56 protein-coding genes (2 of these 56 only partly in view) are annotated in these 55,980 nt (G+C 62.8%); 25 read left to right on the top strand and 31 right to left on the bottom strand.

Translation table 11 applies throughout. The features are described 5' to 3' along the window. Positions 1-430, bottom strand: the 5' portion of a protein-coding gene (locus PZN02_RS13285; protein ID WP_280658446.1) for a LacI family DNA-binding transcriptional regulator. Its footprint begins 632 nt before the window's first position; only the first 430 of its 1,062 coding nucleotides appear in the window; the start codon lies at positions 428-430; its stop codon lies beyond the left edge, outside the window. 155 nt (positions 431-585) lie between these two features. Here PZN02_RS13285 and PZN02_RS13280 point away from each other — a divergent pair, with 155 nt between their 5' ends. From PZN02_RS13280 to PZN02_RS13265, 4 genes are all read left to right on the top strand, one after another. Beyond that, positions 586-1,617, top strand: coding sequence for a hydroxyacid dehydrogenase (locus PZN02_RS13280; protein ID WP_280658445.1), 1,032 nt, complete (start codon positions 586-588; stop codon positions 1,615-1,617). A gap of 133 nt (positions 1,618-1,750) precedes the next feature. Then, positions 1,751-2,722 (top strand): aldo/keto reductase, encoded by a 972-nt coding sequence (locus PZN02_RS13275; protein WP_280658444.1) that lies wholly within the window; start codon positions 1,751-1,753, stop codon positions 2,720-2,722. A 156-nt stretch (positions 2,723-2,878) separates the two neighbouring features. Next, positions 2,879-3,133 (top strand): hypothetical protein, encoded by a 255-nt coding sequence (locus PZN02_RS13270; RefSeq protein ID WP_280658443.1) that lies wholly within the window; start codon positions 2,879-2,881, stop codon positions 3,131-3,133. Between the two features lie 629 nt (positions 3,134-3,762). After that, positions 3,763-3,981: a hypothetical protein gene (locus PZN02_RS13265; RefSeq protein WP_280658442.1), complete on the top strand. Its 219-nt coding sequence runs from the start codon at positions 3,763-3,765 to the stop codon at positions 3,979-3,981. Positions 3,982-4,013: 32 nt separating this feature from the next. On the opposite strand, the gene ilvC is transcribed toward PZN02_RS13265, so the two are convergent. From ilvC to PZN02_RS13245, 4 genes are all read right to left on the bottom strand, one after another. Next, positions 4,014-5,033 (bottom strand): ketol-acid reductoisomerase, encoded by a 1,020-nt coding sequence (gene ilvC / locus PZN02_RS13260; protein WP_173509929.1) that lies wholly within the window; start codon positions 5,031-5,033, stop codon positions 4,014-4,016. Between the two features lie 112 nt (positions 5,034-5,145). Continuing rightward, complete coding sequence (locus tag PZN02_RS13255) at positions 5,146-5,793, bottom strand: TetR/AcrR family transcriptional regulator (RefSeq protein WP_280658441.1); 648 nt, start codon at positions 5,791-5,793, stop codon at positions 5,146-5,148. Between the two features lie 159 nt (positions 5,794-5,952). After that, positions 5,953-7,161: a ZIP family metal transporter gene (locus tag PZN02_RS13250; RefSeq protein WP_280658440.1), complete on the bottom strand. Its 1,209-nt coding sequence runs from the start codon at positions 7,159-7,161 to the stop codon at positions 5,953-5,955. Then, complete coding sequence (locus tag PZN02_RS13245; RefSeq protein WP_280658439.1) at positions 7,158-8,279, bottom strand: multicopper oxidase domain-containing protein; 1,122 nt, start codon at positions 8,277-8,279, stop codon at positions 7,158-7,160. Before PZN02_RS13245 ends, PZN02_RS13250 begins: the two co-directional genes overlap by 4 nt. 175 nt (positions 8,280-8,454) lie before the next feature. Here PZN02_RS13245 and mntR point away from each other — a divergent pair, with 175 nt between their 5' ends. Continuing rightward, a complete protein-coding gene (mntR, locus tag PZN02_RS13240; protein WP_280658438.1) occupies positions 8,455-8,925 on the top strand; it encodes a manganese-binding transcriptional regulator MntR in 471 nt (156 codons plus the stop codon). Positions 8,926-9,052: 127 nt separating this feature from the next. Here mntR and PZN02_RS13235 read toward each other — a convergent pair whose 3' ends face one another. Next, entirely contained in the window at positions 9,053-9,904 is an 852-nt protein-coding gene (locus tag PZN02_RS13235) for a LysR family transcriptional regulator (RefSeq protein WP_280658437.1), read from the bottom strand. An 85-nt stretch (positions 9,905-9,989) separates the two neighbouring features. On the opposite strand from PZN02_RS13235, the gene PZN02_RS13230 reads away from it, so the two are divergent. The 3 genes from PZN02_RS13230 (at position 9,990) to PZN02_RS13220 (ending at position 14,032) form a co-directional block, all read left to right on the top strand. Beyond that, positions 9,990-10,598: a cysteine hydrolase family protein gene (locus PZN02_RS13230; RefSeq protein WP_280658436.1), complete on the top strand. Its 609-nt coding sequence runs from the start codon at positions 9,990-9,992 to the stop codon at positions 10,596-10,598. A 204-nt stretch (positions 10,599-10,802) separates the two neighbouring features. Further along, on the top strand, positions 10,803-12,080 hold the full coding sequence (locus PZN02_RS13225; RefSeq protein WP_280658435.1) for an efflux RND transporter periplasmic adaptor subunit: 1,278 nt from the start codon (positions 10,803-10,805) through the stop codon (positions 12,078-12,080). Between the two features lie 8 nt (positions 12,081-12,088). Beyond that, positions 12,089-14,032 (top strand): MacB family efflux pump subunit, encoded by a 1,944-nt coding sequence (locus tag PZN02_RS13220; protein WP_280658434.1) that lies wholly within the window; start codon positions 12,089-12,091, stop codon positions 14,030-14,032. Positions 14,033-14,062: 30 nt separating this feature from the next. Here PZN02_RS13220 and PZN02_RS13215 read toward each other — a convergent pair whose 3' ends face one another. Further along, positions 14,063-15,028, bottom strand: coding sequence for a hypothetical protein (locus PZN02_RS13215; RefSeq protein ID WP_280658433.1), 966 nt, complete (start codon positions 15,026-15,028; stop codon positions 14,063-14,065). A gap of 515 nt (positions 15,029-15,543) precedes the next feature. On the opposite strand from PZN02_RS13215, the gene PZN02_RS13210 reads away from it, so the two are divergent. Next, positions 15,544-15,987 carry a TIGR02594 family protein gene (locus tag PZN02_RS13210; protein WP_280658432.1) on the top strand — a complete coding sequence of 148 codons (444 nt, stop codon included), beginning with the start codon at positions 15,544-15,546 and terminating at the stop codon, positions 15,985-15,987. A 177-nt stretch (positions 15,988-16,164) separates the two neighbouring features. Here PZN02_RS13210 and PZN02_RS13205 read toward each other — a convergent pair whose 3' ends face one another. Next, complete coding sequence (locus PZN02_RS13205; RefSeq protein WP_280658431.1) at positions 16,165-16,731, bottom strand: transglutaminase-like cysteine peptidase; 567 nt, start codon at positions 16,729-16,731, stop codon at positions 16,165-16,167. A 416-nt stretch (positions 16,732-17,147) separates the two neighbouring features. Here PZN02_RS13205 and PZN02_RS32130 point away from each other — a divergent pair, with 416 nt between their 5' ends. Beyond that, positions 17,148-18,884: a hypothetical protein gene (locus tag PZN02_RS32130; protein ID WP_342394696.1), complete on the top strand. Its 1,737-nt coding sequence runs from the start codon at positions 17,148-17,150 to the stop codon at positions 18,882-18,884. Between the two features lie 542 nt (positions 18,885-19,426). On the opposite strand, the gene PZN02_RS13195 is transcribed toward PZN02_RS32130, so the two are convergent. After that, positions 19,427-20,218 (bottom strand): hypothetical protein, encoded by a 792-nt coding sequence (locus PZN02_RS13195; protein WP_280658430.1) that lies wholly within the window; start codon positions 20,216-20,218, stop codon positions 19,427-19,429. Positions 20,219-20,565: 347 nt separating this feature from the next. On the opposite strand from PZN02_RS13195, the gene PZN02_RS13190 reads away from it, so the two are divergent. Then, complete coding sequence (locus tag PZN02_RS13190; RefSeq protein ID WP_280658429.1) at positions 20,566-21,297, top strand: thermonuclease family protein; 732 nt, start codon at positions 20,566-20,568, stop codon at positions 21,295-21,297. 75 nt (positions 21,298-21,372) lie between these two features. Here PZN02_RS13190 and PZN02_RS13185 read toward each other — a convergent pair whose 3' ends face one another. From PZN02_RS13185 to PZN02_RS13170, 4 genes are all read right to left on the bottom strand, one after another. Beyond that, on the bottom strand, positions 21,373-22,257 hold the full coding sequence (locus PZN02_RS13185) for an aminoglycoside phosphotransferase family protein (protein WP_280658428.1): 885 nt from the start codon (positions 22,255-22,257) through the stop codon (positions 21,373-21,375). A 131-nt stretch (positions 22,258-22,388) separates the two neighbouring features. After that, a complete protein-coding gene (locus tag PZN02_RS13180) occupies positions 22,389-23,657 on the bottom strand; it encodes an NAD(P)/FAD-dependent oxidoreductase (RefSeq protein WP_280658427.1) in 1,269 nt (422 codons plus the stop codon). Between the two features lie 102 nt (positions 23,658-23,759). Further along, positions 23,760-24,425 carry an SOS response-associated peptidase gene (locus PZN02_RS13175; RefSeq protein ID WP_280658426.1) on the bottom strand — a complete coding sequence of 222 codons (666 nt, stop codon included), beginning with the start codon at positions 24,423-24,425 and terminating at the stop codon, positions 23,760-23,762. 83 nt (positions 24,426-24,508) lie between these two features. Continuing rightward, positions 24,509-24,973: an Lrp/AsnC family transcriptional regulator gene (locus tag PZN02_RS13170; protein ID WP_180938312.1), complete on the bottom strand. Its 465-nt coding sequence runs from the start codon at positions 24,971-24,973 to the stop codon at positions 24,509-24,511. A gap of 220 nt (positions 24,974-25,193) precedes the next feature. On the opposite strand from PZN02_RS13170, the gene PZN02_RS13165 reads away from it, so the two are divergent. Then, positions 25,194-25,913, top strand: coding sequence for an aspartate/glutamate racemase family protein (locus PZN02_RS13165; protein ID WP_280658425.1), 720 nt, complete (start codon positions 25,194-25,196; stop codon positions 25,911-25,913). A gap of 124 nt (positions 25,914-26,037) precedes the next feature. Here the strand turns inward: PZN02_RS13165 and PZN02_RS13160 are convergent, their stop codons facing one another. Continuing rightward, a complete protein-coding gene (locus tag PZN02_RS13160; protein WP_280658424.1) occupies positions 26,038-26,385 on the bottom strand; it encodes a hypothetical protein in 348 nt (115 codons plus the stop codon). Positions 26,386-26,484: 99 nt separating this feature from the next. Beyond that, positions 26,485-26,889 (bottom strand): winged helix-turn-helix transcriptional regulator, encoded by a 405-nt coding sequence (locus tag PZN02_RS13155; protein ID WP_280658423.1) that lies wholly within the window; start codon positions 26,887-26,889, stop codon positions 26,485-26,487. Positions 26,890-27,045: 156 nt separating this feature from the next. Here PZN02_RS13155 and PZN02_RS13150 point away from each other — a divergent pair, with 156 nt between their 5' ends. Then, positions 27,046-27,933, top strand: coding sequence for an SDR family oxidoreductase (locus PZN02_RS13150; protein ID WP_280658422.1), 888 nt, complete (start codon positions 27,046-27,048; stop codon positions 27,931-27,933). Between the two features lie 174 nt (positions 27,934-28,107). Next, a complete protein-coding gene (locus PZN02_RS13145; RefSeq protein WP_280658421.1) occupies positions 28,108-28,719 on the top strand; it encodes a 2-hydroxychromene-2-carboxylate isomerase in 612 nt (203 codons plus the stop codon). Between the two features lie 210 nt (positions 28,720-28,929). Here PZN02_RS13145 and PZN02_RS13140 read toward each other — a convergent pair whose 3' ends face one another. The 4 genes from PZN02_RS13140 to PZN02_RS13125 form a co-directional block, all read right to left on the bottom strand. After that, positions 28,930-29,436 (bottom strand): DoxX family protein, encoded by a 507-nt coding sequence (locus tag PZN02_RS13140; protein ID WP_425336241.1) that lies wholly within the window; start codon positions 29,434-29,436, stop codon positions 28,930-28,932. Beyond that, complete coding sequence (locus PZN02_RS13135; RefSeq protein WP_280658420.1) at positions 29,433-30,236, bottom strand: HvfC/BufC N-terminal domain-containing protein; 804 nt, start codon at positions 30,234-30,236, stop codon at positions 29,433-29,435. Before PZN02_RS13135 ends, PZN02_RS13140 begins: the two co-directional genes overlap by 4 nt. Next, entirely contained in the window at positions 30,223-31,152 is a 930-nt protein-coding gene (bufB, locus tag PZN02_RS13130; RefSeq protein ID WP_280658419.1) for an MNIO family bufferin maturase, read from the bottom strand. The genes PZN02_RS13135 and bufB overlap by 14 nt, the downstream gene beginning before the upstream one ends. 153 nt (positions 31,153-31,305) lie before the next feature. Then, a complete protein-coding gene (locus tag PZN02_RS13125) occupies positions 31,306-31,629 on the bottom strand; it encodes a BufA1 family periplasmic bufferin-type metallophore (protein ID WP_280658418.1) in 324 nt (107 codons plus the stop codon). Between the two features lie 255 nt (positions 31,630-31,884). Between PZN02_RS13125 and PZN02_RS13120 the strand changes: the two genes are divergently transcribed. Next, the gene (locus PZN02_RS13120; protein ID WP_280658417.1) at positions 31,885-32,418 is read left to right on the top strand and encodes a sigma-70 family RNA polymerase sigma factor; all 534 of its coding nucleotides are present in this window, start codon (positions 31,885-31,887) and stop codon (positions 32,416-32,418) included. Between the two features lies 1 nt (position 32,419). Next, positions 32,420-33,058, top strand: a complete 639-nt coding sequence (locus PZN02_RS13115; protein WP_280658416.1) for an NrsF family protein — start codon at positions 32,420-32,422, stop codon at positions 33,056-33,058. 19 nt (positions 33,059-33,077) lie between these two features. Here PZN02_RS13115 and PZN02_RS13110 read toward each other — a convergent pair whose 3' ends face one another. From PZN02_RS13110 to PZN02_RS13095, 4 genes are all read right to left on the bottom strand, one after another. Continuing rightward, on the bottom strand, positions 33,078-33,503 hold the full coding sequence (locus PZN02_RS13110; protein WP_280658415.1) for a DUF983 domain-containing protein: 426 nt from the start codon (positions 33,501-33,503) through the stop codon (positions 33,078-33,080). A gap of 202 nt (positions 33,504-33,705) precedes the next feature. Then, positions 33,706-35,106: an aminotransferase-like domain-containing protein gene (locus PZN02_RS13105; RefSeq protein WP_280658414.1), complete on the bottom strand. Its 1,401-nt coding sequence runs from the start codon at positions 35,104-35,106 to the stop codon at positions 33,706-33,708. Positions 35,107-35,253: 147 nt separating this feature from the next. Continuing rightward, on the bottom strand, positions 35,254-37,257 hold the full coding sequence (locus tag PZN02_RS13100; protein ID WP_280658413.1) for an acyltransferase family protein: 2,004 nt from the start codon (positions 37,255-37,257) through the stop codon (positions 35,254-35,256). Between the two features lie 398 nt (positions 37,258-37,655). Continuing rightward, positions 37,656-38,408, bottom strand: coding sequence for a pyridoxine 5'-phosphate synthase (locus PZN02_RS13095; RefSeq protein WP_280658412.1), 753 nt, complete (start codon positions 38,406-38,408; stop codon positions 37,656-37,658). Positions 38,409-38,590: 182 nt separating this feature from the next. Here PZN02_RS13095 and PZN02_RS13090 point away from each other — a divergent pair, with 182 nt between their 5' ends. From PZN02_RS13090 to PZN02_RS13070, 5 genes are all read left to right on the top strand, one after another. Then, positions 38,591-39,295 carry a DUF899 family protein gene (locus PZN02_RS13090; protein ID WP_280658411.1) on the top strand — a complete coding sequence of 235 codons (705 nt, stop codon included), beginning with the start codon at positions 38,591-38,593 and terminating at the stop codon, positions 39,293-39,295. Positions 39,296-39,534: 239 nt separating this feature from the next. After that, the gene (locus PZN02_RS13085; protein WP_280658410.1) at positions 39,535-40,638 is read left to right on the top strand and encodes a hypothetical protein; all 1,104 of its coding nucleotides are present in this window, start codon (positions 39,535-39,537) and stop codon (positions 40,636-40,638) included. Between the two features lie 348 nt (positions 40,639-40,986). Next, positions 40,987-41,652: a MerR family transcriptional regulator gene (locus PZN02_RS13080; RefSeq protein ID WP_280658409.1), complete on the top strand. Its 666-nt coding sequence runs from the start codon at positions 40,987-40,989 to the stop codon at positions 41,650-41,652. Between the two features lie 296 nt (positions 41,653-41,948). Continuing rightward, positions 41,949-42,194 (top strand): glycine zipper 2TM domain-containing protein, encoded by a 246-nt coding sequence (locus PZN02_RS13075; RefSeq protein WP_280658408.1) that lies wholly within the window; start codon positions 41,949-41,951, stop codon positions 42,192-42,194. Positions 42,195-42,210: 16 nt separating this feature from the next. Continuing rightward, positions 42,211-42,564 carry a CREC-EF hand family protein gene (locus PZN02_RS13070; protein ID WP_280658407.1) on the top strand — a complete coding sequence of 118 codons (354 nt, stop codon included), beginning with the start codon at positions 42,211-42,213 and terminating at the stop codon, positions 42,562-42,564. Positions 42,565-42,751: 187 nt separating this feature from the next. On the opposite strand, the gene PZN02_RS13065 is transcribed toward PZN02_RS13070, so the two are convergent. The 7 genes from PZN02_RS13065 to PZN02_RS13035 form a co-directional block, all read right to left on the bottom strand. Next, positions 42,752-43,612, bottom strand: coding sequence for an NmrA family NAD(P)-binding protein (locus PZN02_RS13065; RefSeq protein ID WP_280658406.1), 861 nt, complete (start codon positions 43,610-43,612; stop codon positions 42,752-42,754). Between the two features lie 153 nt (positions 43,613-43,765). Beyond that, positions 43,766-44,422, bottom strand: coding sequence for a hypothetical protein (locus tag PZN02_RS13060; RefSeq protein WP_280661484.1), 657 nt, complete (start codon positions 44,420-44,422; stop codon positions 43,766-43,768). Continuing rightward, positions 44,419-45,624 carry a gluzincin family metallopeptidase gene (locus PZN02_RS13055; RefSeq protein WP_280658405.1) on the bottom strand — a complete coding sequence of 402 codons (1,206 nt, stop codon included), beginning with the start codon at positions 45,622-45,624 and terminating at the stop codon, positions 44,419-44,421. The genes PZN02_RS13060 and PZN02_RS13055 overlap by 4 nt, the downstream gene beginning before the upstream one ends. 34 nt (positions 45,625-45,658) lie before the next feature. After that, complete coding sequence (locus PZN02_RS13050) at positions 45,659-46,426, bottom strand: TfuA-like protein (protein WP_280658404.1); 768 nt, start codon at positions 46,424-46,426, stop codon at positions 45,659-45,661. 8 nt (positions 46,427-46,434) lie between these two features. After that, complete coding sequence (locus tag PZN02_RS13045) at positions 46,435-47,667, bottom strand: YcaO-like family protein (protein ID WP_425336291.1); 1,233 nt, start codon at positions 47,665-47,667, stop codon at positions 46,435-46,437. Further along, complete coding sequence (locus tag PZN02_RS13040; RefSeq protein ID WP_280658402.1) at positions 47,657-50,752, bottom strand: ATP-binding protein; 3,096 nt, start codon at positions 50,750-50,752, stop codon at positions 47,657-47,659. The genes PZN02_RS13045 and PZN02_RS13040 overlap by 11 nt, the downstream gene beginning before the upstream one ends. A 247-nt stretch (positions 50,753-50,999) precedes the next feature. Then, positions 51,000-52,127, bottom strand: a complete 1,128-nt coding sequence (locus PZN02_RS13035) for an ATP-dependent DNA helicase (protein WP_153436479.1) — start codon at positions 52,125-52,127, stop codon at positions 51,000-51,002. A gap of 315 nt (positions 52,128-52,442) precedes the next feature. Here PZN02_RS13035 and PZN02_RS13030 point away from each other — a divergent pair, with 315 nt between their 5' ends. The 4 genes from PZN02_RS13030 to PZN02_RS13015 all read left to right on the top strand — a co-directional run bounded on the left by PZN02_RS13030 (position 52,443) and on the right by PZN02_RS13015 (position 55,428). Beyond that, entirely contained in the window at positions 52,443-53,531 is a 1,089-nt protein-coding gene (locus tag PZN02_RS13030) for an AbrB family transcriptional regulator (RefSeq protein WP_280658401.1), read from the top strand. A gap of 175 nt (positions 53,532-53,706) precedes the next feature. Continuing rightward, positions 53,707-54,081: a COG4315 family predicted lipoprotein gene (locus PZN02_RS13025; protein WP_280658400.1), complete on the top strand. Its 375-nt coding sequence runs from the start codon at positions 53,707-53,709 to the stop codon at positions 54,079-54,081. Beyond that, on the top strand, positions 54,065-54,619 hold the full coding sequence (locus tag PZN02_RS13020; protein WP_280658399.1) for an RNA polymerase sigma factor: 555 nt from the start codon (positions 54,065-54,067) through the stop codon (positions 54,617-54,619). Before PZN02_RS13025 ends, PZN02_RS13020 begins: the two co-directional genes overlap by 17 nt. Further along, on the top strand, positions 54,616-55,428 hold the full coding sequence (locus PZN02_RS13015) for an anti-sigma factor family protein (RefSeq protein WP_280658398.1): 813 nt from the start codon (positions 54,616-54,618) through the stop codon (positions 55,426-55,428). The genes PZN02_RS13020 and PZN02_RS13015 overlap by 4 nt, the downstream gene beginning before the upstream one ends. On the opposite strand, the gene PZN02_RS13010 is transcribed toward PZN02_RS13015, so the two are convergent. Next, a protein-coding gene (locus PZN02_RS13010; RefSeq protein ID WP_342394718.1) for a GNAT family N-acetyltransferase crosses the window boundary here: on the bottom strand, positions 55,417-55,980 show its 3' portion. It continues 30 nt past the right edge of the window; the window shows 564 of its 594 coding nt (coding positions 31-594); the start codon falls outside the window, past its right edge; it ends in the stop codon at positions 55,417-55,419. The two genes, PZN02_RS13015 and PZN02_RS13010, sit on opposite strands and share 12 nt — an antisense overlap.

The following is a 55,980-nucleotide window of genomic DNA, read 5'->3' as shown; positions in this document are numbered from 1 at the left end:
TGAAGCCCGCCGCCGGCCCGTGCTCGTTGCGCACCGGCGCCAGCACGACGCCGGAGACGCGCCAGTCATGCATGCGGGCGAGGATTTCCTTTTCGCGCGCTTCCGACTCCCGGCTCGACGCCGCGACGAGCGCATAGCCGCGCTGTTCGGCCAGCCGTTCCAGCTGCGTGATCATGGAGCCGAAGAATTCGCTTTCGAATTCCGGAACGATCGCGCCGATGATGCGGCGCTTGGCCCGCCTTAAGTCCGAGGCGAGCGGATCGATGCGATAACCGAGCAATGCCACCGCGTCGAACACGCGCTGGACGTTCTCGGGCTTCACCGTCGCGACACCTTGCAGGACTTTCGACACCGTCGCGGCAGAGACGCCGGCACTATTGGCCACGTCGTGGATCGACGGCCGCCGCGCATGCGCTTCCCGATGAACCATCCTCTCCTCCCGAGAGCAAGCAGTCTGCCGAGTGTCGCGTATCAAGCGATAAATCGATTTTTCGCGGTTGTAAATCGTTTAATTTGGCGTACACCTTTCCGTCAGCGGTACATGTACCGAATGCATCGGAAGGAGCCGACCGGGAGGAAGAAGCCATGTCCGACAATTCGCTGCCGCTGGTGATCAGCGCACCGGAACCGCGTACGCTCGAGCTCATTTTCACCCCGCCTTCGCTCGCCCGACTCCGCGCCGGCTACCGGATCGTCGAGACGACCGACAGCGGCATTGCCGCACTGCCCGACGAGACTTTGGCGGGGGCCTGCTACATCATCGGCCAACCGCCGATCTCGGGCGAGCTACTCGCCCGAATGCAGTCGCTGCGTTGCATCTTCAATGTCGAGACCAACCTGATCAACAACATGCCCTACGAGACGCTGTTCGAGCGCGGCATCCATGTGGTGACGACCGGCGCGGTCTTTGCCGAGCCGGTGGCCGAGCTTGGTCTTGCCCTGGCGATCAACCTTGCGCGCGGCATCGTCGATGCGGATCTGGCCTTCCGCGAAGGCAAGGAATTGTGGGGTGGCGATGGCAACCGCACGGCGCGGCTCATCTCCGGCGCCGACGTCGGCATCATCGGCTTCGGCGACCTCGGCAAGGCGCTGAACCGCCTGCTTTCCGGCTTCCGCACGCGCACGCGGGTCTTCGACCCCTGGTTGCCGCCGTCGATGCTGATCGAGCACGGCGTGGAGCCGGCCTCGTTGGACGAGGTCCTGTCCGGGAGCGACTTCGTCTTCGTCGTCGCCTCGGTCACCAGCGAAAACCAGGGTTTCCTCGGCGCCGACGCCTTCGCGAAGATGCGCAAGGGCGCCGCCTTCATCCTGCTCAGCCGGGCCGGCGTCGTGGATTTCGAGGCGCTGATGGAGGCCGTGCGCAGCAAGCACATCGTCGCCGCCAGCGATGTCTTTCCCGAGGAACCGCTCGGGCTCGATCATCCCGTCCGCGCGCTGCCGGGCTTCCTGCGTTCGGCGCATCGGGCCGGCGCCCTCGATGTCGCCTTCAAGCGCATGGGGGACATGGTGCTCGAGGACATGGACTTGATGGACCGCGGCCTGCCGCCGATACGCTGCAAGCGCGCCGAGCGCGAAACCGTGTCGCGCATGCGCTCGAAGCCGGTCGACAGGAACTAGCATTCCCGTCAACAGCCCTCAATGCCGAGGCGAAGTGTTCGTTGACTTCCCTTGCCCGGAACCTAGGTGGAAGGCGACCTGCAGAACCGATCGTTCCGGATCGACCCGTTCAATCCCACCTGCGAGAAAAGCCATGCACTACAGAACACTCGGCCGCACCGGCCTCAGCGTTTCCGAAATCGGTTATGGTGCCTGGGGCATCGGCAACAGCGGCTGGCGGGGCGCCAACGACGAGGAGTCGGCCCGCGCGCTCAACCGGGCGATCGACCTCGGTCTCACCTTCATCGATACGGCGCTCGGCTATGGCGAGGGCCACAGCGAAAGGCTGGTCGGCAAGCTGCTCAAGAAACGCTCGGAGACGATCTACGTCGCGACCAAGATCCCGCCAAAAAACAGGATATGGCCTGCCCGCCCGGGCACGCCGGTCGAGGATGGCTTCCCCGCCGACCACGTCATCGCCTGCACCGAGACCAGTCTCCGAAACCTCGGCGTCGAGACCCTCGACGTGCAGCAGTTTCACGTCTGGTCGGACGAGTGGGTCGGCCGTGGCGACTGGCTCTCGGCAGTCGAGCGGTTGAAGCGCGACGGCAAGATCCGCTTCTTCGGCGTGTCGATCAATGACTACGAGCCGGAAAACGCCCTCGCCCTCATCGAAAGCGGCGTCGTCGACAGCGTGCAGGTGATCTACAACGTCTTCGAACAGACGCCCGAGGAGAAGCTGTTCCCGGCGTGCGAGCGCTACAATGTCGGCGTGATCGTCCGGGTGGCGCTCGACGAGGGCGGCTTGACGGGACAGATCCGCGCCGACTCCTTCTTCCCGGAAGGAGACTTCAGGGCCAATTATTTCCGCGGCGAGCGCAAGCGCGAGGTCGAGGAACGCGCGCGCAAGATCGTCGAGGACCTGGCAATCGCCCCCGACGCGCTCGCCGAAACGGCGCTCCGCTTCGTGCTCAGCCACCCGGCCGTTTCGACCGTCATCCCCGGCATGCGCTCGGTCCGCAATGTCGAGCGCAATTGCGCGATCGGCGACGGACGCGGCCTTCCTAGCGAGCAGCGCGAGAAACTGCGCGCGCATAAATGGCCGCGCAATTTCTATCTCGATTGAGCCTCAACGGTTCGCAAGTACGAACCGCTTCTTCGTTGCATCTCGAACGCGCATCGCCGCGCTTAGGCGCGTCTGGATGGAACCGAAATTGAGGACAGTGGTTGGAACTCCACGAATTGCACGCGAAGTGCAGTCAAGAACATCGGAGGTTCCATCATGTTGAACAAAGCGTTGGTTGCGGCTGCCATGCTCACGGTTATTGCATCGCCCGTCTTTGCACAGGCCGATATCACTTGCGACCAGGCGGGCTTGACGAAGCTCGAAACCGATGTCGGCCAGATCACCGACTCGGGACGCAAGGAGATGGCGCAGAAAGAGCTTGCCATGGCCAAGGAAGCAATGGCGGCGAACGACCAGGCAAAGTGCAAGTCCCATATGGAAAATGCCATGAAGGGCAAGGATCCCATGTGATGCCCTTCGGCTCTGGCGCCGGCTCGTCGCCCGCGTCAGCGAAGCTTCCCTTCAGCACAAACGAGAAAGCCGGAGCGCGAGCCCGGCTTCCTTAGTTTTCTGCCGAGAAGTCTTAGTTCTCCCCTTGTGGGCCAGCTTGTTGTTGCACGTCAGGGCACCATGGCGTGCAACTTCGCGAATTTTCGATCTGATCGAGCGTTTAATATCACCCTGGGAATCGATAGAAGTTAGAAAGAATTACCCTAACAAACCAAATGGGCAGAATGTCGAACGGCGAACTGAAACTGCGGTTGAACGCCGCTTTGTGCAGACATGCTTATCACGACGCAATTGAGGCGCTTGCGCGTCTGGCAACGTACAGCACTTCACGAAGCCTGGAGAAAATAGGGGACGGAGAATATTTCATTGTCGCGGGGGAATATGCAAAAAAGACCTCCTGCTTCTGTCTATTTCAGTGCGAAGGTTGGCAGAAGTAACGACTTCCCAGCCGCTCATAAGGTCCAAGAACTTGGAGATAAGATGTCCTGTGCCAGACAGAGAGAGACGGCAAGAAGAAAAGCGATTCCCTCTGGAACATACTCGGGAACATAATTCACGGCGTCGACATCGAGGTCATGAAAGATGTAGGAGTGAAGAAATTCCTCATCGGCCTAGAGGCAGATCTAATAAGGGCAATAAACAGCCGCGAAGAAGTAGATGCAGTGATCGGTATCAAATCTGAAAAATTCAACAGAAAACTATTCAAGCTCACTGAGTTTTGCGCTCAGATTAACGATGCCCTGGACGAGATCAACGATGTGATGTCTAACAACGGCGTCTTCTTAGGTTCCGCTTACGAGAATCTCTAGGGGAGCCACTACAGCTCCCCTAGAGATAGTTTTTAGTTCTTTGCCTTGTCGACCAGCTTGTTCTTGCCGATCCAGGGCATCATGCCGCGCAGCTTCGCGCCGACTTCCTCGATCTGGTGGGCGTCGTTGACGCGGCGGATGCCCTTGAAGCGGGCGGCACCCGAACGGTACTCCTGCATCCATTCCGAGGTGAACTTGCCGGTCTGGATGTCCTTGAGAACGCGCTTCATCTCGGCCTTGGTTTCTTCGGTGATGATGCGCGGGCCGGTGACGTATTCGCCCCACTCGGCGGTGTTGGAGATCGAGTAGTTCATGTTGGCGATGCCGCCTTCATAGATCAGGTCGACGATCAGCTTCACTTCGTGCAGGCACTCGAAATAGGCCATTTCCGGGGCATAGCCGGCTTCGACCAGCGTTTCGAAACCGGCGCGGATGAGCTCGACCAGACCGCCGCAGAGAACGACCTGCTCGCCGAAGAGGTCGGTTTCGCACTCTTCCTTGAAGTTGGTTTCGATGATGCCCGAGCGGCCGCCGCCGACGCCACAGGCGTAGGAGAGCGCGAGATCAAGCGCGTTGCCGGAGGCGTTCTGGTGAACGGCAACGAGGCAGGGAACGCCGCCGCCCTTCTGATATTCGCCGCGAACCGTATGGCCCGGGCCCTTCGGCGCGATCATGACGACGTCGACCGAAGCCTTCGGCTCGATCAGGCCGAAATGGACGTTGAGGCCGTGTGCGAACGCGATCGCTGCGCCGTCGCGGATGTTGTCGGCGATCTCGCCCTTGTAGATATCGGCCTGCAGTTCGTCCGGCGTCGCCATCATGATGAGGTCGGCCCACTTGGCGGCTTCCGCGACCGAGAGAACCGAAAGACCGTCGGCCTCGACCTTGGCGGCGGTTGCCGAGCCCGGCTTCAGCGCAATGCGGATTTCCTTGGCGCCGGAGTCCTTGAGGTTCAGCGCATGGGCGCGGCCCTGGCTGCCATAGCCGACGATGGCGACCTTCTTGGACTTGATCAGGTTGAGATCGGCATCACGATCGTAATAGACGCGCATCGAATTTTCCTTCCCTTTGCTTGTCTGTTGTTCCTCTGGCTGGCCCAAACGGATGACCCGGAAGATCCCCTTGATCTTCGCAAAGGCTTATGCGTCCGTTTGAGACCCGCCGCTACCCTTTCTTGCCGTAGAGCGTGAGAAAGGCGTCGACCGCCCGCTCCGCCCTGCGGCTGAAACCCTTCTTCATTTCGCCTGGCTCCTCGCCGAGCAGCATCCGCAAATGCCAGTCGGAAACGACGAGACCGTAAAGCGCACCATAAGCCTCCTCGGCATCGTCGAAGGCGAGAAGCCCTGCCCTGCGGCCAGCTTCAAGCAGCGCGCCGGCGCGCCGGCCGATCTGGCGGCGGCCACGCTCCTGCAGCATATGGCCGAGCTTCGATCCCTCGCGGCTTGCCTGGCCGATCGCCAGCCGGTTCAGCGCCAGCGACACGTCGCCGGCAAGCACCTCAAGCAGGTCCTTGGCAAAGGCGACAAGATGCCGGCGCAGGCCCTCCGCGTCGAGCGCCCCGGCGGAAACGTCGAGGGTCCTCACCTTGCTCGCCTGGTAGCTGATCATCGCCGAAAGCAACCCGTCGCGATCGCCGAACCATTTGTAGAGGCTTTCCTTGGAGCAATTGGCGGCTCGTGCGATGCCCGCAGTCGTCAGCGCCTTCTCGCCGCCATCGACGAGCAGTCTCAGCGCCTGTTCGAGCACGGCGCCCTGACGCTCGGTCAGACCGCTTGCGGCAATTACCCCCCTGCTCTCCAAGACACCCTGCACTTCGCCATCGCTCCATTAGTACCGTACGGTACGGTTCGCATTTTTTCTAATGCGATGGCACGAGAGCGTCAAGGCGAATTTGCGAGAAAATGAATCCGGCATGCGAATAGGACAGCAACCGGAACCGCTGGATTGGCCAGCGCATGCGACGCGACGAGCTCAGATCTTCACGAGCATCGCCGTCCCGTACATGAAAGCGACCCCGGTCGTCAGTCCCGCGATCGTGGCCGGGGCGAGGAGCGCCGCCGACCCGCGCCCGTCGGAGCGCATCAGATAGGCGGCGACCTCGACCATGACCTGCAGTATCGCCCCCGCTCCGACTGCCAGAGCCAGCGCCGACCATTGTGGCGCGTAGGCAAGGCTGCCAATCCAGAGCCCGACGACGGCAGGTCCTCCGGCGAGCAAAGCCAAGGCCGCAAAGACCCAAAGCGCCGGCCGCTTCTTCAGCAGCGGCGCCGAAATTCCGATACCCTCGGTGATGTTGTGCGCCATGAACCCCAGCACCAGGAAGGCGCCCAACCCGGCTGCGCCTGCCGCGAAAGCCGCACCGATGGCCAGTCCTTCGCCGAGGTTATGCAGGCCGATGCCGAGCGCGATGAAGGTTGCGAGCGCAAGCCCGCTCGGCGCGCCCTGACGTCGGCCGACTGCCATCAGCAGAAGGAAGCTGGCAGCGGCCGCAAGCCAGACCATCGCCTGCCCCTGGAAGATGGCGGCGGACTCGCCCGCAAGCTCGAAGGCTTCCGCCGCGGCATCGACGAGAAGGAACGCCAGCAACCCGACGGTCAGCGCAAGCAGGAAATCCATGCCATCACGGCCGACGCCGCTGAGAGCGGGATAGAACATCATCCCGATCGCCACGGGGACGAGGCCGACAGCGACGCCGAGCAGCGCTTGCGAGAGCAGACTTTTGGCATTGTGCGCCGGTGTCGGCACGGCGACTGCGATTTCGTGCTCGAACGTCGCACCGGTGTTGGTGACGATGTTGATCGCGTGCGCCTCCCCCAGCACCCACGGGAAGGGCAAATGGATCCAGGCTGTCGCCCCGCGGCTGATCGGCCCGGGCGGAGCCTGCGTGAACTGCCAATAGGCGTCGTCGACCTGGACCTGGGCGATCGTCATCGGCTCGGAACCGCCGGCGCGCACGAGAACGCGGATGCCGTCATCCGACAAGATCGTCCGCTCGAACGTCAAAGCCTCGACCGGTGGCGCGCCATTTCCGAAGCGCTGCAGCGGATTCGTGGCCACAAGCCAAACGATGGCCAGGCCAAGTGCCGCCATCGGCAGGATGAGCCACAAGAGCGCCGCACGTGATTTCCGCGCCGGACCAGAAGTCGGGTTGGCCGCCGTTATGTGGGAGACCTCGTTCATGCGATCGCCTCCACGACATCGAACATGCCCGACCAACCGAGTTCGGTGAACTCCGACTGATGCGGATGGAACATGTAGAGGCCGGGTTCGTGGTCCTTGAAGGAAAATTCGAGGATGCCGCGCTGGGCCTGGCACTGGGTGATCAGGTCCACCGTCTTGAGGGTCGGCGTCAGGGTCGTACCCTGGTCGAAATAATCGAAGAAATTGGCGTGCAGATGGAACGAGTTGATCGGGTCGAATTCGACGACATTGGCCAGATAGATGCGGACCGGCCTGTCCCGCACGATCCTGATCGGCCGCTTCATGTAGGCATGCGCGACCGTGTTCACCGCATAGACTTCGTTTTCGCTGTCGAAATTGGTGTCGAAGCCGTTCATCACCATGGCAAACTCCTGCCATTCGGCGTTTTCCGGCGTGCCGAGCAGGCGGGAGCGGGCGATGTCGGCAAGCTCCGGATGCCTGGCCGGATCGGGATCGACGACGAAAAGGCCGTACATGCCCTTCTGGATGTGCCGCTTCAGCGGAAGGGCGTGGCAGTGGTAGAGATGGCAACCGAACGGCCGCGCGTCGAATTCGTATACGAACTCGCCGCCGGGATCGGTGAGGCCCGCGCCGGGAACGCCGTCCACGCGGGCCGCGTGGATGCCATGGAAGTGCATCGAGTGGGGATGCGAACCCGAATTCCTGAAGACGATCCGTAGCCGGTCACCCTCGGTAGCCCTGAGCGACGGGCCGGGCACGCGTCCGTTGTACGTCCACGCCGGGAACATGATGCCGGGCGCGATTTCGATTTCCTTGTCGTACCCCTCCACCTCGAAGGTACGAAGGACCCGGCCGTCGGGCAGCCGGGAGACGGTACCCGTGTCCCACTCCGTCAGCAGCTTCGCGGTCTCGAAGCCATTGCGCATTTCATCGACCTCACCGACGGTGATCATCGCGCCGTGGGCGGAACCATGACCCGTTTGAGGCGAAGCGGCTGAATGTGCTGAATGGTCGGCCAAATGGCTAGATTGAGCGACGGACGATCCGCTCGCGCAGATCACGCTCCCGCCGGCGGCCGTAACGCTGCCCCAGAGCAGTCCGCGTCTGGTGATTTCAAACGGCCCCCATCTCGTCATGCGGGCGCTCCATCGTTAGTACGATACAACAAAATAAGCATAAGTCAGACAATATAGCAATGGCTAAGTCGACAGCGGCGGCCGTTCGGTGCGTGGGAGTTGCAGGCGGCGACACATTTTTAGCCATTGCTATGATTTCAACGGGGGCTTACGATGTTGTTCAAGGAGCCATGTAATGTCCGACCAAACCGCCCGATCCGAAGAAATCACGACGCCGCTTATCGACCCGGAAACGCAGGTCGAGAGCTTCCGCCAGACCCGCAGCAACCGGCGGACCGAGCTCGTCGAGGACTATGTCGAACTGATTGCCGACCTAATCGATGACAGCGGCGAGGCAAGGCAGGTCGAAATCGCGCAGAGGCTAGGCGTCGCCCAGCCGACGGTGGCCAAAATGCTGAAGCGGCTGGCTGCCGAAGAATTGATCGTCCAGCGGCCATACCGTGGCGTTTTCCTGACGGCTGCCGGAAGGAAAATCGCCGAAAGGTCGAAAGCGCGCCACGAGATCGTCGTGTCGTTTCTCCTCGCGCTGGGCATCAGTCCGGCCACCGCCCGCATCGATGCCGAGGGCATCGAGCACCATGTCAGCGAGGAAACGCTCGAAGCCTTCGGGCGCTACATCCGCCGCGCGGCCCGCAAGGCACAGTAGCCTACTGCATGTTTCCTTAAATCGGATCCGATTTAAGGAAAAAAACATGCAGCGATTCAAATTACTACAGCGTCCTTTGCGCGTCTGATAAGACGCGCGGCGCTGTAGTCACCGGATTGGTGTGGTCTCAAGATCGCCAGCCGCGCACCGCCGCCTCCACGAAGGCGGCGACCGCGGCGACGCTCGGCACCCGCGCCCTTTCGGGATGGATCATCAGATAGGCCGGCCGGTTGGCCACGGCCGCCGGTTCGTCGATGATCTCGAAGCGCGGATCGTGCCGGGCGGAGAGTTCGGGCAGCATCACCTCGGCGCCGAGCACAAGTGCCGCCTCGGCCAGGATCTCCAACTTGTCAGCGGTGAGCACGACGCGAGCCCTCGGCCTCGCCCGGTCGAGTGCCAGCATCTCCGGCACGTGCGCCAGCGTATCACGGTAGCGCACGATCGGATGCTCGCCCGGTGGAAGGCCGGCGGGACGGCAGAGCCGGAAGCGGATCGCGCCGATGCGCTTGATCCGCGTCGTGTCCTCGCCGGTGCGACCGAGGCGCACCGCGATATCAGCCTCGCGGCGCTCGAAGCTCAGTGCCTGGTCGTCAGCCACGAGGTCGAGGGTGATGCCGGGATGGCTGCGCTCAAGGTCGCCGAGCGCCGGCGCGATGATGCGGCTGAGAATGAAGCTGACGCTCGTCACGCGCACGTGGCCATGAAGCTCCGCCGTCGCCCGCATCAGCCCCGCCATCGACAGTGACGCCTCTTCCGAAATCGTCCGCAGCCGGTCGAGCACTGTGGCAAGCACCGGCGTCGGCGTGAGCCGCCCACCGATGCGGTCGAAAAGTGCGGCCCCGATCCGCCGCTCCAGCGCCGCGAGCCGGCGCGCAATGGTCGTCTGGTCGACCCCGAGGCTGCGCGCGGCGGCACTCAGCGTCCCGCCTCGGACGATATGGTCGAGCAGTTCGAGATCAGCCCAGCTCTCTGCATTCATGCAGGTTCATCTCCGAAAACTTCGGCTTCATCGGCGTTTTCGCGGAGCATAGGGTGAAGCATCTGAACAGGCAATGGAGCCCGCTATGACGACCGCAAGACCGCCCTTCACTCTCTTTTCCCTCGCCGGCCGCGAGCCCGCGCCGCCAGCCCTTGGCGATGCGACGCTGATCCTTATCGACTATCAGAACGAGTATCTTTCCGGACCGCTGACGCTCGTCGACGCGGAAGCCGCCGTCGAGCGCGCCGGTGTCCTGCTTGCCGCTGCACGGCAGGCCGGCGCGAAAATCATCCATGTCGCGCACAGGGGTGCGGCCGGCGGTCCCTTCGATCGTGCCACCGAACGGGGCGCCTTCATCGATGCGCTGAAACCGCTCCCGGCCGAAGCGATCGTCGAAAAGCCACGTCCGAACGCCTTCTCCGGCACCGGCCTTGCCGATCTCGTCGGCCCCTCCGGCACGAAGGTCGTAATCGCCGGTTTCATGACACACAATTGCGTGTCCTCGACGGCGCGTGCAGCACTCGATCTCGGCTATGAGATCACCATCGCGGGCGATGCCTGCGCCACCCGCGACCTGCCGTCTGCGACGGGCATCGTCAGCGCGCGCGACCTGCACGTGGCGGAAGTCGCCGCGCTCGCCGACCACCATGCCTGCGTCGCCGATGTCGCGGCGCTCATCGAGCCGCGCCGCTGATTTCGATCGTGCGCTCCGGGGGCGGACCTAAGCTGCTGGCCGAAATAAGCTTTCCGCCTCGGGCGGAGCCCGCCACACCGTCCTGCCGTGCCCTCCCCGGCGCACATTACAAAAATATAATGATCTCAATGCTTTTCGCTGGTCGCGTTCACCTTTATCTTAATGACACACATCGCCCGATCGGGGAGCAAGCTGAGCACGCGCATGGGAAAAACGGCCCAGACGAGGGAAGACGTGACGGCGCGCAGTTTGGCGCCGCCCAACGTGACCGTCATTCCTGCGCCGGCGCCGCCTCGAAAGAAGCGCCGCTCGCGCCTTTGGGTCGCCGCCCCTGTCATCCTTTCCGTTCTCGGCGGAGGCTATTACGCCTGGAGCCAATACGGCTCGCAGCCGGCCGCGACGATGATCACGGAGGTCGTCACGCGCGCCGATATCGAAAGCAGCGTGACTGCTGTCGGCACTCTCCACGCGATCAAATCCGTCGATGCCGGCGCACAGGTGTCCGGTCAGTTGAAGTCGCTACATGTCCAGATCGGCGACAAGGTCGAGCAGAATCAGCTTGTCGCCGAGATCGATCCGGCCACCATCGAGAACAGGATCGAGATCGATCAGGCCGAACTCGCCAATCTCGAGGCGCAGCTCGTGTCGAAAAAGGCGCAGCTCGTTCTGAAACAGGCGAATATCGAGCGTCAGCGCAATCTGGTCGCCAGCAACAGCGTCTCGCAAGCGACACTTGAGCAGGCCGTGGCCGACCATGTGGCTGCGAGCGCCGACGTGCACGCGATCGAGGCGCAGATCCGCAAGCAGCAGGCTGCGCTTGCCGGCGACAAGGTCGATCTCGGCTACACCAAGATCTATGCGCCGATGGCCGGCACGATCGTCGCCAACCCTGCCAAGGAAGGCCAGACGCTCAACGCCAATCAGACTGCGCCGACGATCGTCACCATTGCCGATCTTTCGACGATGACGGTCAAGGCCCAGGTCTCCGAGGCCGATGTCGGCAAGCTGAAGATCGGCATGGACGCCTATTTCTCCCTGCTCGGCCAGCCGGGCAGACGCTTCACCGGCAAGTTGCGCCAGATTGAGCCGATGCCGGACACGGCAAACAACGTCGTCCTCTATTACGCCCTCTTCGATGTTCCGAACCCGACCGGCGAACTGATGATGTCGATGAGCGCGCAGGTCTTCTTCGTTCAAGCCGCCGCCAAGGACGTGCTCGTCGTCCCGAGCGCAGCGATCAAAACCAATGGCGAGCGCGCGCCGGGCACACCGTCGAAAACGGAAGTGACGGTCGTTAGGCCTTCGGGCGCGACGGAGACCCGCGAGGTCGAGGTCGGTATCCGCAACCGCGTCAGCGCCGAAATCGTCCACGGCCTCGAGGAAGGCGAGCGCGTCGTCGTCGATACGGCGTCGGCTTCCACCGGCAACAGCATGCGCAATACCCGCTCACTCCGCGGCCTGCGCATGCCGCGGATGTTCTGAGCACGCCGATGGCCGCCCTCATCTCGCTCAAGGATCTCAGCAAGACTTTTTTCAACGGCGATCTCGCCGTCGAGGTCTTGCATAATATCTCGCTCGACATAGAGGCCGGCGAATTCGTCGCGATCATCGGCCAGTCCGGCTCGGGCAAATCGACGCTGATGAACATTCTCGGCTGCCTCGATCAGCCGACCTCGGGCGACTACCTGATCGACGGCGAAAAGGTTTCCGGTTTTAATGGCGACGAGCTCGCGGCGCTGCGCCGCCGCACCTTCGGCTTCGTCTTCCAGGCCTACAATCTGATCCCGACTGCGAGCGCGCAGGAGAACGTCGAAGTGCCCGCGGTCTATGCCGGCGTGTCCGCACAGGACCGGCATAAGCGCGCGCAGGCGCTTCTCGAATCCCTGAAGCTGGGTGACCGGCTCGATCATCGGCCAAGCCAGCTTTCCGGCGGCCAGCAGCAGCGCGTCTCGATTGCACGCGCTCTGATGAACGGCGGCCGCGTCATCCTTGCCGACGAGCCGACCGGCGCGCTCGACAGCCAGAGCGGCGAGGAGGTGCTGGCGCTCCTGCGCGAAATGAACGAGGACGGCCACACGGTGATCGTGATCACCCACTCGCGGGAGGTCGCCGAACAGGCTGACCGGCTGATTGAGATCCGCGACGGGCGCATCATTGCCGATCGCACCAAGAAGGGCCGCAGCAATCCGGACGCGGCGGTCGGCCTCGCCCAGCGCACGCGCGAGGGTTTCGCCGCGATTGCGGATGTCTCCGAAGCGGTGAAGATGGCGATGCGGGCGCTGCGCGCCAATCTCTTCCGCACGATCCTGACGCTGCTCGGCATCGTCATCGGCGTCGGCTCGGTCGTCGCCATGTTGGCGATCGGCACCGGTGCGCAGGATTTCGTGCTCAGCCGCATTTCCTCGATGGGCTCGGATCTTCTGCTGGTGCGCCCGAGCATGGCCAATTTCCGCGGCAGCGCGGGAGGAAGCAACGTCACGCTGGTGCCCGCAGATGCCGACGCAATTCTCGGAGTGCCGAATGTCGCCTTCGCCGTGCCGGAAATGACGACGACGGTGACGCTCCGGCGCGGCAATATCGACTATCAGACGACGGCCAACGGCACGGCGCCGCAATTCACCGAGGCGAAATCCTGGAGCATCGGCCGCGGCGAGTTCATTAACCGCAACGACATGGAAGGCTATGCGCCCGTCGCGGTTCTCGGGCAGACCGTGGTCAAAACCCTGTTTGCGGACGGCTCCGATCCGATCGGCCAATACGTGCTCGTCAACAAGATCCCCTTCCAGGTGATCGGCGTTATGAACGAAAAGGGCGCGAGCGCCGGCGGCAACGATCAGGACGACGTTGTGCTCGTGCCGCTCACCACAGGCAGCATGCGCATCTTCGGCCAGCGCAACATCCGCACCATCACCATCAAGGTCGAGGACGCCTCGGCGATCGACCTGACGCAGGAGCGGATACAGGCGTTGCTCAACGAACGCCACAAGAGGGAGGATACGCAGATCACCAACATGTCGTCGGTGCGGGAGGCCTTCACCGACACATCGAACACCTTGAAACTCTTCCTCGGCTCGGTCGCGGCGATTTCGCTGCTGGTTGGCGGCATCGGCGTCATGAACATCATGCTGGTGAGTGTCAGCGAGCGAACCCGCGAGATCGGCGTGCGCATGGCCACCGGAGCCCGCCAGCGCGACATCCTCGTTCAGTTCCTTGTGGAGGCGCTGGTAGTCTCTGCGATCGGCGGCGCGATCGGCGTCGTTGCGGGCCTCGGAACCGGCGCTCTCGCAAAGACCTTCGGCATGCCGGTGAGCTTCACTGGTGGGCCAGTGGCCCTCGCCTTTGCCTGTTCATTCCTCACCGGCTTGCTCTTCGGCTACCTGCCAGCCAGAAACGCGTCGCGGCTGCAGCCAGCGGTGGCGCTCAGCGCGGACTAATGCGGATGAGCGCGGCGCAGCAGCCCCGTATCACACCGAAGGCTCCATCACCGAGACGAACTTCTGCGCCAGGTCCTGCGACGCTACCTTCCGCGGGTGAAGTTCATCGTTCCACCGCCCCTGCACGACGTCCTTCAGGCGGACGACGGTGACATTGTCCTGGGCGCGCTCGATCCGCTCGAGCATGTCGTAGAGACGGTCAACGAGATAGGTGAGAATCCCTTCGATCAGCACGCCGTCGCCCGTCAGGCTGAAGCCGCGGCGGGTGAAGGGCTGGCCGAGCCACGGGCCGTTCGCCACCGGCTTCGGAACGTCGTAGCCATGGACCAGCATCTGCGTCCGCTTCGGGCACGACAGAATCGCGACGTCGCGCGCGATCTCGTTATAGCCTTCCTCGAGCGACCGCACCTTGCGGTCCAGGACATCCAGGCGGAGAAAGCTTCTTGGATCGCCGGGCATGCCGGAGGTCCTCGGCCGCAGCAGCTCCGTCAGGGCGCCACCGCCGAGGATGTCGTTGCCGCCACCCGAAAAGATGAAGAAGTCGAATGAGGCGGATTTCACCAGCTGGCGGTAATCCTTCTTCTGCCGCATCTGCTCGAAGGTATCACCCGGATAGGCGACGTTCTGGGCGTAGTAGCGTCCCTCGAGGACATCGAAGAATGTCGGTGCGTAACCCGCCAGCGCCGATAGCGGCCAGAGGATATTGATCCAGGAATCGCCGTCCGCGCAGATGCGGATGCCGCTTGCCTTGCGCGCGACCATCGTGTCTGCCGGCAATGCCGAAGACTGCAGCGCGCGCACGGCCTGTTCGTCCGTAAGATAACGGCCCTGCGCATCCTTGACGTGGTAGACGAGGCAGATCCCGGGGTCTTTCTCGAGGAAAACCGAGGCGGTGCCGGCCTCGTCCTTGGTCGCCTTCCGGCTGCCCTCACTCACCCTCGCCTCGGCGGTCTTGCCGCCGGTCTTGCGGGCTGGTTTCCCCTTCGCGCTTTCCATGGCCGCGCTCCCGAACAATCGGAAATGAGTAACACATATCCGGGTGCCGGGACAGGCCGACGCAATCCTGGATAGATCCGCTGCGGCCGCCCACGGCAGGCCCTATTGAGCCCGTGACGCGGAGAAATGGCGCGAATAGAGCCATTGCCACAATTTTGCTTCACGCAGCCGGCAAAGTCCGCTCGCTATCCAGCGGATGGCAGGGGAATACCGAATATTTGTTTCGTTAGAGTTGGGCCAGAACCTCTTGGTTCGCCCGCCTGTTGGGGCCGTGTTGCAGCGTTCAACGCAATACGGGAACGTCACCGTTCTGCGCGCTGGATAGAGAAACAGGGTCAAAAGCGGACTCGGCTTGGCCGAGCCCGAAGGTGGATTATTGCGCGTTCGAGCGAGCGCGCAATGGCGTTCTAGTGCTTTGATTCAAAAGCATTTTACTCGCTTTCAGCATGTCCGCCTAGAGGCGGATGGCTCTTAGCAGTGAACGCACACCGAAAAATGGCAAGGAGACTCAAGCCATGAAGGTTCTAGCGTTTCTCGCCGCAATATATGTCGCCTTTACAATGCCGGACACGGCTACCGCCGGCATGTTGGCCCAGGCCCAGCAATTTACCGGACTGCATGAAGTCAAGAACAACAGGCGGCTGCGCGCCGCCCTCGGCATAAACCCCGCCCGCACGCCATGGTGCGGCCATTTTATGGGCATGATTGCTCGGAAGGCCGGCCGACAGCCGCCGAAAGCCTATAGCTTCGCAAGCTCCTGGCTGCGCTTCGGTGCACCCGTGCGCCTCGCCTACGCGCGTCCAGGCGACGTCATCGTCGTGCGCACCGGTCGCGGCTATCATGTCGGGATCCTCTCCGCCCTGTCGAAGTCGACCGCACAACTGATCGGCGGCAACCAATCAGGGCGTGTTCAGTTGTCGCAGTTCAGCCGAAGACAGGTCGTCGCTGTACGAAGATAGCCGCGAGAAGGCGCGGCCTTCGAGGTATTGAAGGACATCGTTGCGCGCCTGAAAGACGGCGCCGCGACTGGCGTTTGCGCGCCTGCATCTCACGGTCGGAGCCGTCTGCACCACCGCGCGTCCGATCGGGCGCGCAAAGGTCGCTGCAGCACCTTGAATTGTTTCAGCGGCCGCCGCTCAGATCCGCTGCGCGCCGCCGATCAGTTCCCAGCGCCGGCCGTTCGATTGAGACTGGCGGGCGAAATAATTATAAGGGGTCCTCGACCAGTCGCGAACCGAATTGGTCATATTGTCGAGCACGAGGTCGCCCTCGCTGGTGCGCACGGTCAGCACCGTGTGCCCCTCGCCGCGATAGCGGGCGACCGTCAAGAGCAGCGCCGAGGCTGGCCAGCCGCGCTTGAGCAATTCCCGCTTCTTCAGGATGGCGAAATCCTCGCAGTCGCCGTAGGCCGTGGGCACGCGCCAATCGTCGTCCTGGCCGACATTTGCCAGATCGCTCCGCTCCCTGATGCGCGCATTGACCGCGCGGTTGATCTGTTGCAGCTCACTCGCCTTTTCCGGGTGCAGGACGACCATCTTGCTTCCGCCGCCCGTGCTGCACAAGCGCGGCTCGCGCGTGCAGAACGAGGCGAAAGCCGGTGGCGCGAAAGCCTTGCCGCCGGTCCTCATCGTCGTGCCGGCATCGGCCACCTGCGGGATCATAAACAGCAAGAGAGATGCGATCTGCGCGATGAAATATTTCATGAAAATGACCTCTAACGGCGGGCGTAACGCTCCCGTGTCAAACTACGCATAACTAATGGGGATTAACTCAAGGTTGATTAACCCAAAATTGGGCGATGTTGTGGCCGTACTACTAATAATTCGTAACTTGACCACCTCGCGCTTTACGCGAATTATTTATTACTTTTTTTGAAATATTTATTTGTAGGAGTTGCGTAATGCCTCAGTTAAACAAATCCGTATTAAATATTTTCTTTATTCTTTCAACAGCATCAATAACATCAGTAGTCCTCACAACAGACGCTAACGCAGTACAGCGACAGCGTATGACTGCAAACCAATGCAGCCCGCTGACTGAAGATAACTTCGCGGCCTGCTGCGTAGCGCTCAACCGCTCGAAAATCCTCACGCCAGCACAGATCAAAATGTGCCCTCCCTTGTCGACAGCAACCATAAAGGGTGCCTCGACGGGCGGAGACGAGCGCAGTGATGCCAGCCCGCACAAAGGCGGTGGCGGTGGAAAAGGCAGTGGCGGCAGCGGCGGTAGCGGTGGCACTGGCGGTGGCGGTGGTACCGGCGGTGGCGGTGGCGGCGGCAGCAGCCCTCCCCCTCCTGACGATGGCGGCAACGGTGGCGGCGGCGGGAACGGCGGTGGCAGCAACGGCGGTGGCGGCAGCGGAAACGGCGGTGGCGGCAGCGGCGGCGGCGGAAACGGCGGCGGTGGTAACGGCGGTGGCGGCAACGGCGGCGGCGGTAACGGCGGCGGCGGCGGCGGCAACGAAGGCGGCGGCGGCAACGGCGGCGGCGGCAATGAAGGCGGCGGTGGTAACGGCGGTGGCGGCGGCAATGAAGGCGGCGGCGGCAACGAGGGCGGCGGCGGCAACGAAGGCGGCGGCGGCAACGAAGGCGGCGGCGGCAACGAAGGTGGCGGCAACGAAGGTGGCGGCAACGAGGGCGGCGGCAACGAGGGCGGCGGCAACGGCGGTGGCGGCAACGAAGGCGGCGGCAACGAGGGTGGCGGCAACGAAGGCGGTGGCGGCCATGAAGGTGGCGGCAACGAGGGCGGCGGCAACGGCGGCGGCGGCCATGAAGGTGGCGGCAACGAGGGCGGCGGCAACGGCGGCGGCGGCCATGAAGGTGGCGGCAACGAGGGCGGCGGCAACGGCGGCGGCGGCCATGAAGGTGGCGGCAACGAGGGCGGCGGCAACGGCGGCGGCGGCCATGAAGGTGGCGGCAACGAGGGCGGCGGCAACGGCGGCGGCGGCCATGAAGGTGGCGGCAACGAGGGCGGCGGCAACGGCGGCGGCGGCCATGAAGGTGGCGGCAACGAGGGCGGCGGCAACGGCGGCGGCGGCCATGAAGGTGGCGGCAACGAGGGCGGCGGCAACGGCGGCGGCGGCCATGAAGGTGGCGGCAACGAGGGCGGCGGCAACGGCGGTGGCGGCAACGAAGGCGGCGGCAACGAGGGTGGCGGCAACGAAGGCGGTGGCGGCCATGAAGGTGGCGGCAACGAGGGCGGCGGCAACGGCGGCGGCGGCCATGAAGGTGGCGGCAACGAGGGCGGCGGCAACGGCGGCGGCGGCCATGAAGGTGGCGGCAACGAGGGCGGCGGCAACGGCGGTGGCGGCAACGAAGGCGGCGGCGGCAACGAAGGCGGTGGCGGCAACGAAGGCGGTGGCGGCAACGACGACAAGGGCGGCGACAAAGGCAAGGCCGGCGGCAAGAACAAGGATAAGGCCGAGGGCAAGAGCAAGGACAAGGCTGGCGCCAAGGGCAAGGATAAAGCCGAGGGCAAGAGCAAGGACAAGGCTGGCGCCAAGGGCAAGGATAAAGCCGACGGCAAGGGCAAGGACAAGGCTGGCGGCAAGAAGAAGGACAAGGCCGGCGGCAAGGGCAAGGACAAAGCCGACGGCAAGAAGAAGGACAAGGCCGGCGGCAAGGGCAAGGACAAAGCCGACGGCAAGAAGAAGGACAAGGCCGGCGCCAAGGGTAAGGACAAGGCTGGCGACAAGACACCCGGCAAAGGTGATAACAAGGCGCCCGGTAAGGGCGAGGCACCCGGCAAAGGCGGCGACAACGGCGCAGGTGAAGGCGGGCAAGCCAATAATGGCAAAGGCAATGGCGGCGGTGACGGAATTCCCGGTAATTCCGAGCAAAGCGACGACAACCGTTGACGCATGCATGGCGCGTTCGAAAGAGCGCGCCATGCAATGTGCGCACTTTATAAAAGCGCGCGCGGCAGGAAATCCCTCCGCTTTCAGGCCTCACCTGAAAATGGGCTGACCTGCCGAGATTGGCGGGTTCCCGTAGCCTTCATGCGACTGGAAAGACGCACGGCTATAAGGGCCCGCCTTCTTTTCCCTACAGCGCCGCGCGTCTTGTCAGACGCGCAAAGGACGCAAATCGGCTACGATTCAAAGAAGCATGCAGCAGCCCCATTCCGGCGATGGGTCATACCGGCGGAAACCGCTGAGCGGCCCGCAATCAGCGATCGTCAGCAGTAAGACGCAGATTGAGGGTGCACCGTCGATGCGGCATCCCGCCAGCGAAGGCAACTCTTTCAAACTGCGCGATTCTGGGAAAATCCGTTACGAAACTTCCCTGGAATGCTCTAAAGCGCGTCGCGTTCAATTGGACTCATGCGACGCACTTTAGGTCCTTGTTTTTATGCATGTCGTCGTCCCAAAACCCGCCGCACACTTTTGGGCGACATGCATTAGAACCGGATGGCCACGCCGATGATCGGCCCGTGCTGGATCACGTCGTAAGTGAAGCCGTCGTTGCTGTAGTCGACGCCCATGGCGCGATAGCCGGCAAGGGCCGAGATCCGGTCGTTCACGTTATAACCGAGCGCCCCGATCACGTCCCAGTCGAGGTCGGCGCCGCCGGCGCCCACAAGTCCCCACCCGGTCACGTACCACTCCGGCGTGAACGAATAGTGGCCGCGCAGGCCGACCAGCCCGTCGACCCAGGTGTCGCCGTCGCTCCTGGAACGGCCGCCCAGAATGCCGCCGCTGAGCGAGATCGTCGTGTCGACCGACCAGACCTTGGCACCACCGATGACGTCTAGGCGCACGTTGCTCTCGTCGACGACCGCATAGCCGGCGCCGACAAGGGCGGTAAACGTCTCCGACTTCACATTGACCTTGTCGACGAGAATGCCGCGCGGCGTGGCCTCATCTGTCGACACCTTCACATAGTTTATATCGGTGAAGATGCTGAAACGGCCATATCTCGCATCGCCCGCCGCCATGAAACCGAAATCGAGGTCGGAAAAGATGTCGCTGAAGCTCGGGTCGATCTCGACCGTCGGCAGGCCGAACAATCCGGTATCTCCCTCAAGCCCGGCCATCCAGAAATAGGGAGCGAAGGAGAAGGACCAGCCCTCCGGACTTTCCTCGGGTTGCGGCTGCGGCGCGAGCGCCGGCAGAACATCGGCCGCATGCACCGGAGCATTCATCGCGAGTGCGAAAAACGGAAGAAGAACGCAGATCGACCCAAATCTCATGATAGCTCCCCCACGCCGCAACGGCGCCTTCGCTGCAAGGCCGCCCTCCACCAGGCCGGCATTCCCTCTGCAGCGCCGTGCGGTACTCCGAGGCCCGCAAGGCCACCGCAACGCGTTGAATTGCTGACCGATTTTTTGGCGAACCGGTCCTGATTCAGCAAATCACGCAGCCGGACTATCCCACAGGTCCGCAACCGAGACAAGAATCCGCGACCGCCCCCGCGTTCAAGACGAGGCCGGTGTGGCTTTCGCGCACGTTCGCCGCAGCTCCACTTCGGCGGGCCGGATGGCAACCTTTCAGCAACCCCTAGCCCCGATAATGCCGGCGCAATCGAGGATCGAATCGGATGGCCAAGGCGAGTTCAAAAAGGCGGAAGCGCAGCGCAAGCCGGAAGGGCAATAGCGGCGGCATGGCGCCATGGTATATCGCGGCAGTCCTTGTCATCGGCGGCATCGCGGCCTACGACCATCGGGCGAAACTGCCGGATCTGCCCGGCGCCTCTAAAGTCGTTGCCATGCTCTCGCCAAAAGAGACGAAGACGAGACCGGTGGCGGCCGCCCGAGCGACGGCGAAGCCAAAAGAGCACACCGGTTCGATTGTCCGGAAGTCGACGCCTGTCCCGCCTGCCCTCGTCGCCGGAAAGTCAGCGCTTGCTCCTCCGGCTCCTGTCGGGCGACCGATGGAACAGCCAACGCCCCGGTTTGCAGACTCGAACACGTTCTATTTTTGCGGTATTCGCAACGACAACTGCGTAGTCGACGGCGATACCTTCCTCTTCAAGGGCGAAAAGATCCTGATCGCCGACATCGACGCGCCGGAGACGAAGGAAGCGAAATGCGAGGCGGAGCGCGCGCGCGGCTTCTACGCCAAACAACGGCTGCGCGAGTTGTTGAACGCCGGCAAATTCACGGTCGTCGCCTCCCGGGGCGGCGGGGGCAAGGAAGGCGGAACCCCGCACCTGGTGATGCGCAACGGACGATCGCTCGGCGACGTCCTGGTCTCCGAGGGGCTCGTGCGCAAACGGGCCGGCGAACCGTCGTCCTGGTGCGGCCGCTCCGTCGCCCGCGTCTCCGGCTGACCTACAGCTCCGCGCGTCTTATCAGACGCGCAAAGGTCGCTGTAGCGCTCTATCCCCTTCGTTTGCGGTCCCCGCTCAGCCGAAGCGTTCGTGATCGGCGAGCACCGCGTCGATCACACGGCGCGATTTCTCCACTTCGAGGCTGTCGGTGCCCGGAAGCTCGGCATAGACGATGAGCGCCTTCCAAAGCGTCCAGCCGCGACCACGCGCCCAGGTCGGACTGTCGAGCGGCAGTGCAGCGCGGAATACCTCCCGGCTTTCCCCGTGAAAAAAGGTCCAGGCGACCGAGAGGTCGCACGAGGGGTCGCCGACGCCGGAGGTGCCGAAATCGATAACGGCGCTTAACCGCCCGTCCTCGACCAGAAGATTGCCGGAGCTGACGTCGCCGTGGAACCAGACCGGCGCGCCGTGCCAGGTCGCGGCGAGCGCCGCTTCCCAGACGGCGCGTGCTGCGTCCGTATCGATTTTGCCTTCGAGGGCGGCGAGCGCGCGTCGCGTTTCCGCGTCATAGACGGTGAGCGGTCCGCCCCGAAAAAAATTGTGCTGCCCCGGACGCGGCCCGTCGGTGGCGCCGATCTTTTGGAGCGCAACGAGGAACTCTGCCAACGTCGTCGCGAAGGCGCTGAGATCCCCGACAGGCGCATGGGTCGCGATCTCGCCCTCCCGCCACTTGTAGATCGACCACGGCCAGGGATAGCCTTCGCCCGGCCGGCCCACCGCCAAGGGCACGGGAATGGGAAGCGGCAGGCGCGGCGCCAGGACCGGCAGCCAGCGCTGTTCCTTTTCGACCTGAAGCGCATAGCGCGCGGCACTGGGCAGCCGCACGGTCATGTGGCTGCCCAAATGAAAGGTCCGATTGTCCCATCCACCGAACCGGACGGGGCTGACCGGGAGATCCGCCCACTCCGGAAATTGCGCGGCGATCAACCGGCTGACGAGAGATGCATCGATGCTTACCATACCAAAAGTTGCATTTGAGATCGGAAGATAGCAACCTTCTAGAGCATGGGCGGGAAAAGTGCAAAACGGCTTTCCGCCAGCACACCATTCCCGCGCGTCGATCACCATTATGATTTGGCATTACCGGCCCGCTATCCCTCCTCGCGCAATGTCTCCTTTTGCGTAATCAGCCGCGCGCTGTGCTGGCCGCTGAGATAGATCCATAGCCAGCTCCAGGCGACCGCAAAGCGGCTGCGCGTGCCGATCAGGAAGTAGATGTGGGCGATGCCCCAGATCCACCAGGCGAGCGCGCCCTTGAGCTTGATCCTGCCGAAGTCGATGATCGCGGCGCGCTTGCCAATCGTGGCAAGGCTCCCCTGGTGGCGATAGCGGAACGGCCCCGGCGCCGGCTTGCCTTCGAGCCGGGCGCGGATCACCCGGGCAACGTGGGCGCCTTGCTGCTTGGCGGCGGGCGCGATACCCGGTACTGGCTTGCCCTCCTCCTGCATGACCGAGGCCGTGTCACCGATGACGAAAACATCGGGCAGCCCGGGAGCGCTCAGATCTTTTTCAACGACGGCGCGGCCGGCACGGTCTGCCTCGATGCCGAGCCAACGGGCGGCGGGCGAAGCCTGAACGCCGGCGGCCCAGACCAACGTGCGGCTTGGCACGAAGGCGTCACCGATCCTCACGCCGGCATCGGTGCAGTCGGTGACAGCAGCTCCCGTGCGCACCTCGACGCCGAGTTTTGCGAGTTCGCGGGCCGCGTAAGCGGACAGGTCCTCGGTGAAGGCGGGAAGGATGCGCGGCCCTGCCTCGACAAGCACCACCCGGGCCTGTCGTGTATCGATGCGGCGGAACTCCCCCGGCAGCGTCCGATGCGCCATTTCGGCGATGATGCCGGCGAGCTCCACCCCGGTCGGCCCAGCGCCGATCACCGTGAAGGTAAGCAACGCATCGCGTTTCGCCGGATCCTCCTCGAGCTCCGCCTGCTCGAAAGCGAGAAGCACTCGCCGGCGGATGGTCGTCGCGTCCTCCAGCGTCTTCAACCCCGGCGCCACCGGCGCCCATTCGTCATGGCCGAAATAGGCATGCGTCGCGCCGGTCGCGAGCACCAGCGTGTCGTAAGGGACCGCCTTACCGCTCGTCAGGATCACGCTCTTGTTAGCCGGATCGACGCCGACGACCTCCGCGAGCAGCGTCGTCACCTCCGGCCGGTCGCGATAAAGGTTGCGGATCGGCCACGCGATCTCCGAGGTCGCCAGCAGCGTCGTTGCCACCTGGTAGAGCAGCGGCTGGAAGAGATGGTGGTTGCGCTTGTCGATCAGCGTTATCCGGACCGGCGCGCCGCGAAGATCGTTGACGAGTTGCAGCCCGCCAAACCCTCCACCGACGACGACGAGATGATGGTTGTCATGCATGACCTTCGCACCGCTCGCAACACTCGACAAACCCTCCACCTTTGTCCGGCCCGGCGCAACCCACCCGTTCGGCATGGCTCTATTGCAAACTTGGTGCAGCGGTCAGCCCACATTGATTCCTGGATCGCCCTCAAACTTTGACGAATTGATCTCGCGCGAGACGCGGTGGAATTGCAGGGCGTCGCCAAGATTGCGGCTGATAAGCGCCTTGGCGTCGGCGACGGCGGTGTCGGCCGAGAGCCATTCATCATAGACCGCCGGATCGAGAATAACCGGTTGCCGGTCATGCAGCGTCCTGACCGGGTCAGTTGCGGGCATTGTCAGGATCGTAAAGCTGGTGATGTCGAGCGTCTTGTTCCGCGCCCATACGCCGGCGAAGGAAAATGGCGCACGATCCGGCAGATGAATAAACCAAGGATCCCTTCCGCCATCGTCGCCCGCGGTCCATTCGTAAAAGCCGTCGGCCGGGATCAGGCAACGCTTCAATTTGAAGGCGTCGCGGAATGCGGGTTTCGTATCCGCCTCTTCCATGCGAGCGTTGAACATTGCACCCTTCGGTATTTCCTTCGCCCAGAACGGCACCAACCACCAGCGGCCGTCCTCCAAGACCTGCTTGCCTTCCCTGTCATTGTGGACGAAGGGCACGGTATCGGTCGGGGCGATGTTGTAGCGCGGCTCGGTGTTGCGGCCGTAATATTCCTCAAGCGTGAGACGGTAGAGCGCGATCAGCTCGGGCCATGTCATCATATTGGTGAAGCGTCCGCACATCGACCTTCCTCCATGTCGACAACTGCATGTTTCCTTAAATCCTAGCCGATTTAAGGACGCCGCGTCCGGCAATAGGGGACGCCCTACTCCGCATAACCGACCGGCACGGCCGTGCCGCTTTTCAAGACTTCCATGGAAATAGACGCCGAAACGTCGAAGAGTTCCACCTTTCGAACGATCTGCTTGTAGACCACGTCGTAATGCTCCACGCGCGGGAGCACGACCTTGACGATATAGTCGTAGTTGCCGGTGAGCCGGTGCGCCTCGACGATCTCAGGAATATCGCTGATTGCGCGCCGGAACTTTTCGATCCATTCGTCGGAGTGATGCGCGGTCTTGATCAGCGCAAACACCGTGGTCGGCACACCCATCTTTTCGCGGTCGAGCACGGCGATGCGTCGCGCGATGTAGCCTGCTTCCTCCAGGCGCTGAATGCGGCGCGAACAGGCGGAAAGCGACAGGTTCACACGCTCCGCCAGGTCGCTCATGGCCACGCTGCCATCCTCCTGCAGGAGCGCCAGCAGCTTCCGGTCTCTCTCATCCAACACGCCAGTGACTCCTCGCTGCCGATCCAATTGACGCCAATAATTTGCGGAAAATGCGACCATGACACAAATATTGCGCGCAGATTTCCCCAGATCTCTCCATCAAAGCAAACACATCCGGTCAAAGCCGCGCCATACTTTTAACAATGGAACGGGATCAGAAGGTGGCAAGACACGATCTTCTTCGTCCCGCTGTCGATGCCTGTTCAACAACGAGGGAACCATGGAAATGCGCAAGATCGGCCTTATTGGCGGCATGAGCTTCGAAAGTTCGGCGGTTTACTACCGCATGGTCAACGAGGCCGTGCGCGAACGCCTGGGCGCGCTGCATTCGGCCGAAGTGCTGCTTCACTCCGTGGACTTCCAGACGATCGTCGACCTGCAGAAGGCCGGCCGTTGGGATGACGCCGCTCAGCGCCTCTCCGAGGTCGCGCGCGGGCTGAAGGCCGCCGGCGCGCAATGCGTACTAATCTGCACCAACACAATGCATCTGATTGCCGATGAGGTGCAGGCCTCTGTCGACGTACCCCTGATCAACATTATCGACGAGACCGCGGCGCGATTGAAGGCGGCCGGCAGCCGCAGGCCGCTGCTGCTTGCCACGCGCTACACGATGGAGCACGGCTTCTATGCCGAGCGCATGAAAAGGCATGGGATCGAGTTGATGGTCCCGGATGCCGATGGCCGCACGCTTACCCACAACGTCATCTTCGACGAGCTTTGCGCCGGCAAGGTGCTGGAGCCGTCGCGCCAGGCGCTGGTCGCCCTCATCGAGAAGGCCAAGGCCGGAGGCGCCGACGCGGTCATTCTCGGCTGCACCGAGATCTGCCTCATTCTCGACCCCGCCAACCTGCCGCTGCCGGGCTTCGATTCCACCGCCATCCATGCCGAGGCCGCCGTCGAATTCGCGCTTGGTCTCGAGAAGGCAAGCCGGGCCGCTTGAAAACCGCTCACCGTCGGCGCAATCGATCGCGTGGAGTCGCTCCGCCCTCGACGCGTGTCGCCCAAAGGTACGCTGTGGTTTTCGGACATCAATGAAGACAAGGCCCGTTGCACGCGACGCGCTCTTAAACACCATCCGGGGGCGCGAAGAAGCAATTCATGTGATCCTCGGTTGGGTGAAGACAGATGTGGAAATCGCTGTCGCCCGAGGGGATCTCGTCCCCATAGGGAATCTGGAACATGTGGTCCTTCGTCACGAGATGGTGATCCCCGGGGTGAAGAATGATCGAAAACCCGTGCGGCCCCTTTCTGACGCTGGCGCCAGGAATGCGCTCGCAATCGCCACCTACTTCGCTGCCCTGACAGCAGGCACGCGGATACGTCCAGCCACTACGGGCGGGGTGGGCATCACCATATGAAGGAAAACCGACAATCGCTGCTGCAGCGACAAATGAGATCAACTTGCAGGCCATCAGACGACTCCGATCAGATGGATAGCAGTCATCAAGAGGCAGATTTTAAGCCAGCTGCCCCACAAGCCTAGTAATCAATTCGGGTGATAGCAGCACCGCTCACACCACTTGGTCATACTCCGCCCGCGCCTTGCGGATCGCCTCGTGATTTGCCAGCGACCAGTCGACGAACAGTTTGAGCGGCACCAGAAATGACCGGCCGAGATCGGTGAGGCTATATTCCACGCTCGGCGGCTGCGTCGGATAGACGGTGCGGCTCAGATAGCCGTCGCGCTGCAGGTCGCGCAGCGTCTGCGTCAGCATGCGCTGCGAAATGTCCGGGATCAGCCGCCGGAGCTGCGAGAAACGCAAGGGGCCTTCGGCGAGCGACAGGATCATCAGCGAATTCCACTTGCCGCCGATATTGTCCATAACGTCGCGCACCGGACAGTTGGCCATATCCATTGGCACGCCGCACACCATCACCACCCGCTTACCCTTTACCGCGCCTGTCGTCTTGTTCATGGCGGTACCCTTTCCGTAACCACCGCAGCAAAAACTGCCTCCTTTACAGCTCTTAGCAGATTACGGGATAAGAGCAACTCTCAAACTGAGACCAGCACTCCCAATAGCGCCAACACTCGATGAGAGACGCTTGGAAGGCAAACGAAAGGAAAGACCATGTCCGAAACATTGCTCGTGACCGGCGCTGCAGGTCAGCTCGGTAAGCTCGTGCTCGACGCGCTGCTCGCGTCCGGCAAGGTGAGGCCGGCCGATATTATCGCCGCCAGCCGCGATGCCACCAAGCTCGCCGCCTACGCCGCCAAGGGCGTGCAGACCCGCGCAGCCGACTTCGACGACCCGGCCTCGCTCGAAAATGCATTTGCCGGCGCCGATCGCATCCTCATCATCTCGACCGACGCGCTGGGGCAGCCGGGCAAGCGGCTGCAACAGCACCTGAATGCCGTGGCCGCAGCCAAGAAGACCGGCGCCAAGCATATCCTCTACACCTCGATGCCGAACCCGGAAACCTCGGTCATTCCCTTCGCGCCCGATCATCTCGGCACCGAAAACGCCATCAAGGAAACCGGCATTCCCTACACGATCCTCAGGAACGGCTGGTACATGGAAAACCTCTTCATGGCCCTGCCGCACGCTCTTGAAACCGGGCAGTGGTTCTCCTCCGCCGGTGCCGGCCGTCTCGCCCATATCGCCCGCAGCGACGCGGCGGAAGCCGCGGCAGCGGCACTCCTCTCCAGCTCCACGGAAAGCCGCACCTATACCCTGACGGGCGCCGATCTGCACTCGACCGACGAGATCGCCACGCTCGTCGCCAGCACCACAGGCAAGAAACTCGAGGTCGTCCACATTTCCGACGAAGCGCTCGCCGGCGGCCTCAAGGGCGCGGGCCTGCCGGACTTCCTGATCCCGATCGTCGTCTCCTTCGACAGCAACACCCGCGAAGGCCATATCAGCATGGTGACCGGCGATTTCGCCGCGCTGACCGGCAAGACCCCCGTTAGCCTTCCCGCATTCCTCGAAGCGAGCAGGGCAACGCTCGTTCAATAAGTCCCCGCACATAAAAGCCCCGGTCTCAACCGCCGGGGCTTTTTGTCGAAGGCCGCATTGGCACGCAGCGGCCGGGCACTATCTACCTCTCCTGCGTCCGATACGCGACGACAGCGCGGCGCTCCAATCGGACGCTAGGGTCGTCGTAGCATCATGCAGTGGGGAGGAAGAGCAATGACGGCACCGATCGACTTCTGGTTCTCGATAGGAAGCCCTTACACCTTTCTGGCTGTCATGCGGTTGGCTGAAGTCGCCGAGAGGGCGGACGTCGAGGTTCGTTGGAGGCCCTTCGACGCCCGCGCGATCCAGCTAGACGCAAACGATGTTCCCTTCGCCGACAAGCCGCTCAAGGCCGCCTATATGTGGCGCGATATCGAGCGGCGCGCCGCGAAATTCGGCCTGCCCCTGAGGCTGCCTATCCCCTACCCGCTGCCCGAGTTGGAACAGGCCAACCGCGTTGCGGTGCTTGCCGCCGATGAAGGCTGGTGCCCGGCTTATACGACCGCGACCTACCGCCGCTGGTTCGTCGACCGCGAGCCTGCCGGCAGCGAGCCGAACCTCTCGGCGAGCATCAGGGAAGCGGGACAGGACCCCGCCCGCGCGCTGAAGCAGGCAAACTCCGGCGCCGTGGCGGATGCGCTTGACGCCGCTACCAGAGAGGCGAAAGAGATCGGCATTTTCGGCTCGCCTTCCTTCGTCTCAGACGGCGAACTGTTTTGGGGCCACGATCGCCTGGAGGACGCGGTCGAATGGCAGCACAATCTGGATCTGGGGAATCCGGGGTGAGAATGCTGTTGCGATGCATGGTGGCATGTTGAGTTGCCCCTCATCCGCCTGCCGGCACCTTCTCCCCGTTCTGACGGGGAGAAGGGATACGCCGCACCCCTCGCTCCCTCTTTCACGCAAGCGGGGCGAAAGGGTTTGCGCGGCCGCCTCGAGCCCCTTCTCCCCGCCTGCGGGGAGAAGGTCGCGGCAGCGGGATGAGGGGCGGACCGCCTATACTTTTCCCCTCCCCGACGCGAGCCACCAATCCACCGACAACCTGCCCGCACCCCAGGTAATGACGCCGAGCGCCATCGCCGCCCAGGTGAGATGAATCGGCCATCCGTCCGGAACGGTGAGCTGTATGACGATTGTCATTGCGAGAAGTCCGAGTGCGACAAGGCGGGTCGCCAGTCCCAGGACCACGAGCGTCGGCAGCAGGACCTCCGCGCAGGCGACCACGAAGGCCGTCACCGCCGGCGCCGGGAAGGCATATGGCCCTCCGGGCAGATGCAACTGGAATTCCGAGGTAAAGAGCAGAACGGCCACATCGTTGAGTTGCAGAAAGCCGTCCCATTTGCTCATGCCGGAGCGCCAAAAGGGCACAGCGAGCCCCAGGCGCAAGACGAATTGCGCCAGCGACGCCGGCGCGACGCCGGCGATCAGACCGTCGATCCGGCCGAGCCAGCCCGCCCTGCCCCAGTTTTCGCGTTTGTCGAAGAACTTCGGTAGAAGAGTCACGTTCTCATCCTCCCTGGCGCGGCAAAGGCACCGGCCTCAAGCATGACGACAATGGCAGTTGCGAGATCGAATTCCGGACAGCCCGCGCTTGCCGCCGCGGCAGCGCTTCCAAATGGCTCGGCTGCCAGGAGGCTGCCGAGGAAGACATCGGCGCCCGGCGGAAGACGGCGAACCTCCACGTCGAGCGCCGGTCTTGTTATCAGCGCGCTCTCCGGTTCCCTTGCCTCGATGCGGCCGACCGGGCCGCTGCCGCGGTTTGCGGAAAAGATCGTCAGCGCCGGATACGCCGAGCGCACCACGCGCGTTGAGGGGTGTGCCTCGAAGACGGCGTCGCCAAGCGCTTCCGCCGGAAACGACGCCAAGGCATGTGGCGGCAGGGCGGGCGCATCTGCCGCATGATAGGCGTCGAGCCAGGCTCGCTCGATGCGGGCGACATCGGCCAGCCACGGCATCGATTGCGCATATTCGTAACGCTCGATAAATGCGGGAAAGTCCCGGCCGTACTCGAAGAGAAGCGGCGAGGTCGGCGGCGTCTCCCGCGCGTGAAACCGGGCCATCGCGCGAAAGAAGGTCTCGCCGGTGATGCGCATCGTCGCGGGAAACGCCGCGGCGAGCGCGTCGATCAGGCTGACGGTCACGTTGTTGCGATAGACGTTGAAGCGCTTGTTTGCGGCCTTGCCCCTGGGCCCCGCGACGAGGCTGGGCGTGACGCGGCCGGGATCGAGCAGCGCCGGCACGAAGCCTGTCGGGTAATCCAGCCTGTCGGCAACGTCGTCGGAAATGCTCTCAGCCACGCGCATGGCTCTTCTCCCGCAGGAACGCGCCGGCGTGCCGATCGAGGATCGCTTGTGCCGCAATCGCTTCGGCCTTCAGCACCGGCCAATCGGGAATGGCGCTGTCCCATTCAATAAGAGTCGGAAGCGGGCCGCACCGGCCGATGACGATGTCGAAGAGCGTCCAGACCGCGTCGGCGACCGGCCCGTCGTGGCTGTCGATCAGGAGGAGATCGCCCTCGTCGTCCTCTTGCTCGGCGTGGCCGGCCAGATGGATCTCGCCAACATGTTCGAGCGGATAATCCGCGAGATATTCCAAAGCGGAAAAGCCATGATTGGTTGCCGAAACGAAGACATTGTTGACGTCGAGCAGCAGACCGCAGCCGGTGCGCCTGACCAGCTCGCGGATGAATGCAGTCTCGCTCATCGTCGATTCCTTGAAGAGCAGATAGGTCGACGGGTTCTCGAGCAGCATCGGCCGCTTGATCGTCTCCTGGACCTCGTCGATATGGTCGGCGACGCGCCGCAGGGTGGCTTCGGTATAGGGCAGCGGCAGAAGGTCGTTGTAATAGGTCGTGCCGTGCGTCGACCAGGCCAGATGCTCCGAGACCAGCGCCGGTTCGTACCGCTCGATCAGCCCGGCAAAGCGGCCGAGATGGGTCTTGTCCAGCGGCTGCGGCCCGCCGATCGACATGCAGACGCCGTGAAGCGAAACCGGGTAGTCCTGGCGTATTCGCGCGAGCGCCGCATGCGGCGGCCCGCCCTCGCCCATGTAGTTTTCCGCGTGAACCTCAAAGAAGCCGCGCTTGGCCGCCTGATCCTCGAGAATGGATGTCAGATGCTGGTGTTTGAAACTGGTGCCTGCCAGTCCGTCGATCCGATGCGCCGGAAAACGGGAGCCTTCCGACGCGCCACGATCCGCGTGAATTGCCAATTTGGCCATCGTCGCCTCCGCTTTCCGGCGCTTGTCCCTGTATGATTCCTTAAAGTGCTACAGCGACCTTAGCGCGTCCGATCGGACGCGCGGCGCTGTAGAGCAATTCCGGGAAAAGTGTGGAACGGTTTTCCGTCCGGAATTGCATAGTTTCAAAGTGGCTTAGGAGGGAAGATCGCGTGACAGCGGTTCTGGCGAGCCCTTGCGGCCGTCCGGCAGTTGCATCGTCGTGCAGGTGCCGCCATCGACGAATTTCCAGGCATTGCCCTGGTAATCGACCGTCGAGGTTGCCTGGCAGGTCGTGCCCGGACCCGCGGCGCAATCGTTTTGGCCCTTGAGCGCGACGCCGTAGCACTTCTCCTTGCCGGCATCCATTGCGGCCTTGACCTCGGCCTCCGAAAGCGGCGCGGCGATCGCGAACGACGACACCGCAGCTGCCACGGCACTCGCCAGCATGGCCGCACTTATCGTGGATTTCGTAGACATGATTTCGTCTCCGTGTTGGTTTCATGGGTGTGCCGCTCCAGGCACACAGAGGCTCGTTCGTACCAACGGGAGATATGTTACATTCGGCGTCTACACGCTTTCGTGAGCCGACGTCCCCTGCCAGATCACGATGAAGGGAGGCCGAGGATATGGGCGGAATATCGCTTTACACTCTTCGTCGTCCCATTTTAGCCAAAGGATTGCTGGCGGCGATGTAACGAACGGCAAAAGCGAGCGAATTGGGAGGAAGCACTCGTGGACGGCGTGGATGAAGGGAGCCTCGCCAGACTTTTCCGTGCGGCGCTCGACGGCGACGAGCGGGCCTATGGCAACTTCCTGCACGAGGCCGCTCGCCTCGTTCGCGCATGGGCGCGCCGCAGGGCGTTCGGCGGTCCGGATCCGGAAGACATCGTTCAGGAAACGCTGCTCGCCATCCATGTGAAGCGCCACACCTGGCGGAGCGACGGTCCGGTGACGCCATGGCTCTACGCGATTGCAAAGCACAAGCTGGTCGATGCCTTGCGGCGGCAAGGCCGCCATCCTCGGGTCGGGATCAGCGAGGTGGAAGACCGGCTAGCCGCCGAGGAAACGGAGACGGTCAGGGATTGGGAAATCGGCCGTGCGCTCGAAACGCTCACTCCCGGCCAGCGTTCGGTGGTGACGGCAATATCGGTCGAGGGGCGCACGATATCGGAAGCGGCCCGGAGCCTCGACATGAATGAAACCGCAGTTCGCGTCGCGCTTCATCGCGGCCTTGCTGCCATCGCCCGGCGATTTGGACGAGACTGACATGCAGACGCACGAACTCATCAAGGCTCTTGCTGCGGACAGCCGGCGAACCGGTGTGGCGATGAACACCGTCTGGTGGGGCGCTGTCCTCGTCGCGATCGTCGTCGCCACGACAATTTTTTTCGCCCTGCTCGGCCCCCGGCCGGATATTGCCATTGCCGCCCAGACGGTCCGTTTTCTCTTCAAGTTCGTGGTGACGATTGCCCTTGCCGCAAGCGCCTTCGCCCTTCTGCGAATGCTGTCGCGTCCGGAGACAGACCCGCGCGGCTTGCTGCCTTATCTAGTCATCGCTCCGGCACTCATCCTGACAGGAGTTGCGATCGAGCTCATCGCCGCACCCGCCGAAACGTGGTCGAGCAGGCTCATCGGGACGAACAGCCTGGTTTGCCTGACCTTCATTCCGTTGATCGGGATCGGCCCGCTGGCGCTGCTTTTGCTCGCGCTGCGCCACGGTGCCCCGTCCCATCCGGCACTGGCCGGTGCGATAGCCGGACTTGCGGCCGGAGGGATCGCCGCAACGTTCTACGCCTCCCATTGCACCGACGATTCACCCCTGTTCGTCGCCACCTGGTACACGATCGCGATCACGATCCTGGCGCTTTTTGGTGCGCTTGGCGGCCGCGTCGCCGCCCGTTGGTGACGCGTCGGCCGCATCGCAATCAGGAGGTAGCGCTTGCCTTTGGCCCTTCCGACGCCTGCGGCAGCGCCTTGCGCACGACCCTGCCCTCTTCCGCCTTGTAGAAGAATTGGCTTGCGACCAGCCAGCCCTTCAGCGGTCTCAGCGGCGGGATGCAGGTGAGAAGCATGAAGGGGCCGGTCGTCAGCAGATGCACCCAAAGCGGCGCGGCATACTGCACCTCCAGCCAGACACCGAGGAAGACGCTCGGCACGCAGGCGAAGCAGATGACGAAAAAGGCCGGGCCGTCGGCCGGATCGGCGAAGGAATAATCAAGGCCACAGACCTCGCATTCCGGGCGGAGCTTCAGAAAGCCTTCGAACAGATGCCCTTGGCCGCAACGCGGGCAGCGGCCGCGCAAACCCGTCTGCAACGGCGGAAGAGCCGGCCAATCTTCGTGTGAAGACATTGTCTTTCCTTTCCAGGGTTTCGTCGGCGGCAAATGCAAGCGCGCAATCGCAGTAAGCGCTCATTGCGCGCCGACATGCCGGATGGCGGACAATATCGCCCCTCGCCGGCTTCTGGAATAGAGAGCCATACAAAGCATACACTGTCAAACTATTGTATGCATACTCGCCTGCGACAATTGCGCCGGATATCGGCGCCATCATTCAGACGACGAAGTTTACCGCAGCCGGCGATTGTACGAGAAGATCGGCGATGATGGCGAGGCTGCGCTCAAGCTCCGCGCGCGTTTCCGCCGCGCCGAGTCCCAGCCGCACCGCCTCCGGCGGATTGGCAAGCGCAAACGCATCGCTTGTGACGATGCTGATCCCGGCCGTACGCAGGCGGGCAGTGAACTCACCGCGTGTCCAGCCGGGGGGCAGCGTCAGCCAAAGGTGAAAGGCCTCAGGATTGGTCAGGACGCGATCGGCCGGCAGGATCTCCGCCGCGATCCGCTGGCGTCGTCCCGCCTCGGCGCGAATGGCGGCAAGCGCGGCATCCGCCGTTCCATCCTCGATCCAGCGGGTGGCGATCGCCGCCGAAAGCGGCGAGGCCATGCCGGCGGTCGCGCGGATCGCTCCCTCGAGGCGAACGGAGCTCACGGCATCCGGGACGACGAGATAGGCGATGCGGAGCGCCGGCGAAAGGCACTTGGCAAGCCCGGCCACGTAATAGACAAGGTCGGGAGCGAGCGCGGCAAGCGGTGGTACGGGGTCAGTCGGCAGCGCGCCATAGGCATCGTCCTCAATGATCGCGACGTCGTGCCTGCGGGCGATTGCGATGACCGCCTCCCTGCGCTTAAGCGACAGTGTCGCCGTCGTCGGATTGTGTAGCGTCGGGTTGCAATAAAGCGCCTTCGGCCGGTGCTTGACGCAGGCGGCCTCGAACGCCTCGGGCAAAAGCCCCTGTTCGTCCACCGCAACGGCAGCAAAGCCAATGCCGAGATGGGCCGCGAGCGACCGCAGTCCCGGATAGGTCAGTGCCTCGGCGCAGATCACGTCGCCGCGCGCGGCAAGCATGCTGACCGTGGCAAGCAGCGCTCCTTGTGCACCGGGGCAGATGAGCAGGCGCTCCGCCGCCACCTCGCCGAGCCTCGGCCGCAGCCATGCCGCCCCTGCCGTTTTATCCGGCAGGGCGCCACCGATTGCCTGGTAGCGCATCAGGAGTTCCAATCCCCGCTCGTCCTCAAGGGCATCGATCCCGCCCCACATCCGGGCGATAAGGTCCGAATCCTCGAAGAGCGGCGGCAGGTTCATGCTCATGTCGACGAGCCCGCCACCACCGAACGATCGGCCGCCATTCTTTCGCCGTGCCTTGACATAGGTGCCCTGCCCGACGCGGCCCTCGATCAGCCCCCGCGCCCGCGCCTCGTTATAGGCACGGCTGACGGTGGTGAAATCGATGCCGAGAGCGCCCGCAAGCGCCCGCTGCGGCGGCAGGCGCGTTCCCTCCTTGAGCCCGCCGGCCGCGATGTCCGCCGCCAACGCATCCGCGATCGACAGATATAGCGGGCCGGCTTCCCTGCTCAGCGCCGGCACCCAGGAAAGACGCGCGTGATCCTTGTCCATCGACGATATCCCATTTTCCACAATGTATGGATATTGCATGGATACCGCATCCAGGGCAAGCGCCAGGGGCGAGCTCCGATCATCGTCGGGATTGCGTGTCGCCGGCATTCCGCCGGCGCCGTCCGGAATTGATGAGCCTAGATCATTTCACCGAGCTAGTGGGGGCGCGAACGGTGGGGCCACGGCATCCTTCATCATCATCGGCACCAAAGTTGTCGAACCGAAAACGCTGAGGTGGTGCTCGTCTGAATAGAGCGGGATACCGTTCTTTGCGACCATGCAAACGGGCCTGCACAGCAGCGGAACAGCACTGACGCGCTGCACGCCGGCATCCCTGTCCGCAATTTCAAGCACCCGGTTGACACGCGCGGTACGCGCCTCGATCACGGCTCGCGTCGGGACTGGCGGCAAGGCGGCATCGATGAAGTGGTTAAGGCCGAGAACGCGAGGAACGGACCAGCCGATATCCGGGATATCATCGACAATGATGACCTTTCGGCCAGTGCTGCGGATCGCTCGGACGGTCTTCAGCAACGCGCTCTCGAAGAGTGCATACTCCTGCTCGGGGCCGTTTTCGCTGCCACCCTTGCGGACGAGCTGCGGCTCGGGGCCGCTTCTTTCACCGGTGGGATCGCTATTGACTATACGAGACCAGCGCGCGCTGAGGACGACCACGGGCGAGTCGCGGCGCTTCCGGAGCATCGACATGACCGCAGCGTTGAAGTCGGAGCAATCGTGGTCCGGCCCTTTGTCCTGCCGTTCCACGCCAAGAAGTGGCGGGCACCCGCCCTTGAACGCAACCGCGCCCTGTTTGTTGCTTCTCTCAAGCAAAACGTCGAGTCCGGACATGATTGCTCCGGCATGGGAATCCCCCCAGAGCAGGATGCTGTTCTTGCCGCTTGCAGCGCCGGCCTCCGCCCCGATGCGGCACAGGCCCTCCTGCGGTGTTTTGCCGCCACAGCGATCGCGTTGCCCGTCAATGTCGAAGGTGCCGGAATAGGCCAGCCGCGCATCGCGCGAGAGGCGACCCGGAAACCCTTCCCACACATTCACCGTGGCCGCCACCACCGCGACGGCAGCAATGGCGGCCGAAGAAGAGGCAAGAATGAAGCGGCTCGTAAATCCGTTCGGCGCCCGGCGGCGGAACGGGGTTTCGATGAACCGCCAACTCGCGTAGGCGCATGCAAGCGACAGAACGATGGCGGCCAGCATCTGCTGCGGAGTAATTTCCAACGTGCCGCCCACCAATTTGAAATAGACGATGATCGGCCAGTGCCAAAGATAAAGCGAATAGGAGATCAGTCCGATCGCCACCGGTATCGAACCGGACAGCATCCGGCCGGCCACCGTTATCCTCTGCTCGCCTGACCACAGCAGCGCCAGGGCGCCGAAAGCGGGCAGCACCGCGGCGAGCCCCGGTAACAGCGTCGTACTATCGAAGAACGCCACCGCCGCCAGGATCGCGCCCAACCCGAGCAGCGACGCCGCCTGGGCAAGCCTTGCACTGCGACAGACCGGAAATGCGCCGACGGCAAGGAGCACGCCGAGCCCAAGTTCCCAGGCCCGCGTTGGCGCCAGGTAGAAGTTCGCCCGCGGGTATGCGCCGCTTGCCCAGACGGAAAGCAAGAACGACGCGAGACACAAGCCGGCGAACGCCCCAATCATGGCCCGTCTCGGCAACCGAAAGAGCCACCACAAGACCAGCGGAAAGACGATATAGAATTGCTCCTCGACACCCAAGGACCAGGTGTGAAGCAGCGGTTCGAGATCCGCATCCGGGGCGAAATAGTCCGCGTTCGCGTACCAGAACCAGATATTAGACGAGAAGAAGATTGCCGCCAGCGCGGAACGCGCCAGCCCGACAAACATGTCCGGCAGCAGCAGCACCGCTCCCGCCACAAGGCAGGCAGCAATCGCGAAGAAAAGCGCCGGCAATATTCGTCGCGCTCGCCGCTCATAAAACGAGATCAGCGAGAAGCGCCCTGCTGCAAGCTCTCGATGGAGAATTCCGGCAATGAGAAAACCCGAAACTACAAAGAATACGTCTACGCCAACCAAACCACCGGAAAAACCAGGAACTCCAGCATGGCAGAGTACTACCGACATCACGGCGATGGCTCGCACGCCGTCAATATCCCTGCGGTATTCCACTTTAACGCCCCCCAACAGAGCGGGCTTAAATGAATTGGGTACGCAAGATTTGGGTATTCAAAATCAGGGCGCTGTCTATACGCCGGCTTTTGGACACATTTGTGAAACGGGCACCCTTAAATACGGTTGAGCCGTTTTTCGACCGACGCTCCCGTGCCCGGACCGCCACGTGCGGCGTCCATTCAGGCGTACAACGGGCGCTGGAACACCTTGAATTCCCACAGTGATTTTTCCCGTGAGCGGCCCCGGGTCGGAGACTATTGAGCCGCTCGGCGTCCCGAAGGATGCGGCACCAGCGGCTCTTCAAAATTCTGTTACCGCTCGGCTCTCATGCATGTCGCCCAAAAGTGTGCAGCGGTTTTGGGACAACGACATGCACAAACCAAGGATGTAAAGGGCTAGATCGCCTCACCGCAGGCGCGGCGGAAGCGGCGCACCGTCTCCGCCATGCCATATTCCAGCGCGTCCGCCGTCAGGCCATGGCCGATAGAAACCTCGGTGAGCGCCGGGATGTGCTTCGCCAGCAACGGCAGGTTGGCGACGGTCAGGTCGTGGCCGGCATTGACGGCGAGGCCGAGACCAAGCGCGATCTCCGCGGTGCGGCCGAGTTCTGCGGCGATCTGTTCGGCCTTCTCGGGGTCATCGTAACAGCCACCATAGGGACCGGTATAAAGCTCGATCCGGTCCGCCCCGGTTTCCTTTGCGATCTTCAACGCCTCCGGATCCGGATCACCATCGGCGAACAACGAAACGCGGAAGCCCCTTTTCTTAAGCCGCCCGACCACATTCCCAAGCAGGTTGTGGTTCTTGCGAAAATCCCAGCCGTGATCCGAGGTCGCCTGCGCCGGATCGTCCGGCACCAGCGTCACCTGCTCCGGTTCATGCCGCTCGACCAGTTGAAGAAAATCCTCGTTCGGGAAGCCCTCCATGTTGAATTCCGCCTGCGGAAACTCGTCGTCGATCAGGTCGCGGATAGGCTGGAGGTCGGAGAAGCGGATATGGCGCTGGTCCGGGCGCGGGTGAACGGTCAGCCCGCTCGCTCCCGCCTGAAGCGCAATGCGGCCGAGGCCGGTCACGGACGGCCAGGGAAGATCGCGCCGGTTGCGCAGCATCGCGACGGCATTCAGATTCACGGACAGTTTTGCGGGCATCTCGAAACTTTCACGGTGGCGGGCGACATCATCGATGCCGCTGTTCTACCCCAGATTTTGTAAAACCGGAATCGCCGTTTTGTATCGTTACGTCCGCCTTTTTTGACATGACGAAATTATGTTGATATCAACGTTAATCAGGCAGGATGAAGGTAAATCGCAGAGAGCGAGAGGAGGCGATCATGACGACCACACTCATCCCGGCGACGGAGCTGGCGGCGAGGAACCACGCCAGCTTTCCCAACGAAAGCGACGAGTACCGACGAGCGCGCAACGCGCTTCTCGCGGAGGAAATCGAGCTCAGGCGTCATATCGAGCGCGTGGCCGAGTTGCGCCGGCAATTGCCGCCGGGCGGCGAAGTTACCAAGGACTATCGTTTTGAGGGCGAGAACGGGCCCGTCACGCTTGCCGATCTTTTCGGCGGCAAGGACACGCTCATCATCTATAGCTACATGTTCGGCCCGAAGCGCGACAAACCCTGCCCCATGTGCACCTCGCTGATGGGAGCATGGGAGCGCAAGGTCCCGGATATAGAGCAGCGCGTCGCGCTCGCCCTGGTTGCCCGCTCACCGATCGAGCGGCTGGTGGCTGCGAAGAAGGACCGCGGGTGGACCCAGCTCAAGGTCTACTCCGACGGAGACGGCGCCTTCACCCGCGACTATGTCAGCGCCGAGGATGCGGATGTCCCCGGCTACACGGTCTTCACCCGCCGCGACGGCACCATCCGCCATTTCTGGAGCGCTGAAATGAACGACAAGATGGCCGACCCCGGCCAGGACCCGCGCGACGCACCGGACCTCGACCCGCTGTGGACCCTTCTCGACACCACGCCCGAAGGCCGCGGCAAGGATTGGTATCCGAAGCTCGCATACCCCAACGGTGGGTGAAAAGTCCCGCGGCCGCCCTCGAGCTCGGCTGGCGATCGGCAGCGCTCTCCCATCACACGCGACGGGAGAGCGCGGTCCTGCCGGCCGGCTGCGGGCGTGAGTCGCGTATTGCAGAAAAAGTACGATTAATGGTCATCGAACCTGACAACCGCCATTTTTGGGCTTAAGCTTCGAATCAGATTTAGGTTGTTTCTTCCCGGCAATCTCGGTTCCGGCCTGTATCCTTTGGAGCTACATCGATGACGCCAGCCGAAAGGCCCTGCGACGAGACGATCCGGCTGGGGCTCCGCCGGGTTCTCGACAGCCGCAGCTTTCGGCGGTCCGAAAGGTTGCGCGCTTTCCTCGCCTATGTCGTCGAGAAGGAAATGATCGGCGAAGGCGCACAACTCAAGGGATATTCGATCGGCGTCGACGTCTTCGGCCGAGACCAGAGCTTCAATGCCGACGGCGACCCACTTGTCCGCGTCCACGCCGGCAAGTTGCGCAAGCTGCTCAAGACCTTCTACGACACCGAAGGCGCCGGCGAGAAGTGGCAGATCACCATCCCGAAGGGAACCTACGTACCGGAGTATCGCCGCGTCCATGTCGCCGACGCCGGCGCGGGTTCGGGCCGACAGGAAAAGAGCGCCGGGCGGTCGTTATCGGGGCGCCGCGCGCCCTGGCAGCCGGCTCCCTTCTCTTCTCCCTGGGCGGTGCTCAGCGTGTTGCCGCTGCTCCTCTTCGCCCCCCTGCCCTCGCCCGAAATGACGCTGGATATCGACGCGGAGGCCAAGCTCGTCGCGGGTCCCATGGCGGCCATCCGCGGTCTGCCATCCGTCCGCGTCAGCGTAACCGGCCCCGAACACAAGGGCACCAGACATTTTGCAAAGGCGCTGCGCGAGGCCGCACTTCACCATAAGACCCTTGCCAAGGCGGTCGAGGGCGAAGGCGCCCCCGCCTCCAGCGATCAGGCTCTCTCTTTCTCGCTTAATCTCACCTGGTACGACGCCCCGGCGGCGGGCATCCGCGTCACGCTCTCGCATGACGGTGAAGGCATTCCGCTGCGAAGCGACTTCATCACTGCGGAACGGCTGGCGAGCGAGCAGGACATTCTCTACGAGAGCACCTCGCTTGCCGCACAGCTTTTTGCGCTCGACGGCGAGATCTACGCCCACGCCGCCGCCGAGAAGGTTCAGAGCACGCTCATGGAATGCATGACTGCGACGGCGCACTACCGTCGGCTGCTCACGCGCGACAGCTTCCAGAAAGCCTGGGACTGCCAGCAGAAGCTCGGTCCGCTCAAGGGCGACGAGCCCTTCTTCATCATTTCCGCCAACAGCCCGCTCAAGGTCATCGGCCACTAGGCTCCGACGGCGCCTGCTCTGAACGCGCGTTTTCCCGGCAATATAAGGACTGTTCATTTGCGTGATTCGCACTTACCGTGAGTGCGTGCGTTGGATTTCATGCCGGGTTGCTCACTGGAGCACCGCGCGTTCAGGCGAATGCGTGACGGGGCTCCAGCTAACGGACCTGCGGCGTCAGGTTTTCGTCGCAGACATGCACATTGGTCAGCAGTAGCCGTGCTTGCGCACGGATGTGCCCCACGAGCAGCAGGTGTCGAGGTCGGCGATCGGCCGGACGCTTGGGTGGAGGAAACGGCCTCCGCCACAGGGACCGGCGGATTGCGTCGCTCGGAACGGGGGACATTGGAAATGTCGCAGGATTCCAGGAAACAGGCGGACGACCCCTTCGGCTTTCTGCCGCAACTGCCCTTACCCTACCATGGTCCGGACGACCGGCTCGCTATCGCTGAGATGGCGGAGGTTTTCGGGGTGACGCACCGGACATTGCATTTCTATGAAGAGAAAGGCTTGCTGACCGCTGCGCGGATGGGGCCGATGCGCGTTTATGGCGAGGACCATATCCGCCGCATGGCAGTGATAAATGCCTGCCGTGAGATCGACATGCCGATCGCCGCGATCCAGGAACTGATGGCGGCACTCGATCGCGCCGAAAGCCAGGCGCGCGCAGACGAATTGTTCGACGCCGCCTTGCAGGCCCGTCGCCGCGAACTCGCTGCCCAGCAATCGATCCTGCGCCGTCAGATGCAAAAAATCGCCGAGCTGCTCGAAGCGAGATCTGCGGAGGGCGAAGACGGTCCGACGGCAGCGGAACATGTTCACCTGTCGCCGATCGAGTCCGATTGCCTCGGCTTCATGGCCGAAGGCTATCCGGCCTCCCGCATAGCCGGACTAATGGACATGGACCTGACCGCGGCCCTCACGCTGGAATCCGGGATCATCCGCAAGTTCGGCGCGCACAATCGCTTTCAGGCCGTCGCCAAGGCCGTTCTCGCCGGCCTGATCGCATCGGAATAGAGATCGAACGAAAACGCCAACGCTGACCACAGACCGATACGGCCTGTCGCAATATTTGACGAGCAGAACAGGCCCGCGCAGTTGTCATCGCTCCCGCACAGCGGTAGTATTTTGCCCGCAGCCGTGTACGTCTTTGTCGACGGCCTGCATGTCTTGTCAGCGATATGCTTCTGATCGAGCAGAAGAGCCTCTCGAAATTTGAGAGCCATATTCAGAAGCTTATTTCCATCCGACGCCAGTAAATGGCGTGTCCGCCGATCTTTATTGAATTCGGTCGGATATACTTGGAGGAAAAAATGAGCAAGCTCACGACAATTCTCATTCTCGCAGGCGGCCTCGCCTTGTCTGGCTGCCAATCGGCTGCGACGACAGGATCGACCGGACGCGCTGGCGAGTTCGGCTGCATTGCCGGTACGGTCGGCGGCGCGGTCGTTGGCGGTCTGGTCGGCTCGACCATTGGCGCCGGAACCGGCCAGCTCTGGGCTGTTGGCACCGGCGCTACGCTGGGCGCGGCAGGCGGCAACGCCTTGACCTGCTATTGATGCGAAGGGCGGGACGATGAAACGGATAGTGCTACTAACCGCATTCGCACTCTCACAGGCCGTTGTGGCCGCCGCGCAGAATCGACCGGCGGCCATGAACCAGGGTCAAATGGATCAGCTCGACCGCAACAGGAATGGTGCGGTCGACCAGTCCGAGTACGAGTCCTTCATGACCTCGGCCTTCGTAAGCCTGGACAAGAACAAGGACGGCAGCCTGCGCAGAGAAGAAGTTGGCCAAATTCTGAACGCGCAACAATTTGCCGCCACTGACGCCAACCGCGACGGCAGGCTCACGCAAAACGAGTTCCTGACCAGGGTCATGGCCGACTTCAAGGCCGCCGACCGCAGTCGCGACGGCAATCTGCAGTAGGACGCCCCGGCAAACGGCCTGCGGCGTCGTGCGCTTGAAAAACACGCACGGTGCTGTGCAGTGTCGCGTAACACTTTGAGCTGCTGTGTGATCTCCATGCGCGATCCAGACGGTGCCTGGCCAGGATCGCGATGGTCAGGCTTGAACGATTCCTGCCGTTGTTAGAGATACGGCTCTGCAGCAAGCATCAAAGCGCTCTCCCTGACTCCGCCTTGCGAAGAAAACTTTCGAAATCCTCCGCGGGCCTTCCCGCCAAACGCTCGAAATCCGGGAAAACGGTTCCATAACGTCCCTCGGAAATCGATCTGCACAACGATGAAAAGGCATGCGGCCAGGGATCGGGCATCTCGGCCCAGAGGCGTTCGAGATAGTCGGCCGGCGCAGAGGGAACGTAGCGCATCTCTGTTCCGAACGCGGTGCTTGCGGCCGTCGCGATCTCCTCGAAGCAATACGCCTTCGGTCCGGTGAGGTGGTAAAGGCTGGCGGGTGTTTCCAAGGCCGCTACGGTCGCGAGCGCCTCGGCGATGTCATCGCGCGAGATCGGCGCAACCAGAGCTTCAGCGACTGGCAGGGCGAGCTCCCCCGTGGCGCGGGCCGGATGGAGCCAGCTAGAGAGGATAAAATCCGCGTAGAGACCACAGCGCAGAATCGTCGCCCCTGCCCCGCGGGCGGCAAGCCGACGCTCGGCGTCGCGATAGACGGGCGTGAAATAGAAGGTCGAGGCCGCGTCGATGTCGACGATGCTCGTAAAGACGATGTGCCCGACCCCGGCATCGGCCGCGGCATCGATGACGTTCGCGTGCTGGCGCATCACGGCCCGCGCGTCGCCGTCGCTGGCAACGAAGACGAGCCGGTCGATACCCTCAAAGGCCCGCTCGAGGCTCGCCCGGTCGTCATAATTGGCGATCCGTATCGGCACGCCGGCGGCGCCAACCTCGGCCGCCCTGCCGACATTGCGCACCATCGCGGAAACGGAATGCCCCCTTTCGGAAAGCCGCTTCAGCACGGCCCCGCCGACATAACCCGAGGCTCCCGTCACAAGCATCATGATCGCTTCTTGGACAATTCCAGGAAAGTGCGTAACGGTTCCCGTCCATAATTGCCTGGTTCTTATGACACTACCATCTTCCCGCGGCGGCAACGCCGCGCGGCGCAGGCCGACAATTATCGCCGTATCATGCGGTTTGCCAAGGCATGCTCGTCAGTCGCGATGACGCTGCGGCGCCAAGTTCATGGATTGCGCGTAGGCCAGCGGCGAGCGGCTCCCCGGCATGTTCTCGTCCAAGACCAGCGTCTTCAGTTCATCTGCGCGAACGTCAAGGACGATGGCGCGCTCAAGTTTGTCGATCGACCAGACGGCATAGCCGAATGTCGGATCATATCCGCAATCGCCGTCTTTAACGAGTGACGGCGCGTCCGACAGGCACATGATCTGCGGCTTCGGCAGCTTGTAGCAATGCCCCTCATAGGCATAACCATATATCACGCCGATACTCTCTATAACGCCATCCTCCACGTTGAGGCTGATTGGGAGAAAATGAAAATAATCTCCATCAAATACAGCGACAGTTATTCCATCATCGACGACGCCAGCGCTTTTTTTAAGGTGATTCAAAATTTGTTCGACAAGCTTATTAATTTGATCGATGATATCTTTGCTTCCACCTAATGTTTCAACATTTCCATACAATTCATCCAATAACTTTTTTATCTTTTCGTCTGCAACGTCTTTCTTATACGATTCCGCCGGCCTGCCATATAATCTAAGATCGCCAGGCTTGTAGGATTTATAGTCGATTTTATCCCTTAATTTTGACATGTCTTTTCCAACAACTGGATGAAAACAACAATCGCTCATCTCCATCTCCTATCCATTCCTGTTGAAGTAATAATCTCACGCCATGCGAAATTGGATTCCAGCAGTTCGGCAGTTGCCCCGCCTGCAGCGGCCATCATGGCGTATGCCGCCTGATCGAGCCGCAGCGTGTTCGGATCGAGTGTCCGCAGCGCGACCGCGACCGCTTGGCCAACTGCATCGCGTGCAGCGGTCAGCGCCAACCTGAAGATCATCGGTTTGACCTGGAAGGCATCCGCTGTCATCTGGCGGAATCGGTCGAAATCGTCCTGCTCCAAATCTCGAACATCGATATCCACAAGCCGTATGTCGGCGCAGTCGCGCGCAACCAGTTCCCGATGATAAAGTTCGACGATGGTGTCGAAGATGGCGCCAACGAACGGAAGTGCTCGGTCATGCACGTTACGCGTCGTGTCGGATACGCGGCGAAAATTGGTGGCGAGACGGATCTGGGTCTCCGGGCTCGTTTCCGCAAAGCGGTTGAGTTCATTGTAAAGCAGCAGATTGCCTCGGGTTCGCCGCAGCAACCGGTCGATGGCGGAGTCGAAGTGCAGGAATGAGATCAGCGACACCACGTCCGAAAAAGCTTCCGAGAATGGAAAGAAGTCGTCCCCTTGTGATGGGGCCGTCGGGATCCCTGTCTCGGAAAGTAGGATAAGGTGGCCGACCTCATGGGCGATCGCGTCGAAATTCAACGCGTAAGGCCGCCTTATGCCATCGATATCGGAACACCCGAGTTCCAGGAAGCCGTAGCCCGCCTGTGCGTTGTCCCAGTTTACGAAGGCGACGATCTCGAGCCTCGGAAAGGTTTGGCTGAAGAACCAGCGGATGGGGCGGCCTAGATAGCTCTGCCAAATGTCGAGAACGAAATGCACGCAGGCATAGGCGTGCACTCCAAGAAATGCCCTCGAGTCAGGCAGCAGATTGTCGAAATGACGATCCGGACCGGGCGTTGGTGGAGCACGCTTTGGTCCGCCAAACGGCGGGAGTTGATTGAAGCTGTACGGCTGCTTGTCAAGGATCGGATCGACCACATACATGGTCGGGTCGCTCGGCCCCTCGCCGATTTCGTCGCGCGGTATCGAAAGCCACACGCGGTCCGGCTGCTCGTAGCCGGGAATGAACGGCGGCTGGGGATATATCCAGAAGCGCGTGCCAAGACGCGCGCTTGCCGATTCGAGGGCATCGTCGCCAAGCAGACGCATTGCACAATTGCCCCCTCGATGGAAAATCCGGCAATTACAGATTCAATTTATAAGTGTTCGCTAAATTTGAGTCAATGCCACCAGCCTCCAGATCGCGGATGAAGGTGTTCGTCGCAACCCAGTCGGCGGGGCCACGCGCCTCCGGGCATTGTAGCGCAAGGGCCGGCGCGCGATGCAGCGCAAGGAGTGCGTCGCGTTTCTTCTGCCCCACGATTTCGCTTCGCAGTTTCTTCGCCTGGTCGCCCCGCCATCCGGCGGCTCGCAGCACCGCGTCAAGAGAGCGTTCCCGGAAGTTCGTCTTTCGCGCGATCGTTGTGAGCAGATCACGCTCGGCGGCCCCGATTAGATCGCGGCGCATCAGGCTCGATAACGTTCGCTGGAGATCGACAAGCGAGTCCGTCAGGGGTGGAAAGCCGAGCTCGGCAGGGCCTGAATGAACGGCAACCGCATCGTCGGGCGCCAACCGCCAGCGCCGATACCATCGATAGATCAGGCCGACGCCGATCATGCCGAACGCATCGAGCTCCGCTGCCCGGAGCGCTCCCATGCTGGCGGCACCGATCATTACAATGCCTTGCGCCATTGCCCATAGAATTTCCTTGTGCCGGACCGCAGGCCGGTCCTCGAATTGTCCGTCGATCAGAACCATCGCGCGCGGATGAAATGCATGGGCGGCAAGCAGGATGTCGCCTTGTGCGGCCGGCTGCAGATAGATGGCGTCGAGCACCGCCTCCGCTTCCGCGAGCCTCAGCGTCGGGCCAAGAAACACCAGGATCGGGCCTTGATTGCTTGTATCGGTCATCGCCGCCCTCATCGCAGAATGGAAAAGGGCGTGGCTCCCGGCAGGATGACCCTCACGCATTGCACGCCCATTTCGTCGTCCGCGCCCACCGGCACCGCCAGTATAGGGCCGAGCCCCGCCGCCAGCACCCTCTCGATGAGCGTGGCAAGATCGGTAACCATGGGCGCCTCGCCCGAAACATTTCGCATCGAGGACGCTCCTTCGATAATGAGCTGACGCGCTTGGGAAACGATTGCGTCCATGCTTCTTCGATAGTGCGTTCGGGTCTGGTCATCGCGCGCGCCCGAAATCGCGCCGGCGCGGGCCGAGAGCGCCTCGAGCATCGCGCTCGCCGCGGCTGCCGCAACGCTTGGACCGGCGGCATAGCCCTCGGTCGGCAGCGCCAGGATCGGTTCGCCCGGCCCCGTTTCGATCGACTGGCACCAGACGACCGGAACACCGGTTGACGAGGGCGCCAGCCACAGACCGAACGACACGCCGCACGCGCCAGCAGCGGATCGGATGTGCTCGACCCGGTCCCCCAGGCCCGAGGGCGCGATCCGCATCCGGTCGAAGAAGCCATGCGTGGCGAAGGCACGCGCGATCGCGTCACGCTCGATGCATTCGAACAGCCCGTGCAGGAATGCGCCGTAGGCCAAAGTATGACAGGCAAGACCGGTGGTCGTGCGTGTGAACAGGCCGTCACCGGCGGGCGGCGGCTCGGTATAGCGAGCATGGACAAGCTCAAGGGGAACCGGCCGGGCGGCTCCGGTGGTGATGTCGATCCCGGTGATCCAATGGATTTCCCTCTTCCGCCAGTTCGTTCCGGCCCCTGGTACCAGAAGATTTTCAAACAGACCTTCCGCCAGTCCGAGGTCGTCGGCAGTGGCGCGGAAAACGCGCTCTGCTGGAATGGACTCGGCGAAGAACCGCTCAAGCGATTCCATGATCGCCCCCACTGCCGCCTCTGTCATAGAGAGGCCGCGCCCGAGAGACGTCACTTCCGAGAGCGCTGCAGGCCGGATCGCCTGAACGACCGGAAAGCCGATCCGGTCAAGCCCGGTCAGATCCGCGACCCGCGTTATCCGTGCTTGTCGACAAATCGGCAGAACCGTCCGAAAGCACTGTTCCAACTGCTCCGGTCCGGCACGCGCCGACAGGGGGGCTCTCAGGCGGGAAAGGATCGCGTTCCGAAACTCGTGAAGCGCCGGACCAGAATGCCGTCGGCCACTTGGCCACCGCTCTTCGGGTTCAGCGTTCAATGTCAATGCCAAGCTCCCGCATTGAGCGTCGCGCCCGCTCGACAAGGGCCTTTGCGCCCTGGCGTTCCGCGATTTCGAGGGCCGACCGCAAGTCGGCTGCGACGATATCCTTCGCGGCATTGCCTCGCGCGCGAAGGACGGCACGGCATCGATAGAGCTCGGCCAGCCAATAGGCGTGGTGCGTTTCGTTGGCCTTCTCGATCGCCTCGTTGGCGACGTCGATCGCCGCCTGGTATTTCTGGGCCAGGCCAAGCATCGTGGCGTGCATATAGAGATAAATCGGAAGGTCTATAACGGCACCGAGCTGCTTTAGAAGCGAGAGCCCGTCTTGAAATGTCCTATGACCGCTCGCCAGATTTTCGAGGTTCGCGCGAGCCCAACCTTCGAAAAGTAGCGACATACCCGTCAGGGATTGCATCTCGTGCTTCCTGGCAAATTCTGCCATTCGTCGTGAAACATCGATGAGGCGCTCGAAATCGTCCCGATAGAAAGCTGACACCGCTTCCGTATCAAGCGAATGCGCCTTGCTTGGCGCATGCTCAATCCTGTCGACAAAGGCGATCATTTCCGATAGCGCCGCATCCGACGCCTTCTGCTGTCCGGTCAGCCACAATGAGAGCGCCAGTTGCCCGAGGCCGCAAACTTTCGCGTCATGCCCCCCATAGAGCGTCCGGCCCGTCTTCGCCGACTGCTCATCGTAGAGCGTCAAACCCGCTTCGATCGCTTCCTGGGTCTCGTGATGATGGCCAAGATTGAAGTCGATGGCCCAGATGCAATGGTTGATCTGGAGCCGGATTTCCGGATCTTCGGTCTCTGCCAGCATCGTCTGCACCTGCAAGGCGCGGTCGTGCATGACACGAAAATCCGCTCCGGTGAACCACCAGCCCCAATAGATCGGAAACCACTTGGATTGGTCCTCCATCGGCTGCCGGCGAGCAATCTCCACGCCATCCTCATAAAGCTTGCGCGCAGGCGGCGAGTTCAGCCCCACCAGCCCGGTCAGGATCGGCCCAAGTGCGGTCAGCGCCGAAAGCTGCAGCGGCTCGACCTTGTGCCCGTCGCCCAGCCGCTCGGAGAGCGCCAAGGCGTGTTCGAGATATTGGCGCGCCTCGACCATCGCCGAGCGGCTCGAGCTCTCCTTTCCCGCCGCGATGAACAGCTCGATCGCGTTTTCGAGAAGCCCTGCCCGTTCCGCATGCTCGGCGAGCTCGCCGGTGTCGATCCAGGCTGCCACCTGGTGGTCCTGACTGACGGCACCGAAAAGGCGGCGATGCAATGTCTGCCGCTGCTTGCGCAACAGTGCGTTGTAGATCGTCTCCTGGATCAGCACGTGGCGAAAGCCGTAGGCGATGCGCCCCGGCGCCCTGATGCGTATCAAGAATCCGGTCTCGCAGAGGGTATCGGCCGCACTTGCCAGCGCCCTCTTACTGAAATCCGGCAAGAGCGCGTGCAGCAATGGCAGCGTGAACTGAGAGCCCGCAATCGCTCCCGCTCGCGCCACATCCCGGGCGGGCCCCAGATGCTGGAGACGCGCGTCAAGGATGCTCTCGAAGGCCGAGACGTGACTGGGCTTGACGGTTTCCGAGAGGTTCATCGTGTCGGCGCCCACATTCTGCGACGCCCATTGGCAGATCTCTTCGATGAACAGGGGAACGCCGCCCGATATTCTTTCCGTCACATCGAAAAGGTCGGGAAGCATGGCGAGCCTGTGCTCGGGCCATCTCGCCCTGATCGCCAGCCGCGTGTCGTCGCGATCGAGCGCGTGGAGAGTAATACGCTTCGGATTTGCCGCATCGAGCCAGTGCGCCGGGCTCCCCGCCGGTTGGTGTCCCGTCGCCTGCGATCGCGGGCGCGAGGTGACAACAAGGAGGATCGGAAGCTCGTGCAGAACCTGTGCGGCTTCCGCCAGCAGGTCCTGCGAGGTGGGGTCGATCCAGTGCACATCCTCGACCACGACGACGACCGGGCCGTTTCGGCAGGCCGCTTTCAGTGCGCGGAGCAGGGCCTGATGCGCCTTTTCGCGGACCGCCTTCGGATCGCTGCCCGATAAAAACTCGTTTGCCCCCTTCGCTCCGAGCAGATAGGCGAAGACGTCCGTGGCTTCCGCATCGTAAATCCCGTTCCGTTCGAAGAGGTTTGCCACCGCTGCCGCCGTCAGCTGCCCGCCGGCTTCCGAGATGTCGCCGGGGAAACTGTTGCGCAACGGATGCAGCGTCGAGCGGAGCCCGCCTGGAAGGCACTGGAAGAAAAACAGCTTGGACCGCCGGTCGCGCGTCTTGCGGCGAACCTCCCGCAACAGGCGGGACTTGCCGATGCCAGCCTCCCCCTCGATCAGCACCACTTCGCCTTTACCGGCAACCACACCCTCCCAGACACTGGCGATCGCAGCCAGCTCGCTTTCGCGTCCGATGAACGGACCGCCGAGCCTTCCATAGGCGTAAAATCGATTGACCTCGATCTTGTGCCCGAGCGCGCGCCACACCTTTTCCGGCTCGGAAAACCCCTTGAGCAACTTGCTGCCCTGGAACACGAAGGCGTGCGATCGGCCCGCCAGATTGCGCGTGTCCTCTGAAACCAGAACGCTGTCCGGCTCGGCGATGGCCTCCAGGCGGGCCGCCATCGCGAGCGCCGCGCCCGTGACGGCTTCCTGCGTCCAGTTCTCCATCTTCGCCTCGGTGACGAGCGCGACCGACGTCGCGACGCCGACCCGAACGTGCAAATCGTCACGTCCGGCCTCATGGCCGACACGCCTGCAGCCGTCGATGATGCCCAGCCCGGCGCGGATGGCGAGCGATGCCGCATCTTTTGCATCGAGTTCGATCGGAAACAGCGCCACGCCGCCGTCGCCCGCCTCGTGCTGGATGATACCGGAATGAGAGGCGATCGATTGCCTCGCCGCAGCCGCAAAGGCGGTCATCAGTTCCTGGTAGTCTTCGATGTCCATACGTTGGAAGAGGTCGGTCGAGCCGACGAGATCGTAGCAGAGCGCGGTTACGATGCGCCGCTCGCTGTCATGCCCGGATGAGCCGCGCCCTGCGCGCTTGGTCAATCGTCGTGGTGTGTTGTTCCGGCTCTCGCGAAGCATGCACCAATCCCCGCCCCTGCCGTCGTGCGACTGTCCCGTCGCGCTACGGTCGCTGCAATGCCCTGAATTGCTGCATGATCTCGTCCATGATCAGAGTCCGATCGAGCAACCATGAACAACAGCGCCGTACCTGCTCAAACTACACGAGGTACTGTCTTTCTCTCGTGGAACTTTAGCACAAGCGAATACTGATCGTTGACGGTGGAATGTCAATCGCCCTGCAGCGTCCTTGCGCCGGCATCCTCCGTCACCGGACGATCGTCAGCCGTTCCGCCGCGCGGGTGATTGCCGTATAGAGCCAGCGTTCGCGCGTGTCGCGAAAGGCAAAGCTCTCGTCGAAGAGCACGACATTGTTCCACTGCGAGCCCTGCGCCTTGTGCACCGTCAGCGCGTAGCCGTAGTCGAACTCGTCGTAACGCTTGCGGGTGGACCAGGGGATCTCGCCCTCGACATCCTCGAAAGCAGCCTTCAAGAGCTTGATCTTCGCCGCACCGCGATCCATGTCGTCGTCTTCCGGGCGGATCATCAGGTTGATGCCCGGCTTCACCGTTTCCTTCGACGAGCTCATCACCTGCCAGAGCGAGCCGTTTAGCAGCCCCTTGGCCGGATCGTTCCGAAGGCAGACCAGCTTGTCGCCGGATTGCGGATATTCGCTGGTGAAGCCTTTCAGCTCGCGAAGGCGCTGGTTGTAGCGCCGCCGAGTCCGGTTGGTGCCGACGAGCACCTGGTCGGCCTCCAGCACCAGTTCCTGCGTCACCTGCCCACGCCCGATCACCTGCGCGGTACCGTAGTCGCCATGCATGATCTCGCTGCCCTCGCGCACCTGCATGGCAAGCTGAATAATCGGATTGTCGCGCGCCTGGCGGTGGATATCGGTCAGCAGGTAATCCGGCTCCTGATTGGTGAAATAGCCGCCGCCAGAGACCGGCGGCAATTGTCCCGGATCGCCAAGAACGAGGATCGGCGTGCCGAAGCTCATCAGGTCCTTGCCGAGCGCCTCGTCGACCATCGAGCATTCGTCGACGATGATCAGTGCCGCCTTGGCCACCGGGCTCTGCCGGTTGATCGAGAACATCGGCGCGATCGAGGTTTTGCCGGTTTCCTCGTCCTCCACCTCCTCCTCACCACGCGGCCGGTAGATCAGCGAGTGGATGGTCTTGGCATTGCTCGCCCCCTTGGAACGCAGCACCTGTGCTGCCTTGCCGGTGAAGGCGGCAAACAGCACCTCGCCGTCCACGTGCTCGGCGAAATGGCGGGCGAGCGTGGTCTTGCCGGTTCCGGCATAGCCGAACAGCCGGAAGAGCGGCGAGCGCCCTTCCTTCAGCCAGCGCGAAACGGCCTGCAAGGCCTCATCCTGTTGCGGAGCGAACTGCATGGCCCGCAGTGTCAGGATTCGGGGGCAGTGTGCAAGTGGGATTTCTCAATCGCGGCCCTCGGCGGGGCGGCTTCGAGGAAAAGCAGCCATCCGGCTGTAGCATTTTTTTGCAGTGCACCTTGAACCCCGGTCGCGAATGCTTCTACCCTGCGCTGCATTCAGTGCGTGCAGAAGCATTGGCGCCTTGAAATCGCGCATATGCTTTTTCCGAAAATCGGTTTCCGACTTTCCGGTTATGCGCTACCAACCGTTGTACGTCCTGCGCCGCCATATCGTTCGCCCGCCGCGCACGCTGGAGAATACCGGAGAAGGCCCTTGAGACCGGAACACCCAGCAACGCCCTCCCCGCCGGAAAACGCAGGGATCGGCCGCTTGCGGCCGGCGTTGCAGTGGTGCGTGCTCGCGCCCCTCTCGCTCGTCTTCGCCGCGATCCTCGAGACGATCGGCCTTCCGGCCGGTCTGCTGATAGGCCCGATGCTCGCCGGCGCACTCGTCGGCATGAACGGTGGCACGATCCGCCTGCCGCATCAGCTCTACTTCTGCGTCCAGTTCATCCTGGCGATGATGATCGCCGGCTCGATGACGCCCGCTCTCCTGGTCGCATTTTCCGGGAACTGGCCGCTCTTCCTGGCCGTCGTTCTTGCCGTCATCGGTGTCAGCACGCTTTGCGGCTGGATCATGACGCGGATGCGCATCCTGCCTGGCACGACGGCGATCTGGGGCTCCTCGGCGGGCGCCGCTTCGACGATGCTGCTGATGGCGGATGCCTATGGTGCCGATGCAAGACTGGTCGCCTTCATGCAATACTTGCGCGTCGTCTTCGTCGCCAGCGCCGCCACGCTGGTCGCCCACCTGTGGGTCACCGGCGCCGAGGTCAGCGCCACGACAGACTGGTTCGCGCCGATCGCCGGCTTCCCCTTCCTGGCAACACTTGCCGTCGGCCTTGCCGGCGGCTTCCTTGGCAAGGTCCTGCGCCTGCCGGGTGGCATCTTCCTCGTGCCTTTCGCCGTCGGTACCGTTCTCAACATCACCGGCACGCTGACGACGGAGCTGCCGCGATGGCTGATTGCCCTGTGCTCCGTCATGCTCGGCTGGAACATCGGCCTCGGTTTCACCCGCGCGATCCTGGCACATGCCCGCCGGGCATTGGTGCCGACGGTCATTTCCATACTCATTTTGATGTCCTTTTCCGGATTGCTTGCGGCGCTTCTGATCGTCGCCGCGGGTATCGATCCGCTGACGGCCTATCTCGCCACCAGCCCGGGCGGCATCGATTCGATCGCTGTCATCGCCACGTCGAGCAATGTCGACGTGTCCTTCGTCATGGCGCTGCAGACAGTGCGGGTGCTGATCATCACCATGCTCGGCCCGGCTCTCGCCCGCTTCGTCGCCGACCGCGCCTAAGCAGGCATTGTCGCGCTCCCTTCCCGCACCGCCTCAACCATCACGGGCGCTTGGGAATAAATCCTGCATCCTCCGTGTCTTATCCGCGAACCTGCCAGAACGCGGTTCCGCTTCAGCTGGAGCGGGATAACCCCCGCGCCCCGCGAGAGAAACCTATTGAGGAAGGAAAGCCCCCATGAGAACGTTTCCATTAGCCATCGCCATTTGCTTAGCGGCGAGTTCTTCCGCCTTTGCTGCACCGCCGGTCAAGACGGTCGAATCGGAAAAGGGCAATGTGCTGGCCGCAGCAAACGGCATGACGCTTTACACCTACAAGGATGACGAAGGCGGTGTTTCCAGTTGCTATGACACCTGCGCGAAGAACTGGCCGCCCTTCATGGTCGAAGGAGATGCCATGGCAGAGGGTGCCTACACGATCGTCGAGCGCAAGGATGGCACCAAGCAGTGGGCGAAGGATGGCATGCCGCTCTATTTCTTCATCAAGGACAAGAAGATGGGTGATGTTACCGGCGACGGCGTGAAGGGCGAATGGGATGTCGCACGACCGTAACGGTCAAGAGGGGAGCGCGGGGACGGATCCTACCGCCCCCGACGCATTCGAGGAAGGGGTCCTCGCCCTGATGCCTGCGCTCCGCCGCTATTCGCGCAGCCTCACCCGGTCCGATCCGGACGGCGAAGACCTGCTGCAGGATTGCGTCGAGAAGGTTCTGGCGCGGCGCACGCAATGGCGCGGCGTGAATCTGCGCGCCTGGACTTTCACGATCATGACCAATCTTTACCGCAACCGGCACCGGCACAGGGCACAGCATCCGGAGGTAGAGCTCGATGACGAACTCGGCCTTGCCACCACGGAAGACAACGCCGACCCGCTGGAGAAGCTGCGCCTCGAACGCGCACTCGACAGGCTTTCGGCTGAAAACCGCTCGGTGCTGATGCTGGTGGTGATCGAGGGTTATCGCTACCAGGACGTGGCGGAGATAATGGCGATCCCGATCGGCACGGTGATGTCGCGCCTGTCGCGCGCCCGCCGCCAACTCGCCGAAGCGATGAAGGACGACAACGTGGTCGCCCTGCGGAGACCGAAATGACCGACGAATTCAACACTGTCTCCGAAGACGAGCTGCACGCCTATGTCGATGGCCACTTGAGCCAGCCGGAGCGAGAGCGCATCGAAGCATGGCTTGAAAGGCACCCGGGCCGCGCAGAGGAAGTGCGGCAGTGGCAGGCGCAGGCCGCGGCGCTGAAATCGCATTTCGCCAGCTACGCCCGCAGTGACGACGGCGACCGCACGCTCGTCGCCACGCGCGGGGCGGCATCCAAGGTCGCACCCACATCCTCCAGCGGAATGCTTAGACGCGTCGCTGCCGGTCTGCTAATCTTCGCCGCGGGCGCGCTCACCGGCCTCTATGCACCCGCGATCATGGCCCCCGACAGGCCGCTTCAGATCGCTGAAGAGCCCGACACGCTGCCCCGGCAGGCACAGTCGGCCTTCCTCATCTATGCGAGCGAGGTGCGCCACCCGGTCGAGGTGGGCGCCAACGAGCAGGGGCATCTCGCTACCTGGCTCGGCAAGCGGCTCGACCATGCGCTCAGGATTCCCGACCTTTCCGCGTTTGGCTTCTCGCTCGTCGGCGGCCGGCTCGTTCCGGTCAACAGCAAGGCAGGCGCCATGCTGATGTACGAGGACGGCACGGGCCAGCGGCTGACGGTCCTTCTCGGCCGCAACACCGACAACCGCGAGACGAGCTTCCGCATTGCGAGCCAAGGCGGCGTCGAAACCTTCTACTGGATCGACGGCGGGATCGGCTATGCCGTCACCGGCGAGGTGCCACGCGAACTTCTGCAGAAAGTCGCCGATGAATGCTATCGGCAGTTCGAGGGTTCGTCAGCGTCGTGAATCGACGGGGGCGGGCCTGCCGAGAAATTCATGGTCGAGCAAGCCCATCATCACGTCGTCGTGCCACGTTCCGTTGACAAAGGCGGCCTCGCGCTCTCTTCCCTCCACGACAAAACCCGACTTTTCATAGGCCCGGATCGCCCGCTCGTTGTAGCTGAGCACACGTATTCCAATTCGATGAAGCCTCATCGGACCAAAGGCGTGCTTCAGAAGAAGATCGATCGCCTCGCTGCCAAACCCACGCCCAAGCAAAGCTCGGTTGTAGAGTCCGATTGCCATAGAGGCGCGCCGGTCATGCTGGTCGACGCGGTCCAGCCTGATCTCACCGGCGCACGTCCCCTGAATTTCAATGACCCAGGCGTGCGGGTGCTCACCCAAGTTCCGCACCCAGGCTGCAGCTCTTTCTCTCGTTATCGGCCGCACGTCTTCTCTGCTGACACCGAACATTTCGGCGATGTCCGGATCGCTCCCCAAAAGAAAGCGAGCCTCGATATCCGCTTCACAAGGGGGCCGGAGCCTGACGTTCGGTCCTTCGAGAATGGGTGCTCGCAC

Source organism: Sinorhizobium garamanticum (genome assembly GCF_029892065.1).
GTDB classification, from domain to species: domain Bacteria; phylum Pseudomonadota; class Alphaproteobacteria; order Rhizobiales; family Rhizobiaceae; genus Sinorhizobium; species Sinorhizobium garamanticum.
The sequence above is the reverse complement of the archived record's forward strand: the minus strand, read 5'-3'. Positions and strand labels throughout refer to the sequence as shown.

Coding starts and splice junctions, on each gene's coding strand:
- PZN02_RS13280 (WP_280658445.1), top strand. CDS start 586: ATGTCCGACAATTCGCTGCCGCTGGTGATCAGCGCACCGGAACCGCGT.
- PZN02_RS13275 (WP_280658444.1), top strand. CDS start 1,751: ATGCACTACAGAACACTCGGCCGCACCGGCCTCAGCGTTTCCGAAATC.
- PZN02_RS13270 (WP_280658443.1), top strand. CDS start 2,879: ATGTTGAACAAAGCGTTGGTTGCGGCTGCCATGCTCACGGTTATTGCA.
- ilvC (WP_173509929.1), bottom strand. CDS start 5,033: ATGCGCGTCTATTACGATCGTGATGCCGATCTCAACCTGATCAAGTCC.
- PZN02_RS13250 (WP_280658440.1), bottom strand. CDS start 7,161: ATGAACGAGGTCTCCCACATAACGGCGGCCAACCCGACTTCTGGTCCG.
- PZN02_RS13245 (WP_280658439.1), bottom strand. CDS start 8,279: ATGACGAGATGGGGGCCGTTTGAAATCACCAGACGCGGACTGCTCTGG.
- mntR (WP_280658438.1), top strand. CDS start 8,455: ATGTCCGACCAAACCGCCCGATCCGAAGAAATCACGACGCCGCTTATC.
- PZN02_RS13235 (WP_280658437.1), bottom strand. CDS start 9,904: ATGAATGCAGAGAGCTGGGCTGATCTCGAACTGCTCGACCATATCGTC.
- PZN02_RS13230 (WP_280658436.1), top strand. CDS start 9,990: ATGACGACCGCAAGACCGCCCTTCACTCTCTTTTCCCTCGCCGGCCGC.
- PZN02_RS13225 (WP_280658435.1), top strand. CDS start 10,803: ATGGGAAAAACGGCCCAGACGAGGGAAGACGTGACGGCGCGCAGTTTG.
- PZN02_RS13220 (WP_280658434.1), top strand. CDS start 12,089: ATGGCCGCCCTCATCTCGCTCAAGGATCTCAGCAAGACTTTTTTCAAC.
- PZN02_RS13215 (WP_280658433.1), bottom strand. CDS start 15,028: ATGGAAAGCGCGAAGGGGAAACCAGCCCGCAAGACCGGCGGCAAGACC.
- PZN02_RS13210 (WP_280658432.1), top strand. CDS start 15,544: ATGAAGGTTCTAGCGTTTCTCGCCGCAATATATGTCGCCTTTACAATG.
- PZN02_RS13205 (WP_280658431.1), bottom strand. CDS start 16,731: ATGAAATATTTCATCGCGCAGATCGCATCTCTCTTGCTGTTTATGATC.
- PZN02_RS13195 (WP_280658430.1), bottom strand. CDS start 20,218: ATGAGATTTGGGTCGATCTGCGTTCTTCTTCCGTTTTTCGCACTCGCG.
- PZN02_RS13190 (WP_280658429.1), top strand. CDS start 20,566: ATGGCCAAGGCGAGTTCAAAAAGGCGGAAGCGCAGCGCAAGCCGGAAG.
- PZN02_RS13185 (WP_280658428.1), bottom strand. CDS start 22,257: ATGGTAAGCATCGATGCATCTCTCGTCAGCCGGTTGATCGCCGCGCAA.
- PZN02_RS13180 (WP_280658427.1), bottom strand. CDS start 23,657: ATGCATGACAACCATCATCTCGTCGTCGTCGGTGGAGGGTTTGGCGGG.
- PZN02_RS13175 (WP_280658426.1), bottom strand. CDS start 24,425: ATGTGCGGACGCTTCACCAATATGATGACATGGCCCGAGCTGATCGCG.
- PZN02_RS13165 (WP_280658425.1), top strand. CDS start 25,194: ATGGAAATGCGCAAGATCGGCCTTATTGGCGGCATGAGCTTCGAAAGT.
- PZN02_RS13160 (WP_280658424.1), bottom strand. CDS start 26,385: ATGGCCTGCAAGTTGATCTCATTTGTCGCTGCAGCAGCGATTGTCGGT.
- PZN02_RS13155 (WP_280658423.1), bottom strand. CDS start 26,889: ATGAACAAGACGACAGGCGCGGTAAAGGGTAAGCGGGTGGTGATGGTG.
- PZN02_RS13150 (WP_280658422.1), top strand. CDS start 27,046: ATGTCCGAAACATTGCTCGTGACCGGCGCTGCAGGTCAGCTCGGTAAG.
- PZN02_RS13145 (WP_280658421.1), top strand. CDS start 28,108: ATGACGGCACCGATCGACTTCTGGTTCTCGATAGGAAGCCCTTACACC.
- PZN02_RS13135 (WP_280658420.1), bottom strand. CDS start 30,236: ATGCGCGTGGCTGAGAGCATTTCCGACGACGTTGCCGACAGGCTGGAT.
- bufB (WP_280658419.1), bottom strand. CDS start 31,152: ATGGCCAAATTGGCAATTCACGCGGATCGTGGCGCGTCGGAAGGCTCC.
- PZN02_RS13125 (WP_280658418.1), bottom strand. CDS start 31,629: ATGTCTACGAAATCCACGATAAGTGCGGCCATGCTGGCGAGTGCCGTG.
- PZN02_RS13115 (WP_280658416.1), top strand. CDS start 32,420: ATGCAGACGCACGAACTCATCAAGGCTCTTGCTGCGGACAGCCGGCGA.
- PZN02_RS13110 (WP_280658415.1), bottom strand. CDS start 33,503: ATGTCTTCACACGAAGATTGGCCGGCTCTTCCGCCGTTGCAGACGGGT.
- PZN02_RS13105 (WP_280658414.1), bottom strand. CDS start 35,106: ATGGACAAGGATCACGCGCGTCTTTCCTGGGTGCCGGCGCTGAGCAGG.
- PZN02_RS13095 (WP_280658412.1), bottom strand. CDS start 38,408: ATGCCCGCAAAACTGTCCGTGAATCTGAATGCCGTCGCGATGCTGCGC.
- PZN02_RS13090 (WP_280658411.1), top strand. CDS start 38,591: ATGACGACCACACTCATCCCGGCGACGGAGCTGGCGGCGAGGAACCAC.
- PZN02_RS13085 (WP_280658410.1), top strand. CDS start 39,535: ATGACGCCAGCCGAAAGGCCCTGCGACGAGACGATCCGGCTGGGGCTC.
- PZN02_RS13080 (WP_280658409.1), top strand. CDS start 40,987: ATGTCGCAGGATTCCAGGAAACAGGCGGACGACCCCTTCGGCTTTCTG.
- PZN02_RS13075 (WP_280658408.1), top strand. CDS start 41,949: ATGAGCAAGCTCACGACAATTCTCATTCTCGCAGGCGGCCTCGCCTTG.
- PZN02_RS13070 (WP_280658407.1), top strand. CDS start 42,211: ATGAAACGGATAGTGCTACTAACCGCATTCGCACTCTCACAGGCCGTT.
- PZN02_RS13065 (WP_280658406.1), bottom strand. CDS start 43,612: ATGATGCTTGTGACGGGAGCCTCGGGTTATGTCGGCGGGGCCGTGCTG.
- PZN02_RS13060 (WP_280661484.1), bottom strand. CDS start 44,422: ATGAGCGATTGTTGTTTTCATCCAGTTGTTGGAAAAGACATGTCAAAA.
- PZN02_RS13055 (WP_280658405.1), bottom strand. CDS start 45,624: ATGCGTCTGCTTGGCGACGATGCCCTCGAATCGGCAAGCGCGCGTCTT.
- PZN02_RS13050 (WP_280658404.1), bottom strand. CDS start 46,426: ATGACCGATACAAGCAATCAAGGCCCGATCCTGGTGTTTCTTGGCCCG.
- PZN02_RS13040 (WP_280658402.1), bottom strand. CDS start 50,752: ATGCTTCGCGAGAGCCGGAACAACACACCACGACGATTGACCAAGCGC.
- PZN02_RS13035 (WP_153436479.1), bottom strand. CDS start 52,127: ATGCAGTTCGCTCCGCAACAGGATGAGGCCTTGCAGGCCGTTTCGCGC.
- PZN02_RS13025 (WP_280658400.1), top strand. CDS start 53,707: ATGAGAACGTTTCCATTAGCCATCGCCATTTGCTTAGCGGCGAGTTCT.
- PZN02_RS13020 (WP_280658399.1), top strand. CDS start 54,065: ATGTCGCACGACCGTAACGGTCAAGAGGGGAGCGCGGGGACGGATCCT.
- PZN02_RS13015 (WP_280658398.1), top strand. CDS start 54,616: ATGACCGACGAATTCAACACTGTCTCCGAAGACGAGCTGCACGCCTAT.